This window comes from Erysipelatoclostridium sp. AM42-17 (genome assembly GCF_003480255.1).
Classification (GTDB): Bacteria; Bacillota_I; Bacilli_A; order Erysipelotrichales; family Coprobacillaceae; genus Faecalibacillus.
Map to the genome: position 1 here is coordinate 1 of NZ_QUIN01000006.1, position 57,671 is coordinate 57,671.

Annotated in this window: 61 protein-coding genes, 2 pseudogenes and 2 other annotated features (1 of these 65 running past the window's edge); of the genes and pseudogenes, 56 read left to right on the top strand and 7 right to left on the bottom strand. The window is 31.0% G+C overall.

The annotated features are described in order from the left end of the window. Positions 1 to 81: 81 nt before the first annotated feature. The 4 genes from DW911_RS03605 (at position 82) to DW911_RS03620 (ending at position 3,545) form a co-directional block, all read left to right on the top strand. Positions 82 to 501 (top strand): DUF3592 domain-containing protein, encoded by a 420-nt coding sequence (locus tag DW911_RS03605; protein WP_118431238.1) that lies wholly within the window; start codon positions 82 to 84, stop codon positions 499 to 501. 114 nt (positions 502 to 615) lie between these two features. Beyond that, on the top strand, positions 616 to 1,230 hold the full coding sequence (locus DW911_RS03610) for a pyridoxamine 5'-phosphate oxidase family protein (protein WP_118431236.1): 615 nt from the start codon (positions 616 to 618) through the stop codon (positions 1,228 to 1,230). Continuing rightward, positions 1,223 to 2,749: an ABC transporter permease/substrate-binding protein gene (locus tag DW911_RS03615; protein WP_118431234.1), complete on the top strand. Its 1,527-nt coding sequence runs from the start codon at positions 1,223 to 1,225 to the stop codon at positions 2,747 to 2,749. Before DW911_RS03610 ends, DW911_RS03615 begins: the two co-directional genes overlap by 8 nt. A 1-nt stretch (position 2,750) precedes the next feature. Next, positions 2,751 to 3,545 (top strand): ATP-binding cassette domain-containing protein, encoded by a 795-nt coding sequence (locus DW911_RS03620; RefSeq protein WP_118431232.1) that lies wholly within the window; start codon positions 2,751 to 2,753, stop codon positions 3,543 to 3,545. On the opposite strand, the gene DW911_RS03625 is transcribed toward DW911_RS03620, so the two are convergent. Continuing rightward, positions 3,540 to 3,866, bottom strand: a complete 327-nt coding sequence (locus DW911_RS03625) for a winged helix-turn-helix transcriptional regulator (protein WP_118431230.1) — start codon at positions 3,864 to 3,866, stop codon at positions 3,540 to 3,542. The two genes, DW911_RS03620 and DW911_RS03625, sit on opposite strands and share 6 nt — an antisense overlap. A 95-nt stretch (positions 3,867 to 3,961) precedes the next feature. On the opposite strand from DW911_RS03625, the gene DW911_RS03630 reads away from it, so the two are divergent. From DW911_RS03630 to DW911_RS03685, 12 genes are all read left to right on the top strand, one after another. Then, complete coding sequence (locus DW911_RS03630; RefSeq protein ID WP_118431228.1) at positions 3,962 to 4,738, top strand: protein-ADP-ribose hydrolase; 777 nt, start codon at positions 3,962 to 3,964, stop codon at positions 4,736 to 4,738. Next, positions 4,683 to 5,531, top strand: coding sequence for an SIR2 family NAD-dependent protein deacylase (locus DW911_RS03635; RefSeq protein WP_118431227.1), 849 nt, complete (start codon positions 4,683 to 4,685; stop codon positions 5,529 to 5,531). Before DW911_RS03630 ends, DW911_RS03635 begins: the two co-directional genes overlap by 56 nt. A 64-nt stretch (positions 5,532 to 5,595) precedes the next feature. After that, a complete protein-coding gene (locus DW911_RS03640; protein WP_118607477.1) occupies positions 5,596 to 6,285 on the top strand; it encodes a biotin--[acetyl-CoA-carboxylase] ligase in 690 nt (229 codons plus the stop codon). Between the two features lie 217 nt (positions 6,286 to 6,502). Then, complete coding sequence (locus tag DW911_RS03645) at positions 6,503 to 7,201, top strand: response regulator transcription factor (RefSeq protein WP_118431223.1); 699 nt, start codon at positions 6,503 to 6,505, stop codon at positions 7,199 to 7,201. Between the two features lie 11 nt (positions 7,202 to 7,212). After that, a complete protein-coding gene (locus DW911_RS11090; RefSeq protein ID WP_118431221.1) occupies positions 7,213 to 9,405 on the top strand; it encodes a sensor histidine kinase in 2,193 nt (730 codons plus the stop codon). Positions 9,406 to 9,455: 50 nt separating this feature from the next. Further along, complete coding sequence (locus DW911_RS03655) at positions 9,456 to 10,151, top strand: AzlC family ABC transporter permease (protein ID WP_118431219.1); 696 nt, start codon at positions 9,456 to 9,458, stop codon at positions 10,149 to 10,151. Continuing rightward, positions 10,144 to 10,449, top strand: a complete 306-nt coding sequence (locus DW911_RS03660; protein WP_118431217.1) for an AzlD domain-containing protein — start codon at positions 10,144 to 10,146, stop codon at positions 10,447 to 10,449. The genes DW911_RS03655 and DW911_RS03660 overlap by 8 nt, the downstream gene beginning before the upstream one ends. Before the next feature lie 16 nt (positions 10,450 to 10,465). After that, positions 10,466 to 11,323 carry a Cof-type HAD-IIB family hydrolase gene (locus tag DW911_RS03665; protein ID WP_118431215.1) on the top strand — a complete coding sequence of 286 codons (858 nt, stop codon included), beginning with the start codon at positions 10,466 to 10,468 and terminating at the stop codon, positions 11,321 to 11,323. Positions 11,324 to 11,412: 89 nt separating this feature from the next. Continuing rightward, positions 11,413 to 11,844, top strand: coding sequence for a MarR family winged helix-turn-helix transcriptional regulator (locus DW911_RS03670; RefSeq protein ID WP_118431213.1), 432 nt, complete (start codon positions 11,413 to 11,415; stop codon positions 11,842 to 11,844). After that, positions 11,844 to 12,620, top strand: a complete 777-nt coding sequence (locus DW911_RS03675) for a sulfite exporter TauE/SafE family protein (protein ID WP_118607478.1) — start codon at positions 11,844 to 11,846, stop codon at positions 12,618 to 12,620. The genes DW911_RS03670 and DW911_RS03675 overlap by 1 nt, the downstream gene beginning before the upstream one ends. Before the next feature lie 104 nt (positions 12,621 to 12,724). After that, positions 12,725 to 13,837 (top strand): 5-methyltetrahydropteroyltriglutamate--homocysteine S-methyltransferase, encoded by a 1,113-nt coding sequence (locus DW911_RS03680; RefSeq protein WP_118607479.1) that lies wholly within the window; start codon positions 12,725 to 12,727, stop codon positions 13,835 to 13,837. A gap of 147 nt (positions 13,838 to 13,984) precedes the next feature. Further along, positions 13,985 to 14,989 (top strand): aldo/keto reductase, encoded by a 1,005-nt coding sequence (locus DW911_RS03685; protein ID WP_118607480.1) that lies wholly within the window; start codon positions 13,985 to 13,987, stop codon positions 14,987 to 14,989. 28 nt (positions 14,990 to 15,017) lie between these two features. Here the strand turns inward: DW911_RS03685 and DW911_RS03690 are convergent, their stop codons facing one another. Both DW911_RS03690 and DW911_RS03695 read right to left on the bottom strand, forming a co-directional pair. Then, positions 15,018 to 15,992 (bottom strand): Gfo/Idh/MocA family protein, encoded by a 975-nt coding sequence (locus DW911_RS03690; protein ID WP_118607481.1) that lies wholly within the window; start codon positions 15,990 to 15,992, stop codon positions 15,018 to 15,020. A gap of 2 nt (positions 15,993 to 15,994) precedes the next feature. Next, positions 15,995 to 16,783, bottom strand: coding sequence for a Cof-type HAD-IIB family hydrolase (locus DW911_RS03695; RefSeq protein WP_118431203.1), 789 nt, complete (start codon positions 16,781 to 16,783; stop codon positions 15,995 to 15,997). Between the two features lie 139 nt (positions 16,784 to 16,922). Here DW911_RS03695 and DW911_RS03700 point away from each other — a divergent pair, with 139 nt between their 5' ends. The 8 genes and pseudogenes from DW911_RS03700 (at position 16,923) to DW911_RS03730 (ending at position 23,352) form a co-directional block, all read left to right on the top strand. Then, positions 16,923 to 17,204, top strand: a complete 282-nt coding sequence (locus DW911_RS03700; protein ID WP_118431201.1) for a PTS sugar transporter subunit IIB — start codon at positions 16,923 to 16,925, stop codon at positions 17,202 to 17,204. Between the two features lie 140 nt (positions 17,205 to 17,344). Further along, positions 17,345 to 18,193 (top strand): sulfide/dihydroorotate dehydrogenase-like FAD/NAD-binding protein, encoded by an 849-nt coding sequence (locus tag DW911_RS03705; protein ID WP_118431200.1) that lies wholly within the window; start codon positions 17,345 to 17,347, stop codon positions 18,191 to 18,193. After that, on the top strand, positions 18,193 to 19,581 hold the full coding sequence (gene gltA, locus DW911_RS03710; RefSeq protein ID WP_118431198.1) for an NADPH-dependent glutamate synthase: 1,389 nt from the start codon (positions 18,193 to 18,195) through the stop codon (positions 19,579 to 19,581). The genes DW911_RS03705 and gltA overlap by 1 nt, the downstream gene beginning before the upstream one ends. A gap of 105 nt (positions 19,582 to 19,686) precedes the next feature. Then, positions 19,687 to 20,277 carry a TetR/AcrR family transcriptional regulator gene (locus tag DW911_RS03715; protein WP_158568144.1) on the top strand — a complete coding sequence of 197 codons (591 nt, stop codon included), beginning with the start codon at positions 19,687 to 19,689 and terminating at the stop codon, positions 20,275 to 20,277. Between the two features lie 116 nt (positions 20,278 to 20,393). After that, positions 20,394 to 20,648, top strand: a complete 255-nt coding sequence (locus DW911_RS11295; protein ID WP_335673701.1) for an aldo/keto reductase — start codon at positions 20,394 to 20,396, stop codon at positions 20,646 to 20,648. A gap of 244 nt (positions 20,649 to 20,892) precedes the next feature. Beyond that, positions 20,893 to 21,003, top strand: a pseudogene (locus DW911_RS11300) (aldo/keto reductase); the annotation flags it as partial. A gap of 205 nt (positions 21,004 to 21,208) precedes the next feature. After that, a pseudogene (locus DW911_RS03725) lies at positions 21,209 to 21,988 on the top strand (aldo/keto reductase). An 86-nt stretch (positions 21,989 to 22,074) separates the two neighbouring features. After that, entirely contained in the window at positions 22,075 to 23,352 is a 1,278-nt protein-coding gene (locus tag DW911_RS03730) for a glycoside hydrolase family 125 protein (RefSeq protein ID WP_118607483.1), read from the top strand. 7 nt (positions 23,353 to 23,359) lie between these two features. On the opposite strand, the gene DW911_RS03735 is transcribed toward DW911_RS03730, so the two are convergent. Next, complete coding sequence (locus tag DW911_RS03735; RefSeq protein ID WP_118607484.1) at positions 23,360 to 23,944, bottom strand: ATP-dependent Clp protease proteolytic subunit; 585 nt, start codon at positions 23,942 to 23,944, stop codon at positions 23,360 to 23,362. 246 nt (positions 23,945 to 24,190) lie between these two features. On the opposite strand from DW911_RS03735, the gene gap reads away from it, so the two are divergent. The 14 genes from gap (at position 24,191) to DW911_RS03805 (ending at position 40,592) form a co-directional block, all read left to right on the top strand. Continuing rightward, complete coding sequence (gap, locus tag DW911_RS03740; protein WP_118432789.1) at positions 24,191 to 25,204, top strand: type I glyceraldehyde-3-phosphate dehydrogenase; 1,014 nt, start codon at positions 24,191 to 24,193, stop codon at positions 25,202 to 25,204. A 174-nt stretch (positions 25,205 to 25,378) separates the two neighbouring features. Then, positions 25,379 to 25,618, top strand: a binding site (T-box leader). Positions 25,619 to 25,673: 55 nt separating this feature from the next. Further along, the gene (locus tag DW911_RS03745) at positions 25,674 to 26,486 is read left to right on the top strand and encodes a MetQ/NlpA family ABC transporter substrate-binding protein (protein WP_118432788.1); all 813 of its coding nucleotides are present in this window, start codon (positions 25,674 to 25,676) and stop codon (positions 26,484 to 26,486) included. 41 nt (positions 26,487 to 26,527) lie between these two features. Further along, positions 26,528 to 27,496: a methionine ABC transporter ATP-binding protein gene (locus DW911_RS03750; protein WP_118432787.1), complete on the top strand. Its 969-nt coding sequence runs from the start codon at positions 26,528 to 26,530 to the stop codon at positions 27,494 to 27,496. Continuing rightward, on the top strand, positions 27,493 to 28,128 hold the full coding sequence (locus tag DW911_RS03755; protein WP_118432786.1) for a methionine ABC transporter permease: 636 nt from the start codon (positions 27,493 to 27,495) through the stop codon (positions 28,126 to 28,128). The genes DW911_RS03750 and DW911_RS03755 overlap by 4 nt, the downstream gene beginning before the upstream one ends. Before the next feature lie 115 nt (positions 28,129 to 28,243). Beyond that, positions 28,244 to 29,686, top strand: a complete 1,443-nt coding sequence (locus DW911_RS03760) for a S41 family peptidase (RefSeq protein WP_118432785.1) — start codon at positions 28,244 to 28,246, stop codon at positions 29,684 to 29,686. Positions 29,687 to 29,697: 11 nt separating this feature from the next. After that, complete coding sequence (uvrB, locus tag DW911_RS03765) at positions 29,698 to 31,671, top strand: excinuclease ABC subunit UvrB (protein ID WP_118432784.1); 1,974 nt, start codon at positions 29,698 to 29,700, stop codon at positions 31,669 to 31,671. Beyond that, complete coding sequence (locus DW911_RS03770) at positions 31,661 to 33,025, top strand: CCA tRNA nucleotidyltransferase (RefSeq protein WP_118607485.1); 1,365 nt, start codon at positions 31,661 to 31,663, stop codon at positions 33,023 to 33,025. The genes uvrB and DW911_RS03770 overlap by 11 nt, the downstream gene beginning before the upstream one ends. Further along, positions 33,015 to 35,834: an excinuclease ABC subunit UvrA gene (gene uvrA / locus DW911_RS03775; RefSeq protein WP_118432782.1), complete on the top strand. Its 2,820-nt coding sequence runs from the start codon at positions 33,015 to 33,017 to the stop codon at positions 35,832 to 35,834. Before DW911_RS03770 ends, uvrA begins: the two co-directional genes overlap by 11 nt. 11 nt (positions 35,835 to 35,845) lie before the next feature. After that, positions 35,846 to 36,784, top strand: a complete 939-nt coding sequence (gene hprK, locus DW911_RS03780; RefSeq protein WP_118432781.1) for an HPr(Ser) kinase/phosphatase — start codon at positions 35,846 to 35,848, stop codon at positions 36,782 to 36,784. Positions 36,785 to 36,786: 2 nt separating this feature from the next. Continuing rightward, the gene (lgt, locus tag DW911_RS03785; RefSeq protein ID WP_118432780.1) at positions 36,787 to 37,587 is read left to right on the top strand and encodes a prolipoprotein diacylglyceryl transferase; all 801 of its coding nucleotides are present in this window, start codon (positions 36,787 to 36,789) and stop codon (positions 37,585 to 37,587) included. 24 nt (positions 37,588 to 37,611) lie between these two features. After that, positions 37,612 to 38,295 carry a restriction endonuclease gene (locus DW911_RS03790; protein ID WP_118607486.1) on the top strand — a complete coding sequence of 228 codons (684 nt, stop codon included), beginning with the start codon at positions 37,612 to 37,614 and terminating at the stop codon, positions 38,293 to 38,295. 56 nt (positions 38,296 to 38,351) lie between these two features. Continuing rightward, positions 38,352 to 38,999 carry a pyrophosphatase PpaX gene (gene ppaX / locus DW911_RS03795; protein ID WP_118607487.1) on the top strand — a complete coding sequence of 216 codons (648 nt, stop codon included), beginning with the start codon at positions 38,352 to 38,354 and terminating at the stop codon, positions 38,997 to 38,999. Next, the gene (gene trxB / locus DW911_RS03800; protein WP_118432777.1) at positions 38,993 to 39,916 is read left to right on the top strand and encodes a thioredoxin-disulfide reductase; all 924 of its coding nucleotides are present in this window, start codon (positions 38,993 to 38,995) and stop codon (positions 39,914 to 39,916) included. The genes ppaX and trxB overlap by 7 nt, the downstream gene beginning before the upstream one ends. Beyond that, complete coding sequence (locus DW911_RS03805; RefSeq protein ID WP_158575435.1) at positions 39,909 to 40,592, top strand: Bax inhibitor-1/YccA family protein; 684 nt, start codon at positions 39,909 to 39,911, stop codon at positions 40,590 to 40,592. The genes trxB and DW911_RS03805 overlap by 8 nt, the downstream gene beginning before the upstream one ends. Before the next feature lie 35 nt (positions 40,593 to 40,627). Here DW911_RS03805 and DW911_RS03810 read toward each other — a convergent pair whose 3' ends face one another. After that, positions 40,628 to 40,918, bottom strand: a complete 291-nt coding sequence (locus DW911_RS03810; RefSeq protein WP_118607489.1) for a hypothetical protein — start codon at positions 40,916 to 40,918, stop codon at positions 40,628 to 40,630. A 151-nt stretch (positions 40,919 to 41,069) separates the two neighbouring features. On the opposite strand from DW911_RS03810, the gene DW911_RS03815 reads away from it, so the two are divergent. Then, entirely contained in the window at positions 41,070 to 41,444 is a 375-nt protein-coding gene (locus DW911_RS03815) for a winged helix-turn-helix transcriptional regulator (protein WP_118432774.1), read from the top strand. 10 nt (positions 41,445 to 41,454) lie between these two features. Beyond that, entirely contained in the window at positions 41,455 to 41,850 is a 396-nt protein-coding gene (locus DW911_RS03820; RefSeq protein ID WP_118607490.1) for a GNAT family N-acetyltransferase, read from the top strand. Between the two features lie 8 nt (positions 41,851 to 41,858). Here the strand turns inward: DW911_RS03820 and bilS are convergent, their stop codons facing one another. Then, complete coding sequence (bilS, locus tag DW911_RS03825) at positions 41,859 to 42,374, bottom strand: flavodoxin family protein BilS (RefSeq protein ID WP_118607491.1); 516 nt, start codon at positions 42,372 to 42,374, stop codon at positions 41,859 to 41,861. Between the two features lie 123 nt (positions 42,375 to 42,497). On the opposite strand from bilS, the gene rapZ reads away from it, so the two are divergent. The 4 genes from rapZ to DW911_RS03845 are packed head-to-tail and all read left to right on the top strand — an operon-like array spanning position 42,498 to position 44,795. Continuing rightward, positions 42,498 to 43,346, top strand: a complete 849-nt coding sequence (gene rapZ / locus DW911_RS03830) for an RNase adapter RapZ (protein WP_118432772.1) — start codon at positions 42,498 to 42,500, stop codon at positions 43,344 to 43,346. Continuing rightward, positions 43,346 to 44,296 (top strand): DNA-binding protein WhiA, encoded by a 951-nt coding sequence (whiA, locus tag DW911_RS03835; protein WP_118432771.1) that lies wholly within the window; start codon positions 43,346 to 43,348, stop codon positions 44,294 to 44,296. The genes rapZ and whiA overlap by 1 nt, the downstream gene beginning before the upstream one ends. Then, the gene (locus DW911_RS03840; protein WP_199589114.1) at positions 44,296 to 44,514 is read left to right on the top strand and encodes a helix-turn-helix domain-containing protein; all 219 of its coding nucleotides are present in this window, start codon (positions 44,296 to 44,298) and stop codon (positions 44,512 to 44,514) included. The genes whiA and DW911_RS03840 overlap by 1 nt, the downstream gene beginning before the upstream one ends. Continuing rightward, positions 44,514 to 44,795 (top strand): hypothetical protein, encoded by a 282-nt coding sequence (locus tag DW911_RS03845; protein WP_118607492.1) that lies wholly within the window; start codon positions 44,514 to 44,516, stop codon positions 44,793 to 44,795. The genes DW911_RS03840 and DW911_RS03845 overlap by 1 nt, the downstream gene beginning before the upstream one ends. A gap of 146 nt (positions 44,796 to 44,941) precedes the next feature. On the opposite strand, the gene cptIN is transcribed toward DW911_RS03845, so the two are convergent. Beyond that, positions 44,942 to 45,280 (bottom strand): type III toxin-antitoxin system CptIN family toxin, encoded by a 339-nt coding sequence (gene cptIN, locus DW911_RS03850; RefSeq protein ID WP_199669447.1) that lies wholly within the window; start codon positions 45,278 to 45,280, stop codon positions 44,942 to 44,944. 275 nt (positions 45,281 to 45,555) lie between these two features. On the opposite strand from cptIN, the gene DW911_RS03855 reads away from it, so the two are divergent. The 12 genes from DW911_RS03855 to ilvD all read left to right on the top strand — a co-directional run. After that, a complete protein-coding gene (locus tag DW911_RS03855) occupies positions 45,556 to 46,023 on the top strand; it encodes a GNAT family N-acetyltransferase (protein ID WP_158568189.1) in 468 nt (155 codons plus the stop codon). 139 nt (positions 46,024 to 46,162) lie between these two features. After that, positions 46,163 to 47,344, top strand: coding sequence for a DUF5050 domain-containing protein (locus tag DW911_RS03860; RefSeq protein ID WP_118432767.1), 1,182 nt, complete (start codon positions 46,163 to 46,165; stop codon positions 47,342 to 47,344). A 12-nt stretch (positions 47,345 to 47,356) separates the two neighbouring features. Continuing rightward, on the top strand, positions 47,357 to 48,703 hold the full coding sequence (locus DW911_RS03865; protein WP_118432766.1) for a UDP-N-acetylmuramoyl-tripeptide--D-alanyl-D-alanine ligase: 1,347 nt from the start codon (positions 47,357 to 47,359) through the stop codon (positions 48,701 to 48,703). A 2-nt stretch (positions 48,704 to 48,705) separates the two neighbouring features. Then, positions 48,706 to 49,332, top strand: a complete 627-nt coding sequence (locus DW911_RS03870) for a lysozyme family protein (RefSeq protein ID WP_118432765.1) — start codon at positions 48,706 to 48,708, stop codon at positions 49,330 to 49,332. Between the two features lie 57 nt (positions 49,333 to 49,389). After that, a complete protein-coding gene (locus tag DW911_RS03875; RefSeq protein ID WP_118432764.1) occupies positions 49,390 to 50,430 on the top strand; it encodes a D-alanine--D-alanine ligase family protein in 1,041 nt (346 codons plus the stop codon). 133 nt (positions 50,431 to 50,563) lie between these two features. Then, positions 50,564 to 50,816: a binding site (T-box leader), on the top strand. Between the two features lie 59 nt (positions 50,817 to 50,875). Further along, the gene (gene leuA, locus DW911_RS03880) at positions 50,876 to 52,552 is read left to right on the top strand and encodes a 2-isopropylmalate synthase (RefSeq protein WP_118432763.1); all 1,677 of its coding nucleotides are present in this window, start codon (positions 50,876 to 50,878) and stop codon (positions 52,550 to 52,552) included. 14 nt (positions 52,553 to 52,566) lie between these two features. Then, positions 52,567 to 53,061: an acetolactate synthase small subunit gene (ilvN, locus tag DW911_RS03885; protein ID WP_118432762.1), complete on the top strand. Its 495-nt coding sequence runs from the start codon at positions 52,567 to 52,569 to the stop codon at positions 53,059 to 53,061. 104 nt (positions 53,062 to 53,165) lie between these two features. Continuing rightward, positions 53,166 to 54,182, top strand: coding sequence for a ketol-acid reductoisomerase (gene ilvC, locus DW911_RS03890; protein WP_118432761.1), 1,017 nt, complete (start codon positions 53,166 to 53,168; stop codon positions 54,180 to 54,182). Between the two features lie 88 nt (positions 54,183 to 54,270). Then, a complete protein-coding gene (gene leuC, locus DW911_RS03895; protein WP_118607493.1) occupies positions 54,271 to 55,545 on the top strand; it encodes a 3-isopropylmalate dehydratase large subunit in 1,275 nt (424 codons plus the stop codon). Beyond that, entirely contained in the window at positions 55,545 to 56,033 is a 489-nt protein-coding gene (leuD, locus tag DW911_RS03900; RefSeq protein WP_118432759.1) for a 3-isopropylmalate dehydratase small subunit, read from the top strand. Before leuC ends, leuD begins: the two co-directional genes overlap by 1 nt. After that, complete coding sequence (leuB, locus tag DW911_RS03905) at positions 56,033 to 57,115, top strand: 3-isopropylmalate dehydrogenase (RefSeq protein ID WP_118432758.1); 1,083 nt, start codon at positions 56,033 to 56,035, stop codon at positions 57,113 to 57,115. Before leuD ends, leuB begins: the two co-directional genes overlap by 1 nt. A 14-nt stretch (positions 57,116 to 57,129) precedes the next feature. Beyond that, positions 57,130 to 57,671: the start of a dihydroxy-acid dehydratase gene (gene ilvD, locus DW911_RS03910; protein ID WP_118432757.1), read on the top strand. 1,135 nt of this gene lie beyond the right edge of the window; 542 of the gene's 1,677 nt are visible here — the first part of the coding sequence; the start codon lies at positions 57,130 to 57,132; its stop codon lies beyond the right edge, outside the window.

Here is a 57,671-nt window from a genome sequence, read left to right on the forward strand (position 1 = left end):
ATACATTACAATTAAATAGTTATAAAAGGGTAGGTACAATGCCTACCTTTTTTGTTATAATGAACAAAAAAGGGGGAGCATATGATTTTACCATTATTCATTACCGGATTACTATGTATTGTATTTTTATCTATTGGAATTGGTATTGCTATCAATTATAAAAAGAAAATGAAACAATGTACGCAAAGAGTAAGTGGTAAGGTTGTAGATAATATTGCAAGAAGGCAATCATCAATTGATGATCATACATGGGATACTTATTATTATCCAGTTGTCGAATATTACGTGAATGGACAGTATATTAAAAAAGAAATATCTATTGGTACAAGTAAACCAAAGTATGAAGTAGGAACAAGTGTGACGGTACTGGTTCAACCGGATAATGTAAATCATTGTTATATTGAAGGGGACAATGGACAGCGTTGGATTTACAGCATCTTTTTGATAGTTGGTATTATTTTACTTTGTGTATCATTAGTATTAATGAGTACCGTGATTTAATTGTTAAAATTGAGTTCTTTTAGTTTCTTCTAGGTAACCTACGCACAATATTGTGCGTACTTTTTTTATTTTAAAAGAAAAATATAATAAAAAATGAAAAAAGGAGAGTTAATAATGGAAGTAAAAGATTGTTTAAGAATATTAAGAGAAATTAAAGATGTAGCTTTTGCGACAGTAGATGATCAAGGATTACCCCAAATCAGAATGATTGATGTAATGTTAGTTGAAAATGATAAATTATATTTTTGTACGTCACGAGGGAAAGATTTTTATCATCAATTACAAAGTCATCCTCATGTCGCTATTACAGGAATGAATAAAGATTATCAGATGATACGTTTATCAGGAGAAGCATATCAATTAGACGATGCCAAAAAATGGATTGATTTAATCTTTGAACATAACCCTACGATGAATGATGTTTATCCAGGAAAGAGTCGTTATGTTTTAGAACCATTTTGTATTGCACAAGGAGAAGTTGAATTTTTTGATTTAGGAGTTCAACCCATAGAAAGACAAACCTTTGTTATAGGAAGTAAAAAGAAAAAAAGAAAAGGATTTATGATCAGTGAAAAGTGTATAGGCTGTAACCAATGTAAAACATGGTGTCCTCAACAATGTATAGAATCAGGGAACCCCTATGTGATTCAACAAAATCATTGTTTACATTGTGGTTTATGTTATGAAAAATGTCCAGTTCAGGCAATTAGGAGGGAAGAATATGAATAGTTTAATCAGTTTATTTATTAAAAGAAAAGCTTTCTTTTTAAATTTATTATGGCAACATGTGGGTATATCATTTTTTACTGTTATCACTGCTATCATTATTGGTGGGATGATTGGTATTTTTATTAGCGAACATAAAAAACTAGCAAAACCAGTTCTTGGTATCATTAATTTTGTTTACACAATTCCTTCTATTTCCTTATTAGGTTTTTTTATTCCACTATCGGGAATTGGTAATCAAACTGCTGTGATTGTTCTTGTTATTTATGCATTACTCCCTATGGTAAGAAATACTTATACTGGAATTGAACAAGTCGATCCATTAATAGTTGAAGCAGCAACAGGTTTAGGAAGTACCCCAAGACAAGTCCTTACAAAAGTAAAATTACCTCTAGCTTTACCTTTTATGATGGCAGGAATACGTAATATGGCGGTCATGACGATTGCTTTAGCAGGGATTGCATCTTTTATTGGCGCTGGCGGATTAGGAGTAGCTATTTATCGTGGTATCACAACGAATAATGCTACCATGACATTAATTGGTAGTTTGATGATTGCGATATTTGCTTTAGTTGTTGATTTTGTTTTATCAATAATAGAAAAACGAATAAAATCAAAAAAACAACAATCTAAAAAAGGAATCATAGGAATTATTATTTTAGTTTGTTTAGCGTTAATAACACAAATCTTTCATCAAAAACAAGAGGTTTTGCATGTAGCGACTAAACCAATGACAGAGCAATACATCCTAGGTGAAATGTTAGATATCTATATTGAACAAGAAACAAACTTAAAAGTAGAGTTGACTCAAGGAGTAGGTGGGGGAACATCCAATATCGTACCAGCAATGAAAAAAGGTGAATTTGATTTATATCCTGAATATACGGGTACAGGATGGAATGCAGTATTAAAGAAAAATGATATTTATAGTGAAAACTTGTTTAAGCAAATGAATCAAGAATACAAGAAAAAATTAAAGATGGAATGGTTTGGTCAATATGGTTTTAATAATACTTATGGTTTAGCTATAAGAAAAGAAATAAGTGAACAATATCAATTAAAAACTTACTCAGATTTAAGTAAAGTTGCTGATCAGTTGACATTTGGTGGTGAATATGACTTTTTTGAAAGAGAAGATGGTTATGATGCTTTATGTAAGACATATCATATGAATTTTAAAAAGACAGTAGATTTAGATATTGGTTTAAAATATAAAGCTTTAAAACAAGGAAATGTTGATGTCATGACAATCTTTACAACAGATGGACAATTGGCGAATGATCAAATTGTTGTATTGAAAGATGATTTACATTTCTATCCAAGCTATCTATGTGGCAATGTTATTCGTAGTGAAGTATTAAAAAAACATCCGGAATTAAAAAAAGTATTAAAAGACTTATCCAACATTATCAGTGATGATGAAATGGCTTATATGAATCATCAAGTAGAAAGTCAAGGTCAAGAACCTAGAGATGTAGCAAAACGCTATTTAAAAGAAAAGAAATTATTAAAGGAGTCATAAAATGGAAACAATAATTGAATTTCAAGATGTAAAAAAATCATATTTGGAAAAAACAGTTTTAGAACATTTTAATCTTTCTGTTAATGAGGGAGAATTCATCACCATTGTAGGAACATCAGGAAGTGGAAAAACAACAGTTTTAAAGATGATCAATGGACTTATAGAAACAACTCAAGGTCATGTCATCGTTCAAGGAAAAGATTTGAAAGAACATGATTTAATTCAACTTAGAAGACAGATTGGCTATGTTATTCAAGGGAGTTTATTATTTCCTCATATGACTGTAAAACAAAATATTGCCTATGTACCTTCTTTAAGTCAGAAGAATCATGATATAAATGATAAGATTATAGAATGTATGAAAACAGTTCAGTTAGATTTAAATTTACTCAATCGCTATCCTAGTGAATTATCTGGAGGTCAACAACAAAGAGTAGGTATTGCTAGAGCACTGATCAATCGACCTCAAATACTTTTAATGGATGAACCATTTAGTGCTGTTGATGAAATCACAAGAGTACAATTACAAGATGAATTATTAAAGATTTATAAACAGACATCACTTACTATTTTATTTGTTACACATGATATTGAAGAAGCTTTAAAATTAGGTACTCAGGTTTTAGTAATGAATGAAGGAAAAATTGAACAATATGCTTCACCAGATGAAATATTAAAACATCCAGCCACACCATTTGTAGAAAAACTTGTTGATAAACAACGACGTTACTGCTTATTACCGGAAGATAAGCTTCAAGATTGTAAATATTGCGCTCTAACAAAAAAGAACTCATAATGAGTTCTTGTAGTTTTCTCCCCATGAAGCCATAGCATCTAAAATAGGTTTTAAACTATATCCCAAATCAGTTAAAGAATATTCAACACGGGGAGGGACTTCAGGATAAACGGTACGAGTTAAAAGACCACTGGCTTCCATTTGTCTTAATTGACTGGTAAGGACTTTTTGGGAAACATGCCCGATTGATTTCTTTAATTCACCAAATCTTTTTGTTCCAGGAAGTAAATCTCTTAAAATCAAGACTTTCCATTTATCACTAATTAATGTTAATGTTGTTTCTACCGGACATGCAGGTAATTCAATATTTGTTTTTTCCATGTTATCACCTCGAAAGTTTCTAATAGATACTTAGTTTATTATATATACTATAATAATATAAAAAAATAACTTAAACAAGAAAAGAGATGTAAAAGATGAATCAAGATGAAAGAAGACTTTATTTAATTCAAGAATTGTTAAATGAAAGAGTTGAATACCAAGATATCAAAGTCCCTCAAGATAAGCAATCTCAAAAGCTCTTATTAAGAGATCTAATGAATGTACGGTTACCTAAAAAAATACACTTACAGTTTTATCAAGTACAAGATGCTTATTTAAAAGAAGAAATTAAACAAAAAGGAATAACCTATTTAGATGATTTAAAACCTATTCAAGAAGGGATTTATCTATGGAAAGGGGATATGACAACCCTTCAATGTGATGCTATTGTCAATGCAGCAAATAGTCAAATGACAGGCTGTTATATTCCTCATCATCGTTGTATTGATAATTGTATTCACACTTATGCTGGAATGCAATTACGTTATCAATGTAGTCAAATGATGAAAAACCAAGGAAGTGAACCAACGGGTCATGCAAAAATAACCCAAGCCTATAATCTTCCTTGTCGTTATATTATTCATACTGTTGGTCCTATTATTGATCAACAAGTAACCCAACATGATCAAGAATTACTGATATCAAGTTATCAATCGTGTTTACAGCTTGCAGCAACTTATGGATTAGAAAGTATTGCTTTTTGTTGCATTTCTACCGGGGAATTTCATTTTCCTCAAGAATTAGCAGCTGATTTGGCTATTAAGACAGTAAAAGCATTTCTAAAAAAACAAACAAGTATTAAGAAGGTGATTTTTAATGTTTTCAAAGAAGAAGATGAACACATCTATAAACAATATCTTACAAGTGATTGATGAGGCTGACGCTATTATCATTGGTGCTGGGGCGGGACTTTCTTCAGCAGCCGGTTACACTTATGATGGTAAGAGATTTGATAAATATTTTCATGATTTTAAAGAAAAATATGGGATTCAAGATATGTATTCAGGAGGCTTTTATCCTTTTGAAAGTCTAGAGGAATATTGGGCATGGTGGTCAAGACATATTTATTATAATCGTTATCAAGATCATCTAGAACTTTATCAAAAATTACTTAAATTAGTTCAAGATAAAGATTATTTTGTGATTACAACGAATGTTGATCATTGTTTTCAAAAAGCAGGCTTTGATAAGCAAAGATTATTTTACACGCAGGGAGATTATGGCTTATTACAATGTAGCAAACCATGCCATCAAGAAACATATGATAATGAAAAACGAATTAAGCAAATGATAAAAGAACAAAGAGATATGAAAATTCCTACGCATCTTATTCCACATTGTCCTCATTGTGGTAAAGCAATGACAATAAATTTAAGATGTGATGATACTTTTGTAGAAGATCAAGGTTGGCAACAGGCTATGAATCGTTATCTTGATTTTTTAAGAAGACATCAAGGATTAAAGGTTGTTTATCTTGAGTTAGGTGTTGGTTATAATACGCCATCCATTATTAAATATCCTTTTTGGAAAATGGTAGAAAAGAATAAAGAGGCAACCTATATTTGTATTAATCAAGAAACGTATTGTCCTGAGTCAATTAAAAAACAATCCTATTGTTTAAATACTGATATAAAAACATTCTTAGAATCACTCGTACAAGAGTGATTTTTTATACTATTTATCGTAATTTGATTAAATTAAAGTATAATAGAGATAAGAGGGAAAAAAGATGAAACAAATTGTATTAGAAGAAGTAGATTCAACAAATGAATATTTAAAAAGAGAATATCAAAACTTAGATCAACAAGTATCACTTTATGCACATCATCAAACTCATGGTAAAGGAAGAAACGGTCATGTTTGGCAAAGTCAACCCAATGAAAACTTAACAATGAGTTTTTTATATAAAGATTTTAAAAAGATTGAGGACGCTTGGAAAATAACACAGTTGGCAGCGTGCAGTGTTGTTGGCTTACTTGACCGTCATCATATTAAAGCTATGATTAAATGGCCTAATGATATTTATGTAGGTGATCAAAAGATATGTGGTATTCTTACAGAAACAATATTAGATCCTGATTTAAAAGGAGTTATTGTAGGAATAGGTCTTAATGTTAATGGACAAGGACCTTATCTTTCTATGAAACAAGTCACAGGTAAAAGTTATCGAATTCAACAATTAGCGATAGGTTTACAAACATTTATGAATATTTATTATAATCTTTATCAAACAAATCAGTTTGATAAGGTTTTAGAATACGCTAATAATATTTCTTATTTAAAAGATAAAGAAGTCAATTATTTGGAGTATGGTCCAGTTACTTTTACAAAGTTAAATGATGATGGAACAGTTACTTTTGTTGATCAAAAGGGGCAATATTATCATCAAATTATTAATGAAATATCATTACATCAATAAAGCATATCTTGAAGATCTGCTTTTTCTTTAGAAATTCTTAAGAAAGATAAAAAGTAAAAATTTATTTTTATTCTTTATACTCATAGGTGTAAGGGGTGAGGATAGTGAAAAGTCTATTTGAAATCAATGAATTGGTTTTATTTAGTTATTTATTTATAGGTTATATGGGAGTATGTCTCATTGTTTTATCAATGATGATTAGATAAGGGAGAAGATTATGGAAAAGTATCATGTATTAGTTGTAGAAGATGACCATGAAATTGCTCATGCGATATCAATTTATCTTAAAAATCAAGGTTATGATGTTTTTATTGGTCATGATGGTCTAGAGGGATTAGACATCATTAATCGAGAAGTGATTCACTTGGCGATAGTAGATATTATGATGCCAAGAATGGATGGGTTAACCATGGTTACCAAATTAAGAGAAAAATATGATTTTCCTGTTATCTTCTTATCAGCTAAATCAGAGGATATGGATAAAATTATGGGCTTAAATATTGGTGGCGATGATTATGTAACCAAACCATTTGTACCAATGGAATTGATTGCCCGGGTTCATTCACATTTAAGACGTTATAGTCGATATTTAGATGCGACATTACCTAAAGAAAGCAGTCATGTTTGTATTTGTGGTGGGTTAGAATTGAATGATGAAACAAAGACAGTAAGTGTAGATGGAAAACCGGTTAAAGTCACACCTATTGAATTTAAAATTCTAGAACTACTGATGAAAAATGCAGGCAAAGTCTTTTCAGCAGATGATATTTATGAACGGGTATGGAATGAAAAGGCAGTGAATAGTGAGACGGTGATGGTCCATGTACGTAACCTAAGAGAAAAAATAGAACTCGACCCTAAAAATCCTCAATACCTTAAAGTTGTTTGGGGTGTTGGTTATAAAATTGAAAAATAGTAGGTGAGAAAATGAAAAAGAAAAAGTGGCTTATTCATAGTTTGATGATGATTTTGTTAGTTGTCGCTTCTGTTATAACTTATCTAAGTTATGGGACAAATACTTTTAATACGAATGAAAAATTAAATTTTGATGATGATCGTGATACGATTACCAATATTTTAGTTAAAAAAAGTGTATTATTAGATGCTCAATTACAAAGACGTAAAGGAAATTATGATCTCTATCATTATTATGTAAATGGTGATAATGTAGATAGTTTAAAAGACCAATATAATGATAATCTGCAAGAAGTATTTAATGATAGTCTACTTAATATGGAAGATCAGGATAATTATTTTAGTAAAGGATTTTGTTATTATGCATATGATATGCAAGATAACAAGAGATGTCTTACAAATACGAAGTCAAATTTAAAAGATTTATTTACAAATTCTAAGAGTAAATTATTAAAGAAATATCAATGGTATATGGTTTTAACATTTAATCAGGATGGAAATATTCAGGTTGATGGAAATAATAAAGATGGTTGGGGTAATAAGTTTTATAATACATCTTTTGATGAACTTTTTAAAAATGATTATTTAAGTGATGAAGATAATCAATTTCTTAATCAATTTCATATGAAAAACCCAACGAACATGAAAGTTGTTTTTGCAATTCCTAATAAAGTTTCTTCTAATACTTTTTTAGCTCAAAATTATTTAAAAGGACAATCTATATCACAAACATTATTTACTTATGTCATCATATTTGTAATCCTTATTATAATCATGATGTTATTTATGCCGGTAAAAGAATTATTAGAATTAGAACCATTTAAAACAGTAGTGAAAGCTAAACTTATTTTTACTTTCCTTATTTATTTAATTGTTGTAGCGATATGGATTACAATGATGACAGGTGTTTTACAAACAACCTGGCAAGGAGATTTTGCTTATATTGTAAGACAAAAAGGACTGGCTGGTGCTGGGGTTTTACTAGAACCATTAGTCAATATCGGTGGTTGGTTTGTATTCTATGCGATGGTGATGTATTTTATCTTTTATATCAAGATGATCATTGTAGGTGGAGTTAAGTCCTTTATTAAGGAACACACATTAGCTTATAGTTTATATTATCATTTTAAAACAAAGGTTTATCATTTGACGGATACGCAATTAGAAAAAGGATTAACTCAAAATATTAAAAAGATGGGACTTATGAGTGGATGCTTTATTGAAGGACTATTCTTGTTTGCTGGATTAGTCATGGATGTTTTTTATCGCTATTCTTTCTCATTTAGATATTACTTTTGGTTGACGCTTATTTTATCAATAGGATCAGGTATCGTTGTTGTTATCATTGCTAAAAAATTATCATCAAAGGTTTTACATGATTATCAACAGTTATTAGATTCTACTCATCAGTTATCTAAAGGAGAATTTAATAATAAAATAGAACAAGATTTAGGTTTATTTAATACATTAAAAGATGAATTTAATTGTATTAATGATGGATTTAAAGATGCCGTAAGTAAAGAAGTAGCCTCCCAAAAGATGAAAACTGAACTCATAAGTAATGTTTCTCATGATTTAAAAACACCACTTACTTCCATTATTTCTTATGTTGATTTATTAAAAGATGATAACTTAACTCAAGATCAACAAAAAGAATATATTCAAGTATTAGATCATAACGCTAAAAGACTTAAAACTTTAATAGAAGATTTATTTGAAGTGAGTAAAGTCAATAGTGGTAATGTTAAATTAGATCTTGTTGATCTTGATTTCCATGCTTTAGTTCAACAGGTTGTCTTTGAATATCAAGATTCGTTTTCTAAACAACAATTACAAATCAAAGAAAACTATCCAGATCATAAAGTCATCTGTCATTTAGACAGTGCTAAAACTTATCGGGTGTTAGAAAACTTATGTCAAAACATTTGTAAGTATGCGTTAGATCATACAAGAGTTTATATTGATATGGTAGAAGATGAACGTTATGTAAAACTCACTATTAAAAACATATCTGCTAGAGAGATTCATGGTGATCCTCAAGTGTTAACGGATCGTTTTGTTCAAGGTGATGAATCACGAAAAATGGAAGGATCTGGGTTAGGACTCGCTATTGTTAAAAGCTTTGTAGAAGTCCAAGATGGAAGTTTTAAGTTAAGTGTAGATGGCGATTTATTTAAAACAGATATCACTTTTTTAAAGAAATAAGATGTAAAAACAGTGGATAATACCACTGTTTTTGTTATAATAGGGATGTTATGGAAGAAATAAGAAGAGGAATGAAAAATGGAATACCAATAGCGTTAGGTTACTTATCAGTATCATTTTCTTTTGGAGCAATTGCGGTATCAATGGGCTTTTATTGGTGGCAAGCTGTATTAATCTCATTATGTAATTTGACTTCAGCAGGACAATTTGCCTCATTAGGAATTATGACGGGACAAGGAAGCTTTATTGAAATGGCGATTGTTCAGTTAACAGTTAATATCCGTTATGCTTTTATGTCGTTGTCTTTATCACAAAAAGTAGATGATCGTTTTAAAGGTATCTTTAAATGGTTATTAAGTTTCTTTATTACGGATGAAATCTTTGCGGTATCGATGCTGGAAGAAAGTGTAAGTAAGGCTTATTTTTTTGGATTAGCTTTTGCTGGGGCGAGTGCTTGGATTATTGGGACCACATCAGGAGCTATATTGGGAACAATTGTTCCTACCATTGTCCATCATGCTTTAGGTATTGCTTTATATGCCATGTTTATCGCTATTATTATTCCTGGTATGAAAAAACATCATCATATGATTAAGATTGTTTTATTAGCGATTATTTTAAGAGTAGGTTTTTATTATTTACCTATTTTAAATCAATTATCAAGTGGTTTTGCGATGACAATCAGTGCTTTAGTGAGTGCATTAGTAGGAGCCATTATCTATCCAACGGAGGAAATACATGAATAAAAACTTTTTTATCTATTTACTGATTATGTCAGTTATTACCTATGCTATCCGTGCTATTCCCCTTGTTTTCATTAATAAAAAGATAACCAATAAAACAGTTCAATCATTTTTAGACTACATACCTTATACCGTACTGGCAGCGATGACTTTTCCTGATATTTTTTATTCAACGGGTAATCTTATTTCAGGAATTGTAGCGACAATCATTATCCTATATGCTTCATATAAGGAACTGAGTTTAATTCAAGTTGCTTGTATCGGTTGTGGTGTCGTGGCATTAATAGAAATCATTTTATAATAAAGAGGGATCAATTATGATAAAATTAATTATGACCGATATGGATGGTACATTGCTTTCTAGTGATAGTAGTATATGCCAAAGAAACTTAGACGCTATTGATTACGCTAGAAGTCAAGGTGCCTTGTTTGGTATAGCAACAGGGCGTGACTGGGCTTCAATGAAAGAAGCAACCGATATTTATCATTTAAAAGCTGATTATATGGTGCTAGGAAATGGGGCCCAATTTGTAGATCAAAATGGCCATGTATTAATGTCGGCTTATCTCGATAAAGAACACTTCTTACCAATTACTGATATATTTGATCAACTACATTTACCCTATATTGTTTTTACGACAAAAGGCTACTATGCTTTAGATCCAGAATATTCTAAAAACTGTTTTATTGAAAGAACATGCCAACATTTACATGTACCTTATGAAGACTTTACTCCTCAAGGAAAAAGAAAAGATAGTCCTTGTATGAATTTAAAACCGATGGTTTCTAAAGAACAATTTCTAAAAGAAGATTTAGATATTATTAAAGTGGAATCATATTCGTTAGATGTTGATTTAATTAAAGAAGCTAAAAAACAATTAGCTTCATTATCAGGAATTGCTTATTTATCTTCATTTGAAGATAATGTTGAAGTAACGCATCAAAAGGCACAAAAAGGTTTAATTTTAGAAAAAGCAATTCAACTATTAGGAATTAAAAAAGAAGAAGTCATTGTTTTAGGTGATGGTCTTAATGATGGGACGATGTTTGATATTTTCCCTTATTCTTATGCGCCTAGTAATGCGGATGATGAAATCAAGAATAAGGCATATAAAATAGGTTGTCATCACGACCAAGGTATTTTAGGTGAAGCAATAGATGATTTAATGAAGTAGGTGGGTAACCACCTTTTTTTATTTGACAAAAGAAGTGATAAAGAATTATAATTGTTCAAAAACGAACTATTCAAAAAGGAAGAGATAAGATGAATAAAGGGTTAGAATTTGCTAGAAAGATAGATCTTGTTTATCATCAACAATGTAAATCAATATGCAAAGAATTAAATTTACCACAAACTGCATTTGATATTTTAATGTTTTTAGGGAATCATCCAGAATATAAAAGTGCACGAGATATTGTAGAAATCAGGAAAATTAAAGCTAATTTAGTTTCAGTTAATGTAGATAAATTAGTCAATGAAGGTTATTTAAAAAGATTGGCTATACCGGGAGATCGTAGAAAAATTAAACTTGTTTGCAGTGAAAAAGCCAAGCTAGTTATCAAAAAAGGACAACAGTTTCAAAAGCAATTCTTTCAAACAATGTGGCAAGGTATTGATGCAAAACAACAAGCATTATTTAATGAAATCTTACAAATGATAGAAAAGAATTTAGATGAATTAAAGGAGGCTAAATGATGAATATAGTTAATGTTTTAATAGTGACTTTTTTTGCAGGAATGGGAGCTGGACTAGGAACGGGATTTGCTGGGATGTCGGCGGCGGCTGTTATTAGTCCGATGTTAATTGCATTTTTGAATATGGATCCTTATATGGCAGTAGGCATAGCTTTATCATCAGATGTTTTAGCTAGTGCCATTTCTGCTTATACTTATGGTAAAAATAAAAATCTAGATATTAAAAATGGATTATTAATGATGGTGAGTGTTTTATTGTTTACTGTTGTAGGAAGTTATGTAGCCAGTTTACTTCCTTCAACAACGATGGGAAACTTTTCGGTCTTTATGACATTTTTACTTGGAATTAAGTTTATTGTCAAACCGGTTATGACAACAAAAGAAACAATGAACAATGTTGATTCTAAAAAAAGAGCCAAACAATCTATTTTATGCGGGATGATGATTGGGTTCATTTGTGGTTTTATTGGAGCTGGTGGTGGCATGATGATGCTCCTTATTTTAACGACTGTCATGGGATATGAATTAAAAACGGCTGTAGGAACAAGTGTTTTTATTATGACTTTTACTGCTTTAACTGGTGCTGTTTCTCACTTTATGATTGGTGGTATGCCGGATATAACAGTATGGATATTATGTATTATCTTTACTCTTATATGGGCAAGAATTGCAGCCTTGTTCGCTAATAAAGCAACGCCAGAAACGCTAAATCGTGCTACAGGGGTCGTCCTTGTTGTCCTTGGAATGGCGATTTTTATCTTCTCTTTGTTGAAATAGATATAGTTTCTAACTATAGATAAGTGAATAATATTTATATTATACGTTTATTATCTCTTCGTTTATACTTTATGAATATAAAGTATAAATGAGGAGATTTTTAAATGAAAGCACCATATAAATATGATATTGTCGGAAGCTTTTTACGTAATGCAGAAATTAAAAATGCAAGAAGTGAATTTGCTAGAGGGAATATCACACAAGAAGAATTAGAAAAAGTAGAAAATCAAAGTATTGAAAAATTAGTGGATAATGAAAGAAAAGCAGGATTAAAAGCGGTAACTGATGGTGAATATCGTCGTGCTTTTTGGCATTTAGATTTTTTATGGGGATTACAAGGTGTAGAACGTGTATCAGTTGATCATTTTTCTATTGCTTTTAAGGGACATCAACCTAAAAGTCAAACATTAAAAATTGTTGATAAAATTGATTTCCCTCAAGATCATCCATTTTTAAAACACTTTAGATTTATGCAATCAATAGTTCAAGATAGTGAAGTTAAACAATGTATTCCTTCACCATCTATGTTGCATTTGATTTGTTGTGTGAGAGAAGAAAACTATCAACCAATTGAACGTTATCAAAATGAAGATGATTTATATCGTGATATTGCTTTAGCGTATCAAAAAGCAATTATTTCTTTTTATAATGCAGGATGTCGTTACTTACAATTAGATGATACTTCATGGGGAGAATTCTGTTCAAAAGAAAAAAGAGAAGCTTACAAAGCAAGAGGGATTGATGTTGATGAAATCGCTAAAAAATATGTTGATATGATTAACTTAGCGTTAGAAGTCAAACCTGATGATATGGTCATTACAATGCATATTTGTAGAGGTAACTTTAGATCAACATGGTTTACTTCTGGGGGATATGAACCGGTGGCAAAAACACTATTTGGTGGATGTCATGTGGACGGTTTCTTCTTAGAATATGATAGTGAACGTGCTGGAGGTTTTGAACCATTACGCTATATCAAAGATCAAAAAGTTGTCTTAGGTTTAGTCACTTCTAAAGAAGCAACATTAGAAAATAAAGAAGATATTATTGCTAGAATTCATGAAGCAGCTAAATATGTACCTTTACAACAATTAGCTTTATCACCACAATGTGGTTTTGCTTCAACTGAAGAGGGAAACCTTCTTACTGATGAAGAACAATGGGCTAAAATTAAATTAGTCAAAGAAATTGCTGAAGAAGTTTGGGGAAAAAATTAAAACAATAAAAAGCTATTCTTTATGGAATAGTTTTTTTATAATGTTTAATTGACTTTATTCGTTGACTCAAGTCATTGAAATAGGTATATTAAAATTAGAGATAAATTATAAAAAGCATTAATGATTGATGGAAAGGAAATGATAAAAATGGAATCACGTTATTTAGGTAATATAAAGGTATCATCAATAGGAATGGGATGTATGGCATTTTCACACGGTTATGGTCAAATCCCTTCAAGACAATACGCTATTGAGGCAATTCAACAAGCCTATAAGCATGGTTGTACTTTTTTTGATACAGCAGAAGGTTATGGAAATGTTTTATACTATGAACATCATAATGAAGAAATCGTAGGGGAAGCTTTAAAAGATGTAAGGAATCAAGTTGTCATAGCGACTAAATTAAAGATTCATGATGATGAAGTCAATGAAGATATGTATGAGGTATGTAAAAGACATTTAAAAGCTTCATTGAAAGCATTACAAACAGATTATGTAGATCTTTATTATTTACATCGTGTTAATTTACAGGTTCCTATTGAAAAAGTAGCCAAAGCTATGGGTAAATTGATTGATGAAGGATTGATTCGTGGTTGGGGTTTATCACAAGTAGATAAAAAATTATTAAAAAAAGCACATGAAATTACACCTGTATCGGCAGTACAAAATTTATATAATATGTTGGAAAGAGATTGTGAAGAGGAAGTTATACCTTATTGTTTAAAACACAATATTGGCTTGGTTCCTTTTTCACCTATTGCTTCAGGCTTTTTATCAGGAAAGGTAATATCGACTTCACAGTTTGAAAAAGTAGATGATGTTCGGGTATTTGTTCCTCAATTAAAAAATGAAAATATCAAAGCTAATCAGCCTGTTATTGATTTATTAAACGAATACGCTAAAAAGAAACATGCTACTAATGCCCAAATTTCTTTAGCTTGGATGTTGAAAAAATATCCTCATGTTGTACCTATTCTAGGTTCTAAAAATAAAGAAAGAATTATTGAAAATTTGGATGCTTGTCAAGTTGAATTATTTGATGAAGAATTTAAAAAATTAGAAGAATCACTTAATCATATTGAATGTCATGGTCATCGTGGTATTGTTGAATATCAAGGTGGTTCAATGAAAGATTGGGGTCAAAATAAATAAGAACTTGTCTTACGACAAGTTCTTTTTATTATTCAAAAGGATAAGTCATACCCCATTGACAACGAATAGCACTAAGTAATGAAGAAACATCACGACTTAATTGTAATACATCTTCACCGGTATGGTTGATAACATCTGTTTCCATATCAATGACTTCATATTGTAAAGCTTTTTGACTATCGCCAGTTTCAATAATTTCTTGATGTCCATCGATTGTATAAGTGATTGTTGCTTTACTGGCACGAGGATAAACATTGACTTCAACAAAACCTTCTTCACCGGCAATGACACCACGTTTAGGCTGTTTAGCACGCATTGTAAGAGCCATCACAACCATTTGCCCATCTTGATTTTTCATGATAATACCAGATTGTTCATCAACACCGGTTTCAAAATAGTCCACAGTAGTTAAAACAGTATTTGGTTTAGATGATAAGAAATAGCGTGCAAAGGAAGTAGCATAAACACCGATATCTAATAAAGCACCACCGGCTAGTTCTTTAGAAAAGAAACGATTATTCACATCATATTCTTTACATGAACCAAAGTTAACTTGAATCATTTTGACTTTACCAATAGCACCATCATCAATAATTTCCTTTAATTTTTTATAAAGTGGCATATGATAAATCGTCATTGCTTCTTGAATAACGACATGATGTTCTTTAGCAAGAACAACTAATTCTTCTAATTGACGATCATTTACAGTAATGGCTTTTTCACATAAGATATGTTTATTAGCTAAAATAGCTTTTTTCATAATGTCATAGTGGCTATTATGAGGTGAAGCAATATAAACAATATCAATATTTTCATCAGCTAATAAATCATCTACTGTAGCATAAGCATTTCTTATTTTATACTTCATAGCAAAATCTAATGCTTTTTCCATGCTGTTATGATGAGATGCGGCATAGATCTCATGATTCATATCTAACATTGATTGTGCCATTTCATGAGCGATGGTACCACAACCGATTATTCCCCAATTTAATTTTTCCATTTTTATTCTCCTGTTAAATGAAAGTGATTTAAGGCATAAGCTAAACCATCTTCCTCAATATCTTTTGTTATAAAATAAGCAATATCTTTCATTGCTTGATCGCCATTAGCCATGACGATAGAATGTTTAACATAACGTAACATGGATTCATCATTATAAGAATCACCAAAAACATAACAATCATCTAAATGGCTATGAAAATAATCAACAAGAAATTGAATTCCTGTAGCTTTAGAGTGTCCTTGAGGGACAATTTCTAACATTTCATGAGATCTTTCTATAATATCAAAATCTTGTAAGATGTTTTTTCTAAAATCATTGATGTTATGATCAAACCATACAGCAAATTTATCAAATTGAAGGTATGGATGATTCATGTCATAGACAGGAAAGTTTCTTTGTAGATAACGTTCTTTCATTTCTTTTAAATCATTGTTTTTAATGTTTTGATTAAAATAGACACCATCATAAGATTCTAAAACACCATCTATTTTATTTTCTTTAATAAGATGAGCAATTTCATAGCAACGTTCTGATTTTAAGGTATGGTGATATAAAACTTGATCATGATAAGTAATATAAGTACCACATCCACATATATAACCATCTATAGGAAGATCTTGAATACATTGATCAATAGTAGAAATGGGTCTACCTGTATTAATAAAAATGAGATGTCCTTGTTTTTTTACTTTTTCTAATGCTTGAATAGCACTGGATGGAATTGTATGTGTTTTTTCGCTTAATAATGTTCCATCAATATCAAAAAATAATATTTTCCTTTTTTGCATACTTTAAACTCCTTATGACCAATATTATAATAGAAAAAATCAATTTATGTCATTTTTTCTATACTCGAAAACAATAATTGAAGATTATTATGATAAATTGTGTTATTCTATAAAAAAGTAGAAGTTAGGAGGATGAAAAATGAGGATTACTTTATTAAGTAAGCCAGGTTTTTCTGGAAGTATGCTTGTAAAAAAAATCGAAGAGGCAGCGAAAAGCCGATATTTAGATATAGAAGTCAATCTTAATCAAAAGATGGATGAAGCAGATGTGGTGTTACTCACACCACAACGAGAAGGTGATTTAGAAGGTATTAAAACAGTAGTAAAAGTACCGGTAGGAGTCATTTCATTAAGAGATTTTGGTTTATTAAATGGTGATGGTATTTTAAAATACGCAACTCAATTAATAGATACGAAATAGGAGGAAAAGGACAAAGTCCTTTTTTTTTATGTTCAAACTAAATTGAGTGAATATTATCACAAGAATGTCTAGAGGTCATTGTTTTTTAAGGCATTTAACGATATAATTATTATTAGTATAGAAAGACTGGGGGAACCAAAATGTACAAGATAGTCAAAAAGGAAAGACTAAATGATGTTGTTGAATTAATGGAAGTACATGCGCCAATGGTAGCAAGAAAATGCGAACCTGGCCAATTCATTATTTTAAGAGTTGGAGAAGATGGTGAAAGAATTCCATTAACCATTGCTGATTATGATCGTGAAAAAGAAACAATCACGATTATTTATCAAATTGTTGGTTATTCAACTAAACAATTAGCAAAATTAGAAGAAGGCGATGAAATCACTGATTTCGTTGGACCATTAGGTGTACCAACAGATTTACATAAATCTAAACATGTTGTTGGTATTGCTGGTGGGGTAGGAAGTGCACCTTTATATCCACAATTAAAGAAATTAGCTCAAATGGGTGTTGATGTTGATGTCATCATCGGTGGACGTGAAGCACAATATGTATTATGGGCTGATAAATTCAAAGAATTCTGTAAAAATGTGTATGTAATGACAGATGATGGATCTTTAGGAGAAAAAGGATTTGGTACTGTTAAATTACAAGAATTAATTGATAGTGGAGATCCTATTGATGAAGTTATCGCTATTGGACCAGTAGTGATGATGAAAGCTGTTGTTGGAGTAACTAAACCTCAAAATATTAAAACAATGGTTTCATTAAATCCTATTATGATTGATGGAACTGGAATGTGCGGATGCTGTCGTGTTACAGTTGATGGTAAAATTAAATTTGCTTGTGTAGATGGTCCTGATTTTGATGGATTACAAGTTGATTTTGATGAATTAATGGCTCGTCAAAGAATGTTTAAAGAAGAAGAACACGTTGTTGATGAAAAAGCAGACCGTATCTGTAATTTAATGGGAGGTGTAAAATAATGCCTAATATGTCACCAAATAAGGTTAAAATGCCTGAACAAGATCCTAATGTAAGAAATAAAAACTTTGAAGAAGTTGCTTTAGGATATACAAAAGAAATGGCTATGGAAGAAGCAACACGTTGCTTAAACTGTAGAAAACCATTTTGTATGGAAGGATGCCCAGTAGGGGTACCTATTCCTGAATTTATTCAACATGTAGCTGCAGGAGAATTTGATGAAGCTTACTCTACAATTACTAGAGAAAATGCTTTACCTGCAATTTGTGGTCGTGTGTGTCCACAAGAAAATCAATGTGAAGGACATTGTATTCGTGGTAAAAAAGCAGAATCTGTTGCGATTGGACGATTAGAAAGATTCGTTGCTGATTATCATCGTGAACATGGAAAAAATGTAGAATTAAATATTGAAAAGAACGGTAAGAAAGTAGCGGTTATTGGATCTGGACCAGCAGGAATCACTTGTGCTGGAGAATTAGCTAAAAAAGGATATGATGTCACTGTATTTGAAGCTTTACATAAAACAGGTGGAGTTTTATCTTATGGTATTCCAGAATTCCGTTTACCTAAATCTTTAGTTCAAAAAGAAGTAGATGGAGTTGCTGCTTTAGGTGTTGATTTTGAAACAAACGTTGTTGTAGGACGTTCAATCACAATTGATGAATTACAAGAACAAGGATATCAAGGAATTTTCGTAGGTAGTGGAGCTGGACTTCCTCGTTTCCAAGGAATTCCAGGAGAAAACTTAAATGGTGTTTATGCTGCCAATGAATTCTTAACACGTGTTAACTTGATGAAAGGATATCAATTCCCAGAACATCCTACACCAGTTAAGATTACAGATACAGTATGTGTCGTTGGAGCTGGTAACGTAGCTATGGATGCAGCGAGAACAGCAAAACGTTTAGGTGCTAAAAATGTTTATATCGTTTATCGTCGTGGACCTGAAGAAGTACCTGCTCGTGCTGAAGAAGTACATCACGCTAAAGAAGAAGGTATTATCTTTAAATTACTAACAAATCCAGTTAAAATCAATGGTGAAGATGGTTGGGTTAAATCTATGGAATGTATTGAAATGGAATTAGGTGAACCTGATGCATCTGGAAGAAGAAGACCAATCGCTAAAGAAGGTTCTAACTTCACAATTGAAACAGGTACTGTTATTGTTGCGATTGGACAAAGTCCTAACCCATTAATTAGACATACAACACCTGGATTGGATTGCCAATCTTGGGGTGGAATTATCGTTGAAGAAGATACAATGAAAACATCTAAAGATGGTGTCTATGCTGGTGGCGATGTTGTTACTGGTGCAGCAACAGTTATCTTAGCTATGGGTGCTGGTAAAAAAGCAGCTCAAGCTATGGATGAATATTTAAAAAATAAATAATAGAGAAGCTATTCTTAATTGAATAGCTTTTTTTATATCACTTAGTTGAATACATTCGTTGACCTGAGTCAATGAATGTATTATATTATAGGCAGGAGGATGAATATGGGGAAAAGACAAGAAGCAGCATTAGAAACAAAAAAGAAGATCATTGAGGCTGTTAAGCAATTACTTGAACAAAAAAGTCCCGAAGAAATCAGTATTGAAGAAATCACAAAGAAGGCCTGTATTGCTAAGGGAAGTTTTTATACACACTTTAAACGTAAAGAAGATGTTATTTTAGAAATAGATTTTCAAGAATATGCTTTTTTAAAGGATGATGTAAGTCGTATTCAAGGAGTTGAACAACAACTTTCGTATTATCTTATACAATCAGTAAAGATTATTGAAAAAAATAGTTTATCAGTAGCGAGACAATGGATGAAAGGCGCTGTTGCTCCTTTACAAGAAGAAAAAGCAGGTACCAGAAAATATCGTTTTGATTATGATAATATTCTTTCAATTTTAAACAATGGAATTGATCAAAAAGAATTAAAACAAACAACACCGGTAGAAATTCTAACTGAAATGATGATGAATCAGTATTATGGTGCTGTAGCATCTTGGTGTATTCTGGGTCAAGAACGTTCTTTAGTTTCTATGATGGAACATTATTGTCAATATGAACTTAAAATATTATTGCAAGATTACCAATAGGAGGATAAAAAATGGAATATGTAACATTAAATAATGGTCTAAAAATGCCATTATAAGGATTTGGTGTTTACCAAGTTATAGATGAAAAAGAATGTGAAGAATCAGTTTATCAAGTTATTAAAGCAGGATATCGTCTAATTGATACTGCTGCTGTTTATCAAAATGAAGTCGCAGTTGGAAAAGCCATAAAAAAGGCAATCAATGAAGGTATTGTTACAAGAGAAGACTTATTTATTACAACGAAGTTAAGGTTACAAGATTATAACCAAGTACAAAAAGCAATAGATACATCATTGAATAAATTAGGTTTAGATTATGTGAATCTTTATTTCATCAACCGATGGGAGATTATATTGGTGCATATCGTGTGATGGAAGAAAATTATAAAGCAGGGAAATAAAAGCAATCGGCGTATGTAACAGTTATCCCTATATTTTAGCGGATATTTGTGAAACAGTAGACATCATTCCAGCAGTTAATCAAATAGAACTCCATCCTTTTTTTCAACAGCCACTTGCTTTAAAAACGGCTCAAAAATATGGTGTCGTTTTAGAAGCATGGGGTCCTTTTGCTGAAGGTGGTCATGGTATTTTTACACATCCAGTATTAACTGAAATTGGTAAAAAATATCACAAAACAGCAGCCCAAGTTGCTTTAAGATGGAATATTGAAAGAGGAGTTGTCGTTATTCCTAAATCAGTCCATCTAGATCGTATCTTACAAAATATTGATGTTTGGGATTTTAAATTAGATCAAGAAGACATGGATAAAATAGCAAAATTAGATACGGGAAAGAGTGATATTGTTAATCATTTTGATCCTGAATTTGTAAGTATGGTACATAGTGTTAAAGCACATGAGGAGGAATAATATGGAAACAGTAAAATTAAATGATGGTCATGAAATACCAGCTATTGGGTTTGGGGTATTTATGATTGATAATAATGGACCAACATATGATGCAGTGTTACAAGCATTAAAAGCAGGATATCGTCATATTGATACTGCTGCTTATTTCAATGAAGAAGATGTAGGGAAAGCTATTAAAGATAGTGGTATTGATAGAAAAGAAATCTTTATTACAAGTAAATTGTTGTTACAAGATTATGGATATGAACAAGCTAAAGTAGGAATTGCAAGATCACTTAGAAAATTAGGAACAGAATATATTGATTTATATTTAATTCCTCAACCTTATGGTGATGTTTTAGGAGCATGGAAAGCTTTAGAAGAGGCAAAAGAAAAAGGATAAATTAAATCTATTGGTGTAAGTAATATGACACCTCATCTATGGAATCAATTTGTACCTCATTTCAAAACCAAACCGGCAGTGAACCAAGTAGAATGTAATCCTTTTTGTCAACAAAAAGAATTAAGAAAGATTATGGCTCAAGATGATGTCAAATTAGAATGTTATTATCCTTTAGGACATGGTAATAAAGAACTATTAAATCATTCTTTAGTACAACAATTAGCTCATAAATATCATAAGAATGCCGGACAAATCATCCTTAGATTTGAAGTACAAGATGGACTGATTGTTTTACCTAAATCTTCACAAAAAGAACGTATTAAAGGAAATATTGATATTTTTGATTTTTCTTTAACTGAAAGTGAAATGAGACAATTAGATACAGGTAAAACATCTCATGATCCTGAAGCACCAGGTATTGAAGAGATGCTTAGAAATGCCTTTGTTATTGAAGATTAATAAAAAGCACGAAAGTGCTTTTTATTTTATGAAAATCTTTCTTTATTTTTTTATCTTATTATATAATAAGATAAAGGAGACTAATTATGATAACATCACAAATTAAGGAAGTACTAAAACAAGCAGATTATGTATTAAAAGATAATCCTGTATTATTAAAAATGTTCAAACAATGTTTTGTTTCAACGATTGAAACAACTTTAAAAAAAGTTAATGATAATGAAACTTTTGTCATTACAGGAGATATTCCTGCTATGTGGTTGCGAGATTCTTCTGCTCAAGTGAATCACTATTTACCTCTTGTATCAAAAGATCAAGAATTATCCGATTTAATTGCGGGACTTATTAATAAACAGGTTCAATGTATTTTATTAGATCCTTATGCTAATGCTTTTAATTTAAACCCGGTCTATGAAAGAGAATATTATGATTGTACAGACATGAATCCGATGATTTGGGAAAGAAAATACGAAGTTGATTCATTATGCTATCCAGTTCGTTTAGCATATCAGTTTTATAAACAAAGTCAACGATACGATATTTTTACGCCTGATTTTTTAAAAGCCATGCATAAAATCGTGGATACATTTGTATTAGAACAAGATCATCGTCTTTCAACATATCGCTTTGAAAGACCGATTGCTAGAACTTGGAAACGTGAAGAAACAGAGACCTTAAAAAGAAAGGGGAAAGGTTTACCGGTTAATGAAACTGGAATGACATGGAGTGCTTTTAGACCAAGTGATGATGCTTGTCGTTTTAATTATCTTATTCCTGCCAATATGTTTGCGAGTGTGATATTAGAATATATTAAAGAATTTGCTAGAGAAATTTATCATGATGATGTTTTATATGAAAAAGCAAGACAATTAAAATGGGATATTGATTATGGTATTCAATGTTATGGTATTTACCTTCATCCTCAATTTGGTAAAATGTATGCTTATGAAACAGATGGTTTTGGTAATTATTGTTTAATGGATGATGCCAATGTACCTTCTTTACTTTCTATGCCTTATTTAGGTTATTGTACAAAAGACGATGTACTTTACCAACATACACGATCATTTATTTTAAGTCATCATAATCCTTATTTTTATCAAGGAACATGTGCCAGTGGTATTGGTAGTCCTCATACTCCAGAGAATTATATTTGGCATATTGCTTTATCAATGCAAGGATTAACAGGTTCTAAAGAAGAAGCGAAAGAAATGATTGATTTAATTTTAAAAACAAATAATAATGAAGGTTTATGTCATGAGGGATTTAATAAAGATCAACCAAGTGAATATACAAGACCTTGGTTTGCTTGGGCCAATTCATTATTTGCTGAATTGGTATATCAAACCTATTTTGTAAAATAAAAAAGCACTAAGGTGCTTTTTTAATTATTTCATCAATTAAACCATATTGTAAGGCATCTTCAGGATCCATAAAATAGTCACGTTCCGTATCATCCATAACTTTTTCTAATGGTTGATGAGTGTTCTTGGATAATAGACGTGCAAGTTTTGCTTTTTGTTTAATAATTCTTTTGGCATTGATTTCTAAATCAGTAGCTTGACCTTCAATGGTTCCTAAAGGCTGATGAATCATGATTTCACTATTAGGTAAGGCACAGCGTTTACCTGCTTGACCGGAACTCAGTAAAAAGGCAGCCATACTTGCTGCCATGCCACAACATATTGTGCTGACATCACAGGAAACAAAGTTCATCGTATCATAAATAGCAAAACCGGCTGAAACACTGCCACCAGGAGAATTAATGTACATAAAAATATCTTGGTGACTGTCTTTGGCTTCCAAATATAACAGTTGACCAATAATAGAACTAGCCATTTGATCATCAATAGCGCCTGTTAATAAAATAATTCTTTCTTCTAATAGTCGAGAATAAATATCATAAGCATATTGGGTTGTTTGATTCTTTTCAATTACAGTAGGAATAAAATGCATAACTTGACCTCCATATTTAAGTATAGTTCATAAATTCATTATTATTCTTAAAACATATTTTAAGGAATGAATAAAAAAAGAAGTATAAAATTACGAATAATAGAAAAGAATATAGATTATGACAATGGTGAGTTATAAAAAAAGAAAAATTATTTTACATGAAACCCTTTTCAATAGGTTGCTTTTAATAGGGGTTTGACTTATAATATGGTCATAAAAGATATTTCAAGGAGGAATAAAATTAAAATGGCAGTAAAAGTAGCAATTAATGGATTCGGACGTATCGGACGTCTTGCATTCAGACAAATGTTTAACGCTGAAGGATATGAAGTAGTTGCAATCAACGACTTAACTGATCCTAAAATGTTAGCACATTTATTAAAATATGATTCAGCACAAGGTAAATATGCTTTAGCTGATACAGTAAAAGCTGGTGAAGGATCAATCACAGTAGATGGTAAAGAAATTAAAATCTACGCAGAAGCTGATGCTTCAAAATTACCTTGGGGAGATTTAGGAGTAGACGTAGTATTAGAATGTACTGGTTTCTACACTTCTAAAGCTAAATCTCAAGCTCATATCGATGCAGGAGCTAAAAAAGTTGTTATCTCTGCACCAGCAGGAAATGACTTACCAACAGTTGTATTCGGTGTAAACGAAGGTGTATTAACTGCAGAAGACAAAATCATCTCAGCAGCTTCATGTACAACTAACTGTTTAGCACCAATGGCTAACGCTTTAAATAACTTAGCTCCAATCAAATCAGGTATCATGTTAACAGTACATGCTTACACTGGTGACCAAATGGTATTAGATGGACCTCATAGAAAAGGTGACTTAAGAAGAGCTCGTGCAGCTGCAGTAAATATCGTACCTAACTCAACAGGTGCTGCAAAAGCAATCGGATTAGTTATCCCAGAATTAAACGGAAAATTAATCGGTTCTGCACAACGTGTACCAGTTCCAACTGGATCAACTACTATCTTAACTTCAGTTGTTGAAGGTGAAGTAACAGTTGAACAAGTTAACGCAGCTATGAAAGCAGCAACAACTCCATCATTCGGATATACTGAAGAATTATTAGTATCTTCTGATATCGTTGGTATGACTTATGGATCATTATTCGATGCAACTCAAACTATGGTTAAACCATTAGACAACGGAACTACTGAAGTTCAAACAGTTGCTTGGTATGACAACGAAAACTCATATACTTCTAACATGGTTAGAACTATTAAATATTTCGCTGAATTAGCATAATCCAATTGTGAAACAACAAAAAGGGATCTTGAAAAATAAGATTCCTTTTTTTGTGTCTTATAACTAACTCATAAATCAAAGTGTTTTTGGTTTGTGAGTTTTATTTTGAATGAAAAATATATAAAAACTATTGACATCTAATTCATATAGGTTTAATATGAATTACGCAATACAACAAAGACATTGAAAAGGAAAGTAATTTATCAAACATGCATAGAGAATTCTTGGTTGGTGAAAAAGAAAGATGAATGATAAACGAAGATGGCCTTGGAGTTGCATACCGAACCTGATTACAGGCTAGGCTATGACGGTTTCACCCGTTACAGTGATAGAGTATGATAGTACTCGATGAGGAAATAATTGTGAAATTATTTTAAATTAAGGTGGTAACACGGGGTATAACTCGTCCTTTAGATAAGGATGAGTTTTTTGTTTGTTGTGTTGAAAATAAACGAGGGGGAAAATAAAAATGAAAAAAGGATTAAAATTATTATTATCGGCAGCATTTGCATTAACACTTGCAGGATGCGCTAATGGGTCATCAAATGATGATAAAACAATTAAAGTAGGAGCAACAGCAATACCACATGCACAAATTCTCAATGATGTGGTAAAGGATGAATTAAAAGATAAAGGGTATAAATTAAAAGTAGTAGAATTTACTGATTATGTTAAACCTAATACTTCTTTAGAAGATGGAGATTTAGATGCAAACTATTTCCAAACTTTATCTTATTTACAAGCTCAAAATAAACAAAGAGGTTTGCATTTAAAAGCGGTAGCAGGAATTCATTATGAAGCAATGGGAATTTATTCTCAAGATATTAAATCATTAGATGATATTAAAGATGGAGCTTCTATTGCTATTCCAAACGATACTTCTAATGAATCAAGAGCGTTAGCTTTATTACAAAAACAAGGTTTAATTAAGTTAAACAATGATAAAAATTATAACTTACAAAGCATTACTTCAAATCCACACAATTATCAATTTAAAGAATTAGAAGCAGCTAATTTACCTAATAACTTACCAGATGTAGATGTAGCGGTTATTAATGGTAACTATGCTTTAGAACATAACTTAGGAGATAAAGCAAATGTCTTAGTAGCAGAAGATTTCACTGATCAAGAAGCTAAACCATATATTAATTATTTAGTAGTTAAAGAAGGAAATGAAAAATCTGCTAAAACAAAAGCATTAAAGAAAGCATTACAATCAGATGCAGTAAAAGAATATATTAAAAAATATAAAGGTTCTGTAAAAGACGTATTTACTGATTAATGATAAGGGCTGATGTTTACAATTTGAAAGGAACATATAAAATGATAGAAATAAAGAATTTATATAAAAGTTATGAACAATTAGAAGTGCTTAATGATATTTCTTTTAACATTGATAAGGGTGATATCTTTGGTATTATTGGTCAAAGTGGTGCAGGTAAATCAACATTATTACGTTGTCTCAATGGTTTAGAAACCTTTCAAAAAGGAGAAGTCATTGTAGATCATCAGCCCATATCATCATTAAACAAAAAAGAGTTAAGTTATATTCAAAAAGAAATGGGAATGATTTTTCAAAACTTCAACTTATTAAATCGTTTAAATGTTTATGATAATATTGCTTTACCATTAAAGTTTTGGAAACAAAACCCTAAAAGTGAAGAAAATAAAAAAAGAATAGATGAATTATTAAAGTTAGTAGGTTTAGAGGATAAAAGCCAAGCATATCCTCGTCAATTAAGTGGAGGTCAAAAACAAAGAGTCGCTATTGCTAGAGCGTTAGTCTTAAATCCTAAGATTCTGTTGTGTGATGAAGCGACATCAGCTTTAGATCCACAAATTACAAGAGATATTCTTAACTTACTACAAAAAATCAATAAAGAATTGGATATTACTATTGTTGTAGTAACCCATCAAATGGAAGTCATTAAACAAATTTGTAATAAAGTTGCTTTTTTAAAGGATGGACATGTTTTATCAGTAGGAAAACCTGAAGATTTATTTGTAGGACCTGATAAAGAAATACAAAAATTTATCGGTGATGATATAGAAATTTTACCTACTACAGGAAAGAATATTAAATTATTCTTTACTAATAATAATGCTAAATCACATACGATTACTGATTTAGCGAGAACTTTAAATATTGATTTTGATATTTGCCAAGGTAAATTAGAAAACTTTAGAGGTTCAATGTTAGGAAGTTTAATTATTAATGTTGAATTAGCTGATTATCCAGCAGTACAACAATATTTAAATGATCATCAAATTGGATGGGAGGAAATAGGATGAGTGAAGTATTAATACAAGCCACATATGAAACATTATATATGGTTTTAGGTTCAACGTTCTTTGCAGTGATTTTAGGTTTTATTCCGGCTATTGTTTTAACATTAACAGCACCGGAAGGATTAAAACCGAATAAAGTTGTTTATCATATTTTAGATGTCATTGTTAATGTTTTTAGAAGTTTCCCATTTGTGATCTTGATGGTTATTGTGATCCCACTTACGAGATTAATTGCTGGTAAGGCTATTGGAACTACAGCAGCTTTAGTACCACTTACTATTTCAGCGATTCCTTTTGTTGCTAGAGTTATTGAAAGTGCCTTAAGAAGTGTTGATATTGGTTTGGTGGAAGCGGCGAGATCATTTGGTGCAAGTGATTTTCAAATTATTATCAGAGTTTACTTAAAAGAAGCCTTACCAGGTATTTTATCAGGCATTACTCTTACCATGATTAGTATTGTAGGCTATAGTGCAATGGGTGGTGCTTTGGGTGCCGGAGGAATTGGTGATATTGCTATTCGTTATGGTTATCAGGCTTATCAAATACCTTATCTTATTGCCGCAAGTATTATTTTAATTATCTTTGTACAAATTATTCAATCTATTGGTAATCACTTATATAAGAAGTTATCTTAAAGGAAATCTTTTCAAGATTTCTTTTTTGTTTAAGTTCAAGTTGGTTATAATAAAATGTGTATCAAGCAAAGTATTTTAATTGTAATTATGTTAAAATAAAAGGCGAGGTGATTCGATGGATGATTTTATTAGACCACCAAAGAAGGTCGAAAAAAAGAAAGATAAACGTTTTGTAAAAGAAACGTTAATTATAATTGTTATTGTTATTTCTTTAGCGTTAGGTTTTGTTGCCGGTTATTTTTCTAAAAAGACAAATGTTGTTCATTCAACTAATAAAAAAGGAGTCGTTGAAGAAGTTTATTCAACAATGAAAAATAATTGGGTGAATGCCAGTGGAGAAAAGGTAGATATAGAAACAGACGGTTTAAAAGGTTTTGTTGATGGCTTAGGTGATATTCATTCTAGTTACTTTACCAGCGATGAAGCTTCACAATTTAATGAAAGTGTTGGTGGTAACTACCAAGGAATAGGTGTAGGTTATACAATGGTTTCAGCAGGAGCGATGATTACTAAAGTCTACGATCATTCACCAGCCAGTGAACAAGATTTAAAAACAGGAGATATTTTAGTAAGTGCTAATGGACATCCTTTAGCTGGTTTAGATACTGATAAGGTGAAAGAATATGTACGTGGTAAACCGGACACTACTGTAGAATTAGGAATATTAAGGGGCAAAGAACAGTTTACTAAGACACTGACAAGAAAAGCTGTGGATACTTCTGTAAGTTATGAAATTCGTAATCAAGATGGAAAATCATTTGGTTATATTCAAATGAGTACCTTTGGTACTGATACGGCTAATCAAGTTGAAGAAGCCCTTAAACAATTTAAAGAGAAAAACCTTACATCATTAGTTATTGATTTAAGAGATAATGGTGGAGGTTATTTAAATGCAGCAGTAAATATTTTAGATTTATTTTTACCAAGTGATAAATGTATTTATCAAATGAAAGAAAAGAATAGTGCGACTAAAAAGTACTATGCTAAGACAGATCATTATTATCATTTTGATTATGGTTATATTTTAGTTAATGAAAATACAGCCAGTGCTTCAGAATTAACAGCAGGAACTTTACAAAATCAATTAGGATATAAGCTCATTGGAACAAAGACTTATGGTAAAGGAACAGCCCAAACACAATTAACTTTATCTGATGGATCAGTATTGAAATATACTTATGCTAAATGGATGTTACCTAATGGTAAATGTATTCATGGTAAAGGATTAACACCTGATATTAAAGTAGATAATGCAAGTTTATCTAATATTACAATTAAGAAAATAAAAACACCATTACAAGTAGATCAAGTGAGTTCATCTGTTAAATCAATGCAAAAGATGTTAAAGATTTTAGGATATCAAGTCGATCGTGAAGATGGTTATTTTTCTCAAGCATCTATGAGTGCTTTACAACAATTTGAAAAAGATAACAACTTAACTGAAGATGGCACATATAGCGAAGATGATAAGTTAATGTTGATTGCGAGAGTAATGACCTATATTCAAGATCAAAGCCATGATCAACAATATGCACGTTTACTACAAGAAATGCAATAGGAGGAAAGCCTATGGAAAAATTTAAACTGGTATCTGATTATCAACCCATGGGAGATCAACCAGAAGCAATAGAAGAATTAGTAGCGGGAATTGAAGCCGGAAAAAAAGAACAAGTTTTACTTGGGGGAACAGGAACAGGGAAAACGTTTACTGTTTCTAATGTGATTGCGAGAGTGAATAAGCCTACTTTGGTTTTGGCACACAATAAAACGTTAGCTGGACAATTATATTCGGAATTAAAAGAATTCTTTCCTGAAAATAGAGTAGAATACTTTGTTTCTAACTTTGATTTTTATCAACCGGAAGCCTATATTCCTGGACGTGATTTATATATTGATAAAAATGCTAAAACAAACTATGAAATAGAAATGCTAAGAAGTGCAGCAATGAATTCTTTAATTGAAAGAAAAGATGTCATTGTTGTGGCTTCGGTGGCTTCTATTTATGGACTAGGAAACCCCGAACAATATAAAGAAATGATTTTTTCATTAAGAGTGGATCAAGAAATAGATCGCAGGGAATTATTAACCTTTTTAGTAGATCGTCAGTATCAAAGAAATGATATTGAACAGAGTAAAGGAACTTTTAGAGTTCGTGGTGATGTAATTGAAATTGTACCGGGTCATACAGAGTCTTATTTGATTAGAATAGAATTATTTGGTGATACTGTAGAACGGATTTGTGAAGTAGATCCATTAACAGGACATGTCCTTGGCAGTTACAATACTTATACTATTTATCCGGCCTATGGCTATGTAACCAAAAAAGAACAAATGTTAAAGGCATGTGATACGATTAGTACAGAATTAGAAGAACGTTTAAAAGAATTTAAAGCTGAATCGAAACTTCTTGAATATGAACGCCTTGAACAAAGAACACGTCATGACGTAGAAATGTTAAGAGAAGTGGGAATGTGTCCCGGAATTGAAAATTATTCTCGTCATATTGATGGCAGAAAAGCAGGACAAAGACCTTATACATTGATTGATTATTTCCCGGATGACTTTTTATTAGTTGTTGATGAAAGTCATGTCATGTTACCTCAAGTAAGAGGAATGTATAATGGCGATCGTAGTCGTAAAGAAACATTAGTAGAGTATGGTTTTCGTTTACCTAGTGCCTTAGATAATCGTCCTTTATATTTTGAAGAATTTGAATCATTGATTCATCAGGCTATTTATGTTTCAGCAACACCTGGTGATTATGAATTAGAAAAAGTGAATCATCATGTTGTTGAACAAATTATTAGACCAACAGGTTTATTAGATCCTTTAATTGAAGTCAGACCAATTGAAGGACAAGTAGATGATATCATTGATGAAATCCATCAACGCATGGAAGTTAATGAAAGAGTGCTGATCACGACGCTTACAAAGAGAATGGCTGAAGATTTAAGTGCCTATCTAAAAGAATTAGGATTAAAAGTAGCGTATTTACATTCAGATACAAAGACATTAGAAAGAACGGAAATCTTAAGAGATTTACGTTTAGGTAAGTATGATGTTCTAGTAGGAATCAACTTATTAAGAGAAGGGCTAGACTTACCAGAAGTATCACTGGTATGTATTTTAGACGCTGATAAGGAAGGTTTCTTAAGATCAAATCGTTCATTAATTCAAACAATTGGACGTGCAGCCAGAAACAGTCATGGTAAGGTTATTATGTATGGTGATAAAATAACTGAATCAATGCAGTATGCGATTGATGAAACGAATCGTCGTCGCCAAATCCAAGAAGCATATAATAAAGAACATCATATTATTCCACAAACTATTCGTAAAGAAATTCATGAAGCAATTCATGGTCAAGAAGTTATTGATAATGCAAGTAGTTTAGTTAAAAAAGGTAAGAAAGCCAAAGCTCAAGATAAAAAGAAAGTGATTGCTGAACTTGAAAAACAAATGAAAGCAGCAGCAAAAGAATTAGACTTTGAAAGAGCAATGGAATTAAGAGATATGATGTTGGAGTTACAAGGTGAAAAATAGTTTTCAATTTGATGCATTTGAAAAGAAAGTACTGGATGATTTAGTTAAACATCATGCTAAACTTTATATTGTTGGTGGTGCGATAAGAGATTTAATTCTTTTTAATAAAACAAATCCTCATGATATAGATATTGAAATTTATCATTTACCGATTGATGAATTGATTAAAATTTTATCTCAATATGGACATGTTCGTACTGTAGGTAAATCGTTTGGCATTGTCAAACTAGATACTTTACCTCGTTTTGATTTTGCCTTACCAAGGATAGAAGTAAAAACAGGACATACACATCGAGATTTTCAAGTTTCTCTTAATCCAGATATGGATTTAAAAGAGGCTTGTAGACGAAGAGATTTTACGATGAATAGTTTGATGTATGATTATCAAACACATCATATTTATGATTTTTTTGGTGGGATTGAAGATTTAAATCATCATGTTATTAAAATGATTGATGAAAAGTCTTTTCAAGAAGATCCTTTACGCATTTTAAGAGCAGCTCAATTTGCTTCAAGATTAGAAATGACTGTTGATATTCAAACTCAACAATTATGTAAAAAAATGATTCAAGCAGGAGCATTACAACATTTGAGTCATGAACGAATTGTAAGTGAATATAACAAACTATTAATGAGTAACAAACCATCAATCGGGTTAAAATTCTTATTAAAAATCAATGGTTTATTTAAACCATTGATGGTTTTAAAAGATTGTCACCAAAGATTAGACTATCATCCTGAAGATGATGTGATGTCGCATACATTATTAGTTGTAGACTTAGCAGCTTTATGTAAACATCATACGAGTTATCCTTTAGGCTTTATGTGGGGTGCTTTATTACATGATATTGGTAAACCACTTGTTACGACTTCTGATGGTAGAGCACCAGGACATAATGAAAGTGGTGTTCAAGTCTTTAATGAATACTTTGCCGGTATTTTACAAAATCAAAGACTCAATCAGTATGTGAAAACCATGATTTATTATCATATGCATTTAATGAATATGGCAAGGAATCATAGTCGTGATTTTCGTTTTTATCAACTATTAAAGGGCATTGATGGGATTATGCCTTTAGAAGATTTAGTCTTGATTTCAAAATGTGATAAATTAGGTAGATATGATAATCGACCAGAGACAATTAAATTACTGGATGATTTTATTGAAGATAAAACAAGTCGTTTAGGGAAAGAAGCTTTAAAACCAGTCATTACAGGAAAAGATTTATTACCTTTAGGTATTCGGGGTTCCCAGTTTAAAGAATTATTAGATTGGGCTTATGAATTACAAATGAAAGGGCACGATAAATTTGATATAATGCATTTAATAAAGGAGAAGTTAAATGGAAGATAAATTAATTATTAAAGGTGCTAGAGAAAATAATTTAAAGAATATTAGTTTAGAGATTCCTAAAAATAAGTTAGTCATTATGACTGGATTATCAGGTTCAGGAAAGACTTCTCTCGCTTTTGATACGATTTATGCAGAAGGACAAAGACGTTATGTAGAATCCTTATCTGCTTATGCGAGACAATTTCTAGGAAATATGGAAAAACCAGATGTGGATGTATTAGAAGGATTATCGCCTGCAATTGCGATTGACCAAAAAACGACTTCTAATAATCCTCGTTCTACTGTAGGAACAGTAACGGAAATTTATGATTATTTACGTTTATTATATGCTCGTGTAGGGAAAGCGTATTGTCCAACTCATGGTACGGTGATTGAAAGTCAAACAATTAAACAAATGGCAGATATCATAGATCATTATGATGATGGTGATAAATTACAAATTCTAGCAAGAGTGGTTAAAAATCAAAAGGGAACATTTAAAGACTATTTTGATGATTTATTAAAAGAGGGTTACTTACGTGTCATTGTTGATGGTGAGATGCGCCTATTAGATGAAAAAATCGAACTAGATAAAAATAAAAAACATAATATTGATGTTGTCATCGATCGTATTATAAAAAAAGAAGGTTATCGTAGTCGTTTAATAGATTCTTTAGAAGTAGGATTAAAACTGACTGGTGGTGAAGTCATTGTTTCTAACCTTACTAAGAAAAAGGAAGAATTATTTAGTGAACATTTAGCTTGTCCTATTTGTGGCTTTTCAGTTCCTAAATTAGAACCAAGATTATTTTCTTTTAATAATCCTTTAGGGGCTTGTCCTGATTGTCGAGGATTAGGAGTTAAAAATGAAGTCGATATTGATTTATTAATTCCAGATATGAATTTATCTATTAATCAAGGTGGAATTCGTTATTTTAAAACATCAGTAGGAACAGATCGTATTGAATGGCAACGTTTTTTAGTGCTATGTCGTACATATCATATTGATCTTGATAAACCATTAAAAGACTTTACTAAAAAGGAAATGCATTATATTTTATATGGATCTTCAACACCTATTACTTATGAAATTGTATCAAGTAGTGGTAATGTAAGTAAAACAACAAAGTTCATTGAAGGTGTTAAAACACTTATTGAAAGACGTTATGAAGAAACAACATCAAGTTGGTCTAAAGAATGGTATGCTTCATTTATGGCAGAACATGTATGTCCTACATGTAAGGGAAGAAGATTAAATGATCAGGTCTTATCTGTAAGAGTTGGTGATTTAAATATTGCTGAATTTACAGAAATGTCAATTGAACAAGCTTTAGAGTTTATTAAAAATTTACAATTAACAGATTATCAATTAAATATTGCACGTTTAGTTATTAAAGAAATTAAAGATCGTTTAGAATTCTTAAATAATGTTGGATTAGGTTATCTTACTCTTGCTAGAAGAGCTGGTGGTTTATCAGGTGGTGAAGCACAGCGTATTCGTCTAGCTACTCAAATTGGAACACGTTTATCAGGTGTTCTCTATGTTTTAGATGAACCTTCGATTGGTTTACATCAACGTGATAATGATAAACTTATTCAATCATTGAAGGATATTCGTGATTTAGGAAATAGCGTTTTAGTTGTAGAACATGATGAAGATACAATGAGAGAAAGTGATTTTATTGTTGATATTGGTCCTGGTGCCGGAGTTCATGGGGGAAATGTCATTGTGGCAGGAACACCTCAAGAAGTTATGGCTTGCAAGGAGTCTATTACAGGACAATATTTATCAGGGGCAAAGAAAATAGAAGTGCCTCAAAAAAGAAGAAAAGGTAATGGTAAGTTTATTGAAATTAAAGGGGCACAAGAAAATAACTTAAAGAAAATTAATGTGAAGTTTCCACTAGGATGTTTTAATGTGGTAACCGGAGTATCTGGAAGTGGAAAATCAACATTAGTGAATGAAATTCTTGGTAAAGCTTTAATGAAACATGTTTATCATTCAAAAGAAAAACCAGGTAAGTATCGTGAAATTAAAGGATTTGAAAATATTGATAAAGTGATTGAAGTATCACAAGATCCAATAGGAAGAACACCACGTTCTAATCCGGTAACTTATACCGGTGTTTTTGATGATATTCGTGATTTATTCGCTAAAACTAATGAAGCGAAGATGAGAGGATATGATAAAGGACGTTTTTCATTTAATGTTAAAGGAGGACGTTGTGAAGCCTGTCAAGGTGATGGTGTTAAAAAGATCTCAATGCATTTTTTACCTGATGTTTATGTGCCTTGTGAACAATGTGAAGGAAAACGTTATAATGAAGAAACGTTACAAGTCACATATAAAGATAAAAATATTTATGATGTACTAGAAATGACAGTTGAAGATGCTGTATCATTCTTTGAGAACTTACCTAAAATAAAAAATAAATTACAAACACTTTATGATGTGGGATTAGGCTATGTTAAATTAGGACAAAGTGCAACAACTCTTTCCGGGGGAGAAGCGCAACGTGTTAAGTTAGCTAGTGAATTACAAAAGAAGGCAACTGGTAAAACAGTCTATATTCTTGATGAACCAACAACAGGATTACATAGTGATGATGTCAATCGTTTAATTAGTGTTTTACAAAGAATTGTTGATCAAGGGGATACGATTATTATGATTGAACATAACTTAGATATGATCAAGGTTGCGGATTATATCATTGATTTAGGTCCTGAAGGTGGAGATGGTGGTGGAACTGTTGTGGTTACAGGAACACCGGAAAAAGTCGCTCAATGCAAGGATAGTTATACCGGACAATTCTTAGAGAAAATGTTGTAGGAGGGGAAAATATGAAGTCAACAACAGTAAAAAGATTATTTAATAAAAGTGAAGATTATGTACAAATTACAGGAAATGAAGAATCACTAGAAAGATTAGTTCTTGTAAGTGAAGTCAATCGACCAGGTTTTGAATTAGCAGGTTTCTTTAAACATAGTGATTTTAGACGTATTATTATCTTTGGAGAAAAGGAAATAGCATTCATTAATGAAATGAGTGACGAACGTCAAAAAGAAATTTTCCCTGCCTTAATAAATGATTTAGTACCATGTATTGTTATTTGTAAAGGATTAGAATGTCCAGCAATTTTAAAAGATATTGCTGCTGCTAAGAACTTTCCAATCTTTATTTCACAACTTCCTACAGGTAGAGTATCAAATAATTTAATTAATGAATTAGAAGAACAATTAGCTAAAGAAACATTAATGCATGGAGTATTCTTAAATATTTATGGTAAAGGTGTTATTATCAAGGGAGATAGTGGTATTGGTAAATCAGAAATTGCCTTAGAATTAGTTAAAAGAGGACATTTATTGATTGCTGATGATGCTGTTGAATTATATTTAATTGGTCAACGTATTGTAGGTAAAGCGCCAGAAGTATTAAAGAGTTTATTAGAAATTCGTGGTATTGGTGTTATTGATGTTTCTAAGATGTTTGGTATTAGTTCTGTCTTAGAAAGAGATAATGTAGATTTGATTATTCAATTAGATCGTTGGGTTCCTTCTCGTGAATATACACGTGTAGGGGTTGAAGAAAATGAGGCAGTAGAAGATATTTTAGGTGTTAAGATTCCTAAGGTTGTTGTTCCTGTATCAAGTGGACGTAGTATGGCTGTTATTATTGAAACGGCAGTAATGAATATGCGTTTACGTGATAATGGTATTGACTCAAGTAAAGAATTTGTTGATCGTATTTTAAAGAATATTGATAAAAATAGTAAGGAGTAATTATGAAATTTTTTCCTAATCCTAAAACATTTCTACAATTAGGTTCATGGACTATTCAAATGTATGCTGTTTGTATTTTAATAGGTGCTTTTATTGCCTATGGTCTTGGACAACATCATTTTAAAAAGATGGGATATCATAAAGATATTCTATCTGATTATTTCTTTGGTGTCCTTATTATAGGTATTATTGGTGCTAGAATCTGGTATGTGATCTTTATGTGGAATGAAATCTATGCCCAAGATTTATCATTAATATTTCAAATTAACCAAGGAGGTCTTGCTATCCAAGGTGGGATCATAGCAGGCTTGATATTTAGTTATTGGTATTTTAAAAAGCACAATATTCCCTTTTTGCTTGCCGGAGATGCCATTATGCCGGGGGTATTAATTGCTCAAGCTTGTGGCAGATGGGGTAATTTCTTTAATCAAGAAGCCTATGGATCAAGTGTAAGTTTAGCGTTTTTAAAATCATTACATTTACCTCATTTTATTATTTCTAATATGTGTATTGATGGTGTTTACCATCATCCTACTTTTTTATATGAATCTGTGTTAAATGTGATTGGTTTTTTATTGATTTATTTTGTGATTAGAAAGTTTCAAACTAAGCAGGGAGAACAATTTTTTAGTTACTTTATTTGGTATGGGGTGATTCGCTTTTTTGTAGAATCATTAAGAACAGATAGTTTATTCTTTATGGGATTAAAGATGGCACAGTTAACATCAATCGCATTTATTATTATTGGTGTAATTGGTTTTCTTTGGTGTAAAAAATATGGAGTAAAAGCAAAGGTTGCATAAGCAACCTTTTATTAAGGAGCGAGTATGAAATATATTTTATATACAATTTTATTATTGCCTTTTCGTATGATGAAATTAATCATTTCTTGTTTTTTTACAGTGATTAAAAATATCTTTTTTAATCAATATGATTTAAATAAAATACATCATATGGACGGTCATGAGTTTGAGTATTTTACTAAAAGGCTCCTAGAAAAAAATGGGTTTAAACATGTTAAAGTCAGTCAAAGTCAAGGAGATTACGGTATAGATGTTTTTGCCTGTAAAAAACAGGTAACATATGCAATTCAATGTAAAAGATATCTTAAACCGGTTGGTATTAAAGCAGTACAAGAGGCTAAAAGTGGGTGTGATTATTATCAATGTGATGTTCCTGTTGTTTTTACAAATTATGTATTTACGCCGGCAGCTAAAGAACTAGCAAAAAATATTCATGTTGAACTATGGGATGAAGAAACACTTTATATGTTATTAAAAAAATCAAAGTTGGTTTTAAAACCCTTACCATTATATTATTTGTTGATATCTTTGGTAGTGACTTGTTTATTAGGATACATATATTATCATTACCAACAAAGTTATCAATTATGGTTATGTCTTATCAGTTTATTTTTCTTGTTTTCTATTATATGTAAAATGATAAGACATAAAAAACAAGATTATTTATTAATGCAAGATGAATATGTTATTCATGATTATCAAGATTAAGCATAATATTTTTCATCAAACATTCATTATGCTATACTACAAAAAAAGGAGATTGTATGAAACCAGCAGTTATATTTGATTTAGATGGAACATTATTATATACAGATGAATTAATTAGAGAATCATTTATTCGTGTATTCGCTAAAATGATGCCTGATTATACTTTAAGTGAAGAAGAAATATTATCATTTTTAGGACCTTCTTTAAAAAAGACTTTTTCTAAGTATTTACCAGAAAATAAGGTTGATGAAGCTATTCAATGCTATCAAGAATATAATTTAACTCATCATGAAGATTTTGTTTATCCTTATCCTACCGTGATGGATACACTTAAACAATTAAAAAATGAGGGTTATCCATTAGCTATCGTAACAACAAAGATGAAAGAATCAGCAGACGTAGGGATTCAACTCTTTCATTTAGATGATTACATTGATGTCGTTATTGGTCGTGATCGTGTAAAACATGAAAAACCGGATCCCGAAGGTATTTTAAAAGCAATGGAATTATTAAAAGTTAATAAAGCTTATTATATTGGGGATAATACAACCGATATTGAAGCTGGAAAACGAGCAGGTGTCAAAACAATAGGTGTAAAGTGGTCACCTAAAGGATATGATGCGATGGCACAATTAAATCCGGATTTATTGATTGATCAAATGAAAGAAATTATACCTTATATAAAGGAGGATGAACAATGTTAGATTTAGTTATTATTGGCGCTGGACCTGCTGGATTAGCTGCATGTTTATATGCTAGTCGGGCTGGTTTAGAAGTACTTGTATTAGACCAAGGAGCACCAGGTGGAAAATTGAATGTTTCGGCACAGATTGAAAATTATCCTGGACAAGAGTGTGTCGCCGGACCACAGCTGGCTTACCAAATGTATGAACAAGCATTAAGCTTTGGTGGAAAACAAACATATGGAATTGTAGAAAAAGTCATTGATTATGGAAGTTATAAAGAAGTGAAATGTCATGATGAAACTTATCAGACAAAGTATGTTTTGATAGCATCAGGAACAAAGGAAAGAAAGATGAATCTTGAGCATGAAGAAGAACTAACAGGAAGAGGAATTTCTTATTGTGCTGTTTGTGATGGACCTTTCTTTAAAGATGAAGAAGTAGCGGTTATTGGTGGTGGTAATTCAGCATTAGAAGAATCATTATATTTGGCTACGATCTGTAAGCAAGTTCATTTGATTGTAAGAAGAGATGTTTTTAGAGCGGATCAAATTATTGTTGATAGAGTTTTAAAAGATGATAAAATAAAAGTACATCTGAAGCATAGTCCTTTTCAAATATTACAGGAAAATAAAAAAGTTGCTGGATTAGTTATTCAAAATAATGAAACTTTAGAAAAAGAACAGTTAAAGGTAACAGGTATTTTTCCTTTTATTGGATTAGATCCAATTACTGATTTTGTAGATGATTTAAAAATTACGAATGAACAAGGCTATATTCCTACTGATGAACATATGGAAACAAAAGTAAAAGGAATCTTTGCTGCGGGAGATGTAAGAGAAAAGACATTAAGACAAGTTGTAACAGCGGTTAATGATGGAGCAATTGCTGGACAATATATTTCAAATTTAAAGAAAGAAGGAAATGAAGATGAATGATACTTATGAATATGTAGAAGATCAATCTATTTCTATCCAACATTATGTTAATAATATTTTTAAATGGATGGTTTTAGGTGTAGCGATTACTTTTCTAACAGCATTTGGTTTAGAAAGAACATCATTTGTATATGATGCTGGATTAATTCCTTTAATTGCGATTGTTTTACAATTGTTTGTGGCAGTAAGAATTGCTAGACACTTACTTTCAATGAAAGCATCGACGATGAAGTTTTTATATATCGCTTATTCTGTTCTTACCGGAATGACTTTTTCGATTGTTATTAGTTGTTATACTGCAATGTCAGTAACATTAGCTTTCTTAGTAGCAGCTATTTATTTTGGAGTATTAGTTATTGTTGGAACAGTGTTAAAAAAAGATCTAACAAAGATTGGAACAATCTGTTATACAGGTTTATTTGTTTATGTTATTTTTAGTATTATTGCGATGATATTTAATTTAGGTATAAGTTCTTTACTATTACCACTTATCTCTTTAGTGTTATTTGCAGGAATTACGGCTTATGATATGCAAAAAGCAATTCAATTTTATTATCAAGCGCAATCCAACAATGAAATGCTTACTAAACTTAGTATTTATGGTGCATTTACATTATATCTAGATTTCGTTAACATCTTCTTAGATATCTTACAATTATTAGGTAAAGAAAATTAAAAATAATCACACTACAATGTAGTGTGATTATTTATTTATGCGACAGTATAAATTTTAACTTCAGGATCTTTTGACCATAATGGTTGTAATCCAACAAAGACATCATTTTTAAACAATTCACTTGATAAGGATGCTTGAGCGTTTTCTACGCTATCAAAGCCATGCAATACTTGGATATCTTCTTGACGAATTAATAGGTCTTTAGTAAGCGCTCCTTTAATTGTTTTTAAGAAAGGTTCACGGTAATCTTGATAAACCTTTGCGGCATCAGGTCGCTTTTCTTCCTCAATATACATTGTGATTTGTAAGTATGCTTTAACTTTCATTTTTATTTCCTCCTTTAATCTATACTTATTATAGAAAAGTGGCTATGAGTTGATAAGATATAAGCAAATTTATAAGTAACTATTAAATTTCATAGTAACTTGTAGAAAAAAGAGGATTAAATATAATAAACAAAGAAAAGGGAGAGACATAATGTATCAAAAAAAATTGGAAAGAGATATTCGTTGTCCATTAGAATATGGGTTAGAAATCTTTGGGGGTAAATGGAATTCACGAATTATTTGTGTTCTAGCAACAACTGGGACTTTACGCTATAGTCAAATTCGTAAAGAAATGGGCAATATTACAGATGCTGTTTTGGCTTCAACTTTAAAACAATTAATTCAAAATCAAATTGTATTAAGAAAATCTTATGATGAAATTCCACCAAGAGTAGAATATTCGTTGACTGATTATGGAAAATCAGTTGTACCAATATTACAAAGTATTTGTAAATGGGCTGGAGCTTTTTATAAAGAAGACAATGAACATACAATGATACAATGTCAAAGATGTGATTATAAATAAAGGGGAAGTTATGAAATATACAGAAGAAAAGATATTTAACGAAAAACAAGTTCAAGATTTATTTTTATCTATTAATTGGCTGTCAGGTAATTATCCAAAACGTTTATATAAAGCATTAATGCATTCATCAACAGTTATTACAGTAGGGGATCAAGCACGTTTAGTAGGTTTAGTTCGAGTTTTAGATGATAGTGCAATGATGGCATATATTCATTATGTGTTAGTTCATCCTGATTACCAAGGACAGGGAATTGCTGGAAAAATGATCGAAATGGTAAAAGAAAAATATAAAGATTATTTATATATAGAAGTCATGCCAGAAGAAAGTAAAAATGCTTTATTTTATCAAAAATTTGGTTTCAAAATTATGGAAGATGGCGTGGCTATGCAAATATGTAATAAATAAAAAATCCACTACTGTGGATTTTTTACTTGATGAATAATTTGTAATGTAAGATTTTGTAGATTGTTTAAGTCTTGTTGATCAGGATGTGATAAAGCTTGTTCAAAGTTATTTAATGCGAGTTGTAATTGTTGATTATCAGGATTCTTTTTTAATAATGAAAGATAACGTTGTTTAACAGATTCTGGCATCTTTCCTTGACAAATAAAACAGTCAACAAGGGTAGTAGAAGCAGGAAGTATTTGTTTAAAACGTTGTTTTAATTGGTCAAAATATGTTTGTGAACCCCCAAAACCGCATGTTGCAAAATAGACAATTTTTTTATTATCTAAGGTTTTTACATACTGTTGAATAGATTCACTACAATTTCCTTTATCTGTCCAACTACCAATAAAATATAAATCAGCTTGGATTTCTTTTGGCTTCCCGATATAAACGATTTCTTCATTTTGACAAGTCATTTCAATATGTTGAGCTAACATCTTGGTATTACCAGTAAGACTATCGTATATAATTGCTATTTTCATGATTGATACCACCTTTTTTATTTATTATAACAAAAATAAAAATGTGATGAAAATAAAAATAAGTTTTGTTTTTAAAATATATAGTTTTTTGATAGAATAGGTGTGAAGAAAGGGTGTGAAATCATGGATCAAAATGAAATTGTGATTGTGACAGGAATGTCAGGAGCAGGGAAGACAACTGCAATGGCTGTATTTGAAAATATGGCTTATCGTTGTATAGATAATTATCCAGTAGCACTTTTAACTGAATTTGCTGAAATGATTCAACAATGTGCCAAGTATCAAAAGACGGCAATGGCTGTTAGTCTTGATGATGCTACAAAGGCTATTCGCATTTTATCAAATGTGGATTGGATTCATTTATCAGTTGTTTTTTTAGATTGTGATGATGAAGTTATCTTAAAAAGATATAAGGAAACAAGAAGATGTCATCCTATTTTAATTGGAAATAAAGCATCTAGTTTAATGGAAGCTATAGAATTTGAACGTAAGATTGCTAATCCAATCATGAGATTAGCTAACTTTACTATTGATACTACTAAATTAAAAAAAGCTAAATTACAAAATACGATTGAAAATTATTTTAATCAAAAGTCTGTAGATCCTTTCCGTATTAGTTTTGTATCATTTGGATATAAATATGGGGTTCCTAAAGATGCAGATTTATTATTTGATGTAAGATTTTTACCAAATCCATTTTATATAGAAGAATTAAGACCACTTACAGGTAATGATAAAGCAGTTTATGATTATGTTATTGATAAACCAGAAACCCAAGTCTTTATCACAAAAATGCTAGATTTACTAGATTATTTATTAGCTGAATATGAAAAAGAAGGAAAGATGCATTTAATTATCGGAATTGGTTGTACCGGTGGACAACACCGTTCAGTAAGTTTAACTAATTATTTTGCTGATCATTATAGCCAAATCTATCAAGTTCATCGTTTGCATCGAGATGCTGATCATTAATGAAAGTTTCTTTTGCTAGACAAGTTAAAGAAGAAGTGGTTTTTAATGATTTTGATGAATGCTGTCAAAAGGCGTTATTAAGTTCTATAATTAAAATTAATGGGAATTTATCTTTATCAAATCAAGGCTTATTGCTTACGATTAGAACAGAAAATGCTAAAATTGCATCAAAAGTTCATAAAATGTTAAAAGAACTGTATCATCCTAGTATTGAATTCATGGTTTCTCGTAAAATGAAGTTACAAAAAAATAATGTTTATAAATTAAAAGTAACGAAAGCAAGAGAAATATTGGATGATTTAGGATTAATGAATGGTTTAGGTTTTCATCTTATTCCTAGTCAAAAGATTCTTTCTAAAGAATGTTGTCAAAGAGCTTTTCTTGCAGGAGTCTTTTTATCAAGTGGATCGGTGAATAATCCTGAAACTTCAAATTATCATTTAGAAATGTCTGTTAATGAAGAAGAATATGCAACTTATATTAAAGATTTAATGAATCATTTTGATTTAAATGCCAAAATGATAAAAAGAAGAAATAAGTATGTTGTTTATTTAAAATCATCAGAAAAAATAGGTGATTTTCTAAGAGCAATTGGTGCCAGCCAGTCCGTGCTTACTTTTGAAAGTACAAGAATTGATCGTAATATGTCTAATACAGTGAATCGTTGGAATAATTGTGATATAGCTAATGAAGTCAAAACAATGGCTTCATCAAATAAACAATTAGAAGATATTAATATTGTAGATATGTTTATGGGTATTGATATGCTAGACGAAAAAACAAGATCGGTAGCTTTAATTCGTAGAGCACATCCGGATTTATCTTTAAATGAATTATGTGATGTCTACTTTCAAGAAACGGGACAAACAATTAGTAAATCAGGATTGCATCATCGTTTTAAAAAGATCAGTGATGAAGCCCAAAAGTTATTAAAAATGGAGAATGAATAATGAAAGTGGAAGTAAAGTTTGGTCAACGTCTTAAAGATATAAGAAATAACCAGAATATTTCCCAAGAAGAATTATCCTTTCGGTGTGGTTTATCAAAAAATTATATTTCTGATGTTGAACGAGGAACGAGAAATATATCATTACAGGCAATAGAAAAATTAGCAAAAGGATTACAAGTAAGTATAAAAGAGTTATTTGATTTTAAGGAGGACGAATAATGCCATTATATGAAGTTATTTTAATTGTAGCTGTAATAGTTATTGTATTAAGTTTAATATTCCATTTATTGTTTAGTCCAATTACATGGATTATTGTTGCTATCTTGTTTATTTATTCAATGATTAAACGTCATTTTTATCAAAAAGAGATGGATGAATATAACAGAGAATTTGAAAGACAAGCTGAAGAAAAGAAAAGAGCTTATCAATCAGGAGAAGCTTATCGTTCAGGAAGCGATGATATTATTGACGTAAACTATACAGAAAAAGAAGATGATTAAGGAACAAAGTGATGACTTTGTTCCTTTTTTAATGTGTTATATATTTTTATGACATCGACTTGTGTTGGCATGAATTTAACACCTCGCATTAACATGTTTTTTACTCTTTTTGCCTTTTTATCAATTATTCTTATTTGATGCTCACTTTATAAAATCAAATGATTCCCTGCTATTGTATACTTGCGTTCTATATATTTTTCAGTAATAGGAAACATATCTTGAATAAGAAAAACACTTTCTTTATCATTGTCTAGCATAGTGATATGAAGAATATCACATTTTTTTCCTTCTTTTTCTTTCAAATTAATGATTTTTTTATACTTGTGAATTTTACTTGATAAAGGAATCATCCAATATATTTCATTATCTTCTTCTTTTAAACAATAGTAATGAGGTCTATTTTGTTTTTTATTCCCTTTGAGATAAGGATCAGACATTTTTTCAAAGAAACTATCTTTTATTATATAAAAACCAGATTTAATCATATTGAATTCTCCTTTTGAATATAAAAAAGTCCTTCACTTTGAGTGAAGAACTTACACTTACACCCCAACCATTTATATTCCGCATATTGGTCAGCGGTATACTTTCTTTGCAAAAAGATTATATCAACTATTCATGATAAGGTCAATTAAACTCATGTTTTTATTGAATAATATATTTTGTTGATTTAATTTCGATACAAAAATGATTATAGAAAGAAACAAGTTGCAATGTGTTAAAATTAAATCATAGAAAATATATGAAAGAAGATATAAATATGAAAGATCAAATCACTTATAAATTATTAAATAATGATCATCTAGATTTATTGGTTCAACTGAGAATAAAAGATCTAAATATGTATTCCAATAAGAAGATAAGTCAAGAAACAATAGAAAATATTAAAAACTTTTATAGTCATAAAATTGAAAATGGTGAATGTCATACGCTGGTAGGTTATCATTTAAATAAAATTATGGCTACGGCAACAATTTATTATTATCACATTCTACCAAGCAATGAAAATATGATGGGAAAAGTTGGTCAAATTACCAATGTATGGGTAGAAAAATCATATCGACATCAAGGAATAGGTCGATATATGATTCATTATTTAATAAGTCATTATCAAAGAGATGTTGGCATGATATGTTTGAACAGTTCAAATGAAGGCATGGAAATGTATGTAAAACTGGGGTTTAATAAAAAAGATAATTATTTGGTTTATTATCCAAACAATGTATAATTTCCTTATTTTTATGACTAATATTGGTAATAATGAATAAAAAAGAGGAATTATATTTTATATACTGACTTAGTCATTACATTTGACCATTCTTTTTAGATGATGGTTATGGTAAAATGGAGACGCTAGGAGTGGTCGTATGAAATGTTCAAATTGTCAATGTGAATTAAAAGAGGATATGGTCTTTTGTCCAAATTGTGGTCAAAAGATTCAAAAATACAAATCTTGTATACACTGTGGGGTTGCTATCGCAAAAGATGCAACGATATGCCCATTGTGTAAAACAAAACAAGAGGTGGTTTCTAAGCAAGTTGATCCTTATGCTGGGTATTGGAAAAAGCCTAAAGTTTGGATTGTTTCACTATTATGTATTTTTCTTGCTTTAGGATTAGTGACTTATATGCAAAGTCATCCCTTACGTGTGTCTAATCAAACAGGAATAACTTTAAAAGGAAATTATTCAAGAGAAAGTTATTATTGTAATAATCAATATGGTGGACATGTTGCTAAAGATAAAAATTATTTATATTATGTCATGAATCAATCATTATATCGCTTAGATCATCATTTAGAAAATAAAGAATTAGTTTTAGATGATTGTGAGGGGTATTTAACGTTAGTTGATCAAGAATTATATTATTGTGATCAAGATTATAATTATTATTGTTATAATTTAAAAACAAAAGAGAAGAAATTGATTCAAGAAAAGATTTATTATCCGGTTATTTATCAAGATAAATTGTACTATCAAAAAGATCAAGATAACGAAAGTATTTATTGTTATGACTTAAAGAGTGAAGAAGATCATAAATTAAATAATGAAGTATCTTATGATTTAATGATTGATGAAAAGAATCAAAAATTATATTATTTATCACCAGTTGATAAAAAGAATACTTTAAAAGTGATGGATTTAGACGGACAAAATAGTCAAACTATTTATGATCAAGAAGAATGTGAAACTCTCACAATGAATCAAAACCAATTATTTGTTGCTACAGGTGACGGTATTATTCAAATATCAAAGAAAGATCATCAAGTTAAACAGTTAGTAAAGACAGGTTCACTGGTTCAAATTTATCAAGATGATTTATTGTTTGTTAATAATCAAGGAATTCAAAGATTATCGTTAGATAGTCATAAACAAACTACATTTTATAAAGGCATGGTGACATCATTGGAAGTTATTGGACAAGATATCATCATTGATAGTTATCAAGACAATAAAACTATGACTTTATTAGTGGATGAAAAAGGAACAATTAAAGAATTAAAACAATCTCAAGCGGTGAATAAATTTGATGATGCAAGAGATTTTTAAAGGAGAATCAAGATGTATGTATATGAAATAGTAGAAGCAACAAAAGGAACATTAGTGTCGGGAAATATAAACCAGGATATTACTTTCTTTAGCCAAGATAGTCGTCAAATGGCACAAGGTGGCATGTATATTCCCTTAAAAGGAGAACGCTTTGATGGTCATGATTTTATTGAAAGTGCCTTTGATACTGGGGCTGATGCGATTATTAGTCATAAAGATGTAAGTTATCCAGACAAAATTGTAATTCGTGTTCAAGATACGATGCAGGCTTTAAAGGATATGGCTATATATTTAAGAGAACATCGACCAGTTAAAGTTGTTGGGGTGACTGGAAGTGTTGGAAAAACAAGTACAAGAGATATGATTTACAGTGTGATTAAACAAAAATATCACACTTTAAAAACAGAAGGAAATTATAATAATGAAATAGGTTTACCGCTTACTATTCTTCGTTATGTAAATGAAGAAGTGATGGTTTTAGAAATGGGAATGAATCATTTAAAAGAAATGTCTCGTTTATCTTATATTGCTAGACCTGATATTGCTTGTATTACGAATGTTGGTACAGCTCATATTGGAGAACTTGGAAGTAGAGAAAATATTTTAAAAGCAAAATTAGAGATTGTTGATGGAATGAAAGAGGGGAGTTCTTTAGTTATTAATGATGATAATGATATGTTGCATACAGTATCATTAGAAAATATGAATGTGATTCGCTGTGGACATCAAGATGAAGATCAATATTGTCTAAAAAATGTTGTTTTAAATGAAAATGATAGTGATTTTGATGTGATGATTGACGGTCAATTAGAACATTTTCATTTAAATGTTCAAGGTGAACATAATGTCAGTAATGCGTTGATTGCCATAGCGATAGGAAGAGCTTTAGATATTGATGTAGCAGCGATACAAAAAGGACTTGCAGATTTTGTGTTAACTAAAAATCGTATGGATGTGATTAATATTGATCATGGGGTGACTTTAATTGATGGGACTTATAACGCTAATGTTGACTCCATGATTTCTAGCCTTGCCGTGTTATCACGTTATCAAAGAAGAAAAATTGCAGTTCTTGCAGATATGTTAGAATTAGGTGATTATAGTGAATCTTTACATCGTCAAGTTGGTAAGAGTGTTGTTGATCATCATATTGATGTTCTAGCTTGTGTAGGGAAAGAAGCCCATTATATTGGAGAAGAAGCATTAAAACAAGGTATGAAGGAAGTTTATTGTTTTGATGATAATGAAGCATTACTTGCTTTTTTAAAGGAAGAACTAGAAGAAAAAGATATTGTTTTATTAAAAGGAAGTCATGGTATGCATTTAAAAGAAATTGTTGATGCCTTGATGAAGGGATAATCATGAAAAAGAAAAAACTGCGTTTAAAAAAACAACCCTTCTTTATTCTTATTATTTGTTTGTTAGGTTTATTTGCTTTTTCTTTTTATCAGTTAATTGAAGAACATTTAAAAGTAGAAAATGATTTAGTTTCTTCTGAAGTATCAGCGTATCATGATACACTGACAAAATATGCTAAACAAAATCAAATTGAAGAGTATGTAACTTTATTAGAAGCCATGATGATGCAAGAATCAGGGGGTAATGGTCTTGATCCTATGCAATCTAGTGAGTGTGAATTTAACCAACAGTATGAAAAGAAGCCTAATGCGATTACAGAACCAGAGTATTCAATTCAAGTGGGAGTTAAATATTTTGCTAAATGTTTAAAGAAGGCCAAAGTAACATCGCTAGATGATAAAAATAAAATTTATTTAGCTTTACAAGGATATAATTATGGGGTTGGATATATATACTATGTTAATCTTCATGGTGGTAAGTATACATATCAAAATGCAATAGATTTTTCTAATAAGTGTAAACAAGAAAAAAATGTGAGTGTATATGGAGATAGTAAGTATGTTTATCATGTTTTACGTTACTATCAAGATACGTCATTTGTAGATGATTGGTTGGAATTATATCATTAATGATTGAATGTTGATGGTTTAAGAGTATAATTCAAGTGAAATGAAAAGGAGAATAAGATGAAACAAAAATTAATTGTTATTTGTGGGGGACAATCAAGTGAACATATTGTTTCACGTATGTCTTGTACTTCAGTATTAAATAATTTAAATAAAGATAAATATGATGTGACTTTAGTGGGAATTGATAAAGATGGAACTTGGTATCAATTACCTTTAGATATTCCTGATTTAAGTCAAGATAGTTGGTTGGATCGTGCAACAAAGATTGATCAAGTATTTGATTTATTAAAACAACAAGATGTTGCTTTTCCTGTTTTACATGGAGCTTATGGTGAAGATGGAACAATTCAAGGTTTATTTGAATTAGCAAATCTTCCTTATGTAGGATGTCGTGTTTTAGCTTCAGCTGTATCAATGGATAAGATTTATACTAAAAAGATTTTAGAAACTGTAGGGATTCCTCAAGTTAAATCTTTATATATTAAAAAGAGATATGATGGTGATTTAGTGGTTGTTGATCATCAATTTAATGAAATTAAAGATGTTGAAACAACAATTAAAGAAGAACTTGGTTTTCCATGCTTTATTAAAGCAAGCCGCTCAGGTTCGAGTGTAGGATGCTATCGTGTAGATAAACAAGCCGATTTAATGAGCAAATTATTAGACGCTGCAAAATATGATCGTCATATTGTTGTTGAAGAATGTGTAGATTGTATTGAACTTGAAACAGCAGTATTAGGTAACGATGATCCAATTGTTTCTCGTGTTGGACAAATTATGCCTCATGGAGAATTCTATACTTTTGAATCAAAATATGAAGATGCTGAAAGTAAGACATGTATTCCAGCTTTAGTAGATCAAAATATCCAGGAAAAAATTAGAGACTATGCTTTGAAAGTATTTAAAGCTGTAGATGGACATGGTTTATCAAGGGTAGATTTCTTTTTAGATAAGAAAACAAATCAAATTTATTTAAATGAAATTAATACTTTACCTGGATTTACTAAGATTTCTATGTATCCTCAATTAATGAATGATTTTGGTATTAGTTATAGTGAATTATTAGATCGTGTTATTCTTTTAGCGTTTGATAGATAATTTTATGGTAATCCTAAATATTAATAAATGAATTTGGATGCTACTAAAGATTGTGCAAAAATTAACACAATTTCTTAGTTAAAAGGGTTGACTTTATCAAGAAAAAAGACTAACATAATAGTCAATCAATAAAACAAATACTTCGATAGGAACTAGTAAATAATACGTTGAAGCAAAGAGAGGTTCTGGCTGGTGGAAAGAATCGTTTGATGATTATTGAACTCATCCTTGAGTGGAGCGCTGAACTTAAAGTAGGTGGCTACGGCATGCGACCGTTAACACGCAAGAGTATGGACTACATATGTAGCGTACTCAATGAGGTTAATAAAGTGATTTATTAATAAAATGAGGTGGAACCACGAAGTCATGATGCTCTCGTCCTCAAAATAGCAAGGCTATTTTGAACACGAGAGTTTTTTTTATAAAAATAGGAGGAAGAAAGAAAATGATGAATTATCAAAAGTATAAGAGATTTGAACCAATCAAATTTGATGAACGTACATGGCCTAACAAAACAATTGATAAAGCGCCTACATGGGTATCAGTTGATTTACGTGACGGGAATCAAGCACTTATTACACCAATGAAAATTGAAGAAAAAGTGGAAATGTTTCAACTCTTAGTTGATATGGGATTTAAAGAAATAGAAGTTGGTTTTCCTTCTTCTAGTCAAATAGAATATGATTTTTTAAGAATTTTAATTGATGAACATTTAATTCCTGATGATGTAACAGTTCAAGTGTTAACTCAAGCAAGAGAACATTTAATTAGAAAAACATTTGAAGCATTAAAAGGATTAGATAAAGCAATCGTCCATGTTTATAATTCAACATCAACTTTACAAAGAGATGTTGTTTTCCATAAAGGAAAAGAAGAAATTAAACAAATCGCTATTGAAGGTGTTCGTTTAGTTAAAGAATTATCTAAAGAATTTGATGGAAAAGTCATTCTAGAATATTCTCCAGAAAGCTTTACGGGAACTGAATTAGATTATGCATTAGAAGTATGTGAAGCTGTGATGGATGAATGGGGTGCAACTCCTGAAAATAAAGTGATTATTAACTTACCATCAACAGTAGAAATGTCAACACCTAATGTGTATGCAGATCAAATTGAATGGATGGCAACACATTTTACAAATCGTGATCGTGTTATTTTATCATTACATACACACAATGATAGAGGTTGTGGTGTGGCAGCAAGTGAACTTGGAATAATGGCTGGAGCTGATCGTGTTGAAGGAACATTATTTGGTAATGGTGAAAGAACTGGAAATGTCGATATCGCTAATATTGCATTAAATATGTTTACTCAAGGGGTTGATCCAGAACTTGATTTATCCAATATGAATCATATTAAAACTGTTTATGAAAAATGTACGAAGATGGAAGTGCCACCTCGTCATCCTTATGTAGGTCAATTAGTCTTTACAGCTTTCTCTGGAAGTCATCAAGATGCGATTAATAAAGGAATGCATGCAATGCAAGAAAGACATCAAACAACTTGGGAAGTTCCTTATTTACCAATTGATCCTAGTGATTTAGGACGTCAATATGAACCAATCGTTCGTATTAATTCTCAATCTGGTAAAGGTGGCGTTGCTTTCGTTATGGAAAGTATGTATGGTTACCATTTACCAAAAGGATTACAAGTTGATTTTGCTAAAGTCATTCAAGATATTTCTGAAGAAGAAGGTGAAGTATCACCAGAAAGAGTTTATGATACTTTTATTGAAGAATATGTTGATAATGAAGAACCTTATGCTTTTATTAAACAAAAATTAATTGATATTAGTGATGAAAATGATGAATTTGAAAGACGTGCTGAAATTACATTAAAAGATCATGGTGAAATTAAAACAGTTGTGGGTTATGGTAATGGACCAATCGATGCTGTAAAAGATGCTTTTAATGCAAATGGTTATGTTTATACACATTTATTAGATTATAGTGAACATGCTTTAACTTCAGGATCTAGTTCTAAAGCGGCAGCATATGTTTATTTAAGAGTTAAAGGAAGTGCAATTCAAGAATACGGTGTTGGTGTTCATCCAAATATTACAACAGCAACAATTAAAGCAATTATTTCAGCAATGAACCGTATTCATGCACGTTTGAAATAATAAAGGAGGCTATCATGAATCGTTTAGTATTATCTTTATTAGTAGAAAATAACCCAGGTGTATTAAGCCGTGTTGCTGGTTTATTTAGCCGTAGAGGTTATGGAATTGACAGTTTATCGGTTGGTAAAACAAATCAACCTGGAATATCAAGAATGACAGTTGTCGCTGTAGGTGACGAACAAATTCTAAGTCAGATTCAAAAACAACTAGGTAAACTGGTTGAAGTGCTTGAAATCTTTCCACTTGATCCTGCTGATTCCGTATATCGTGAATTAGTCATGATTAAAGTAGAAGCTGATGAAGCACAAAGAGCTTCAATTGTATCAATCGTTGATATTTTTAGAGCTCGTATTATTGATGTCGCACCGACATCATTAATCATTGAAGTAACTGGAGATGCATCAAAGATTGAAGGATTACTTGCAATGTTAGATGGATTCAATGTAACTGAGATCGTACGTACTGGATTATCCGGTATGAAACGTGGTCTTAGTCATGTTGATAAATAATTGGTTTGGAAGTGAGCCTTGGAAACTAAAAGTCGCCTTAGCGGCCCATATGGAAACATATGAACTTCAAAAAGTCACAAAGAAATTATATGGGGGATGAAAAAATGGCTAAAATTTTTTACGAAGCAGATTGTGATTTATCATTATTAGATGGTAAAACTGTAGCAGTTATTGGGTATGGTTCTCAAGGACATGCTCATGCATTAAACATGAAAGAATCTGGTGTACATGTCATTATTGGTTTATATGAAGGTTCAAAATCATGGAAAAAAGCAGAAGAACAAGGATTTGAAGTTTATACTTCAGCAGAAGCAGCTAAAAAAGCTGATATCATCATGATCTTAATTAATGATGAATTACAAGCAAAATTATACAAAGAATCAATTGAACCAAACCTTGAAGAAGGTAACATGTTAATGTTCGCACATGGTTTCAATATTCACTTTGGACAAATCGTACCACCTAAAAACGTAGATGTTACTATGATTGCTCCTAAAGCACCAGGACATACAGTACGTAGTGAATATCAAGCAGGAAAAGGGACTCCTTGCTTAATTGCTGTTGAACAAGATTATACTGGAAAAGCTCAAGACTTAGCTTTAGCTTATGCCCTTGCAATTGGTGGAGCAAGAGCTGGTGTTCTTGAAACTACATTCAGAACTGAAACTGAAACTGACTTATTTGGTGAACAAGCAGTATTATGTGGTGGTGTTTGTGCATTAATGCAAGCAGGTTTTGAAACATTAGTAGAAGCTGGATATGATCCAAGAAATGCTTACTTTGAATGTATTCATGAAATGAAATTAATTGTAGACTTAATTTATCAATCAGGATTCGAAGGTATGAGATATTCAATTTCTAATACTGCTGAATATGGTGATTATATTACTGGACCTAAGATCATTACAGAAGATACTAAGAAAGCTATGAAACAAATCTTAAAAGATATTCAAGATGGTACATTCGCTAAAGACTTCTTATTAGATATGTCTGCTGCTGGTGGTCAAGCTCATTTCAAAGCTATGCGTAAATTAGCTGCTGAACATCAATCAGAAACAGTTGGTAAAGAAATCAGAAAATTATATTCTTGGTCAGATGAAGATCAATTAATCAACAACTAATATAAACAACACACTTAGTGTGTTGTAACTAGGGAGTAGCAATACTCCCTAATTACAACCTACTAAGGTTAAAAAGGGGGATATGTAAATGTCAATGACAATGACACAAAAAATACTAGCAAAACATGCAGGATTAGATCATGTAGAAGCTGGACAATTAATTGAAGCTAAATTGGATGTTGTAATGGCTAATGATATTACTGGGCCAATGGCACTTCCAATTTTTGATAAAATGGCTGACCATGTGTTTGATAAAGATAAGGTAGTATTAGTACCAGATCATTTCACACCTAATAAAGATATTAAATCAGCTGAAAATTCTAAAGCTATTTTAGATTTTACTAATAAACAATGTTTAACTCATCGCATGGAACAAGGTAAATGTGGTGTTGAACATGCAATTTTACCAGAAAAAGGAATTGTTGTAGCGGGTGAATGTATTATTGGTGCTGATTCTCATACTTGTACTTATGGTGCTTTAGGTGCTTTTTCTACAGGTGTAGGAACAACTGATATTGCTACTGGAATGGCTACTGGTGAATTATGGTTTAAAGTGCCTAGTGCAATTCAATTTGTTTTAACTGGTAAACCACAAAAGTATGTAAGTGGTAAAGATATTATTTTACATATTATTGATAAGATTGGTGTTGATGGTGCTTTATATAAATCAATGGAATTTGTTGGTGAAGGTATTCAATATTTAACAATGGATGGTCGTTTTACTATTTGTAATATGGCGATTGAAGCAGGGGCTAAAAATGGTATTTTCCCTGTTGATGAACAAACTAAAGCTTATATTGAAAAACATTCAACAAAACCTTATGAAGTATTTGAAGCAGATGAAGATGCTCAATATGAAGAAGTTGTTGAAATTGATTTAAGTCAAGTAAGACCTACAGTAGCATTTCCTCATTTACCAGGTAATGGTCATACTATTGATGAAATTGAAGCTATGGATAAAATTTATATTGATCAAGTTGTCATTGGATCATGCACAAACGGTCGTTTATCTGACTTAGAAAAAGCAGCTGCTATTTTAAAAGGTAAAAAAGTAGCAGATAATGTTCGTGTTATGGTTGTGCCAGCAACTCAAAAAATATTCTTACAATGTATCCAAAAAGGATTAGCAGAAATCTTTGTTGAAGCTGGGTGTGCTTTTAATACTCCAAGTTGTGGACCATGTATGGGTGGTCATATGGGAGTTATGGCTAAAGGAGAAAAATGTGTTTCAACGACAAATCGTAACTTTGTTGGACGTATGGGAGATACAGAAGCTCTTATTTATTTAGCTTCTCCAGAAGTTGCTGCAGCGAGTGCGATCGCTGGATATATCGCAAATCCTGAAAAAGTAGGTGAAATGTAATGAAAATATATAAATATGGTGACAACGTCGATACAGACGTTATTATTCCTGCACGTTATTTAAATTCGTTTGACGCTCAAGAACTAGCCACTCATGCAATGGTAGATATTGATCCTGATTTTGCGAAAACTGTAGAAAAAGGGGATATTATTGTTGCTGGTAAAAACTTTGGTTGTGGTTCTTCTCGTGAACATGCTCCTTTATGTTTAAAAACAGCAGGTGTTAAATGTGTTATTGCTGAAAACTTTGCTCGTATTTTTTATCGTAATTCAATTAATATTGGTTTTCCAATTATGGAATGTAAAGAAGCTGCGCAAAAAATTGAAGCAGGGGATGAAGTTACAGTTGATTTTACAACTGGTGTGATTACTAATAAAACAAAAAATGAAACTTATCAAAGTCAACCTTTCCCAGAATTCTTACAAAAAATGATTGAAGTTGAAGGTTTGGTTAACTATGTAAATTCAAAAAAAACAGGGGTAGAATAATGGAAAAGAATATTGCAGTCATTAAAGGAGATGGCATTGGACCTGAAATTGTAACTGAAGCAATGAAAGTCTTAGATGCTATTGGAAATAAATATCATCATCAATTTAATTATACTGAAATTTTAATGGGTGGTTGTTCTATTGATGCTTATGGGGTTCCACTTAGCGATGAAGCATTAAATATCGCTAAAAATAGTGATAGTGTTTTACTTGGAGCCATTGGGGGAAATACATCAACTTCTCCTTGGTATCAATTAGAACCTTCATTAAGACCAGAAGCAGGGTTATTAAAAATAAGAAAAGAATTAGGCTTATTTGCTAATTTAAGACCAGCTTATTTATATGATGAACTAAAAGGGGCTTGTCCACTAAAAGAAGAATTAACTGAAGGTGGATTTGATATGATGATTATGAGAGAACTTACTGGAGGTTTATATTTTGGTAAACGTTCTACTCAAGAAGAAGATGGTCAATTAGTAGCACGTGATGCGATGAGTTATAGTGAAACTGAAATTAGAAGAATTGCTAAACGTGGTTTTGATATTGCAATGAAAAGAAGAAAAAAAGTAACAAGTGTAGATAAAGCTAATGTTTTGGATACATCTCGTTTATGGCGTAAAGTCATAGAAGAAGTAGCTCAAGATTATCCAGAAGTAACATATGAACATATGTTAGTTGATAATTGTGCGATGCAGTTAGTAAGAGATCCTAAACAGTTTGATGTTATTTTAACTGAAAATATGTTTGGTGATATTTTATCTGATGAAGCAAGTATGGTTACGGGATCTATCGGTATGTTATCAAGTGCTTCTTTAAGAGAAGATAAATTTGGTATGTATGAACCTAGTCATGGTAGTGCTCCTGATATTGCAGGACAAAATATTGCTAATCCAATTGCGACTATTTTATCTGCTGCGATGATGTTACGTTATTCTTTTGATTTGGATCAAGAAGCGAAAGATATTGAAGATGCAATTGAAAAAGTATTAAAAGAAGGATATCGTACAACTGATATTATGTCTGAAGGAAAGAAATTAGTTGGTACAAAAGAAATGGGAGACTTAATTGTAAGTCATTTATAAAGGGAGGAACAAAGATGCGTAGTGATAATGTCAAAAGTGGTGTTGAAAGAGCACCTCATCGTTCTCTATTCAATGCTTTAGGATATACTGAAGAAGAATTAGATAGACCATTAATTGGGGTAGTGAATTCATATAATGAAATTGTCCCAGGTCATATGAACTTAGATAAAATTTGTGAAGCTGTTAAAAAAGGAATTTATTTAGCTGGTGGGGTACCAGTAGAAGTACCTGCTATTGCTGTATGTGATGGTATTGCCATGAATCATACAGGAATGAAATATTCATTAGTAACACGTGAATTAATTGCCGATAGTACGGAATCACTAGCAATGGCTCATCAATTTGATGGAATGGTTATGATTCCTAACTGTGATAAAAACGTTCCTGGTTTATTAATGGCAGCTGCTCGTTTAAATATTCCTACTGTTTTTGTATCTGGGGGACCTATGTTAGCTGGACGTAAGCTAGATGATAAAAAAACTTGTTTATCTTCATTATTTGAAGCGGTAGGGCAATTTAATGCTGGTAAAATGACGGAAGAAAAATTAAAAGAATT

What these genes read in the sequence shown, in the direction of transcription:
- DW911_RS03605 (WP_118431238.1), top strand. Translation starts at nt 82, where the DNA reads ATGATTTTACCATTATTCATTACCGGATTACTATGTATTGTATTTTTA.
- DW911_RS03610 (WP_118431236.1), top strand. Translation starts at nt 616, where the DNA reads ATGGAAGTAAAAGATTGTTTAAGAATATTAAGAGAAATTAAAGATGTA.
- DW911_RS03615 (WP_118431234.1), top strand. Translation starts at nt 1,223, where the DNA reads ATGAATAGTTTAATCAGTTTATTTATTAAAAGAAAAGCTTTCTTTTTA.
- DW911_RS03620 (WP_118431232.1), top strand. Translation starts at nt 2,751, where the DNA reads ATGGAAACAATAATTGAATTTCAAGATGTAAAAAAATCATATTTGGAA.
- DW911_RS03625 (WP_118431230.1), bottom strand. Translation starts at nt 3,866, where the DNA reads ATGGAAAAAACAAATATTGAATTACCTGCATGTCCGGTAGAAACAACA.
- DW911_RS03630 (WP_118431228.1), top strand. Translation starts at nt 3,962, where the DNA reads ATGAATCAAGATGAAAGAAGACTTTATTTAATTCAAGAATTGTTAAAT.
- DW911_RS03635 (WP_118431227.1), top strand. Translation starts at nt 4,683, where the DNA reads ATGTTTTCAAAGAAGAAGATGAACACATCTATAAACAATATCTTACAA.
- DW911_RS03640 (WP_118607477.1), top strand. Translation starts at nt 5,596, where the DNA reads ATGAAACAAATTGTATTAGAAGAAGTAGATTCAACAAATGAATATTTA.
- DW911_RS03645 (WP_118431223.1), top strand. Translation starts at nt 6,503, where the DNA reads ATGGAAAAGTATCATGTATTAGTTGTAGAAGATGACCATGAAATTGCT.
- DW911_RS11090 (WP_118431221.1), top strand. Translation starts at nt 7,213, where the DNA reads ATGAAAAAGAAAAAGTGGCTTATTCATAGTTTGATGATGATTTTGTTA.
- DW911_RS03655 (WP_118431219.1), top strand. Translation starts at nt 9,456, where the DNA reads ATGGAAGAAATAAGAAGAGGAATGAAAAATGGAATACCAATAGCGTTA.
- DW911_RS03660 (WP_118431217.1), top strand. Translation starts at nt 10,144, where the DNA reads ATGAATAAAAACTTTTTTATCTATTTACTGATTATGTCAGTTATTACC.
- DW911_RS03665 (WP_118431215.1), top strand. Translation starts at nt 10,466, where the DNA reads ATGATAAAATTAATTATGACCGATATGGATGGTACATTGCTTTCTAGT.
- DW911_RS03670 (WP_118431213.1), top strand. Translation starts at nt 11,413, where the DNA reads ATGAATAAAGGGTTAGAATTTGCTAGAAAGATAGATCTTGTTTATCAT.
- DW911_RS03675 (WP_118607478.1), top strand. Translation starts at nt 11,844, where the DNA reads ATGAATATAGTTAATGTTTTAATAGTGACTTTTTTTGCAGGAATGGGA.
- DW911_RS03680 (WP_118607479.1), top strand. Translation starts at nt 12,725, where the DNA reads ATGAAAGCACCATATAAATATGATATTGTCGGAAGCTTTTTACGTAAT.
- DW911_RS03685 (WP_118607480.1), top strand. Translation starts at nt 13,985, where the DNA reads ATGGAATCACGTTATTTAGGTAATATAAAGGTATCATCAATAGGAATG.
- DW911_RS03690 (WP_118607481.1), bottom strand. Translation starts at nt 15,992, where the DNA reads ATGGAAAAATTAAATTGGGGAATAATCGGTTGTGGTACCATCGCTCAT.
- DW911_RS03695 (WP_118431203.1), bottom strand. Translation starts at nt 16,783, where the DNA reads ATGCAAAAAAGGAAAATATTATTTTTTGATATTGATGGAACATTATTA.
- DW911_RS03700 (WP_118431201.1), top strand. Translation starts at nt 16,923, where the DNA reads ATGAGGATTACTTTATTAAGTAAGCCAGGTTTTTCTGGAAGTATGCTT.
- DW911_RS03705 (WP_118431200.1), top strand. Translation starts at nt 17,345, where the DNA reads ATGTACAAGATAGTCAAAAAGGAAAGACTAAATGATGTTGTTGAATTA.
- gltA (WP_118431198.1), top strand. Translation starts at nt 18,193, where the DNA reads ATGCCTAATATGTCACCAAATAAGGTTAAAATGCCTGAACAAGATCCT.
- DW911_RS03715 (WP_158568144.1), top strand. Translation starts at nt 19,687, where the DNA reads ATGGGGAAAAGACAAGAAGCAGCATTAGAAACAAAAAAGAAGATCATT.
- DW911_RS03730 (WP_118607483.1), top strand. Translation starts at nt 22,075, where the DNA reads ATGATAACATCACAAATTAAGGAAGTACTAAAACAAGCAGATTATGTA.
- DW911_RS03735 (WP_118607484.1), bottom strand. Translation starts at nt 23,944, where the DNA reads ATGCATTTTATTCCTACTGTAATTGAAAAGAATCAAACAACCCAATAT.
- gap (WP_118432789.1), top strand. Translation starts at nt 24,191, where the DNA reads ATGGCAGTAAAAGTAGCAATTAATGGATTCGGACGTATCGGACGTCTT.
- DW911_RS03745 (WP_118432788.1), top strand. Translation starts at nt 25,674, where the DNA reads ATGAAAAAAGGATTAAAATTATTATTATCGGCAGCATTTGCATTAACA.
- DW911_RS03750 (WP_118432787.1), top strand. Translation starts at nt 26,528, where the DNA reads ATGATAGAAATAAAGAATTTATATAAAAGTTATGAACAATTAGAAGTG.
- DW911_RS03755 (WP_118432786.1), top strand. Translation starts at nt 27,493, where the DNA reads ATGAGTGAAGTATTAATACAAGCCACATATGAAACATTATATATGGTT.
- DW911_RS03760 (WP_118432785.1), top strand. Translation starts at nt 28,244, where the DNA reads ATGGATGATTTTATTAGACCACCAAAGAAGGTCGAAAAAAAGAAAGAT.
- uvrB (WP_118432784.1), top strand. Translation starts at nt 29,698, where the DNA reads ATGGAAAAATTTAAACTGGTATCTGATTATCAACCCATGGGAGATCAA.
- uvrA (WP_118432782.1), top strand. Translation starts at nt 33,015, where the DNA reads ATGGAAGATAAATTAATTATTAAAGGTGCTAGAGAAAATAATTTAAAG.
- hprK (WP_118432781.1), top strand. Translation starts at nt 35,846, where the DNA reads ATGAAGTCAACAACAGTAAAAAGATTATTTAATAAAAGTGAAGATTAT.
- lgt (WP_118432780.1), top strand. Translation starts at nt 36,787, where the DNA reads ATGAAATTTTTTCCTAATCCTAAAACATTTCTACAATTAGGTTCATGG.
- DW911_RS03790 (WP_118607486.1), top strand. Translation starts at nt 37,612, where the DNA reads ATGAAATATATTTTATATACAATTTTATTATTGCCTTTTCGTATGATG.
- ppaX (WP_118607487.1), top strand. Translation starts at nt 38,352, where the DNA reads ATGAAACCAGCAGTTATATTTGATTTAGATGGAACATTATTATATACA.
- trxB (WP_118432777.1), top strand. Translation starts at nt 38,993, where the DNA reads ATGTTAGATTTAGTTATTATTGGCGCTGGACCTGCTGGATTAGCTGCA.
- DW911_RS03805 (WP_158575435.1), top strand. Translation starts at nt 39,909, where the DNA reads ATGAATGATACTTATGAATATGTAGAAGATCAATCTATTTCTATCCAA.
- DW911_RS03810 (WP_118607489.1), bottom strand. Translation starts at nt 40,918, where the DNA reads ATGAAAGTTAAAGCATACTTACAAATCACAATGTATATTGAGGAAGAA.
- DW911_RS03815 (WP_118432774.1), top strand. Translation starts at nt 41,070, where the DNA reads ATGTATCAAAAAAAATTGGAAAGAGATATTCGTTGTCCATTAGAATAT.
- DW911_RS03820 (WP_118607490.1), top strand. Translation starts at nt 41,455, where the DNA reads ATGAAATATACAGAAGAAAAGATATTTAACGAAAAACAAGTTCAAGAT.
- bilS (WP_118607491.1), bottom strand. Translation starts at nt 42,374, where the DNA reads ATGAAAATAGCAATTATATACGATAGTCTTACTGGTAATACCAAGATG.
- rapZ (WP_118432772.1), top strand. Translation starts at nt 42,498, where the DNA reads ATGGATCAAAATGAAATTGTGATTGTGACAGGAATGTCAGGAGCAGGG.
- whiA (WP_118432771.1), top strand. Translation starts at nt 43,346, where the DNA reads ATGAAAGTTTCTTTTGCTAGACAAGTTAAAGAAGAAGTGGTTTTTAAT.
- DW911_RS03840 (WP_199589114.1), top strand. Translation starts at nt 44,296, where the DNA reads ATGAAAGTGGAAGTAAAGTTTGGTCAACGTCTTAAAGATATAAGAAAT.
- DW911_RS03845 (WP_118607492.1), top strand. Translation starts at nt 44,514, where the DNA reads ATGCCATTATATGAAGTTATTTTAATTGTAGCTGTAATAGTTATTGTA.
- cptIN (WP_199669447.1), bottom strand. Translation starts at nt 45,280, where the DNA reads ATGATTAAATCTGGTTTTTATATAATAAAAGATAGTTTCTTTGAAAAA.
- DW911_RS03855 (WP_158568189.1), top strand. Translation starts at nt 45,556, where the DNA reads ATGAAAGATCAAATCACTTATAAATTATTAAATAATGATCATCTAGAT.
- DW911_RS03860 (WP_118432767.1), top strand. Translation starts at nt 46,163, where the DNA reads ATGAAATGTTCAAATTGTCAATGTGAATTAAAAGAGGATATGGTCTTT.
- DW911_RS03865 (WP_118432766.1), top strand. Translation starts at nt 47,357, where the DNA reads ATGTATGTATATGAAATAGTAGAAGCAACAAAAGGAACATTAGTGTCG.
- DW911_RS03870 (WP_118432765.1), top strand. Translation starts at nt 48,706, where the DNA reads ATGAAAAAGAAAAAACTGCGTTTAAAAAAACAACCCTTCTTTATTCTT.
- DW911_RS03875 (WP_118432764.1), top strand. Translation starts at nt 49,390, where the DNA reads ATGAAACAAAAATTAATTGTTATTTGTGGGGGACAATCAAGTGAACAT.
- leuA (WP_118432763.1), top strand. Translation starts at nt 50,876, where the DNA reads ATGATGAATTATCAAAAGTATAAGAGATTTGAACCAATCAAATTTGAT.
- ilvN (WP_118432762.1), top strand. Translation starts at nt 52,567, where the DNA reads ATGAATCGTTTAGTATTATCTTTATTAGTAGAAAATAACCCAGGTGTA.
- ilvC (WP_118432761.1), top strand. Translation starts at nt 53,166, where the DNA reads ATGGCTAAAATTTTTTACGAAGCAGATTGTGATTTATCATTATTAGAT.
- leuC (WP_118607493.1), top strand. Translation starts at nt 54,271, where the DNA reads ATGTCAATGACAATGACACAAAAAATACTAGCAAAACATGCAGGATTA.
- leuD (WP_118432759.1), top strand. Translation starts at nt 55,545, where the DNA reads ATGAAAATATATAAATATGGTGACAACGTCGATACAGACGTTATTATT.
- leuB (WP_118432758.1), top strand. Translation starts at nt 56,033, where the DNA reads ATGGAAAAGAATATTGCAGTCATTAAAGGAGATGGCATTGGACCTGAA.